Consider the following 56036-nt stretch of genomic DNA (forward strand, 5'->3'; position numbering starts at 1 on the left):
CACCATGTAGGGGGTCCGGGGACGCCGTCAGGGCGCCTCGAGATGACAGAAGGAGCCGTTGCGATGACGCAGCTTTCGGCTGCCCCGAAGCAGCCCGTGGAGGGTGTGCGGGCGACCACCGACAGCAGCAAGGCGCTGTACGGGGGCAAGAGCACCCGCCGCATCACGGTCCGCGACATCACCACAGCCAAGGAACGCGGCGAGAAGTGGCCGATGCTCACCGCCTACGACGCGATGACCGCGTCCGTCTTCGACGAGGCCGGTATCCCGGTCATGCTCGTCGGTGACTCGGCGGGCAACTGCCACCTGGGGTACGAGACGACCGTCCCCGTCACCCTCGACGAGATGACGATGCTGTCCGCCGCGGTCGTGCGCGGCACCAGCCGCGCCCTGATCGTCGGCGACCTGCCCTTCGGGTCGTACCAGGAGGGCCCCGTCCAGGCCCTGCGCTCCGCCACCCGCCTGGTCAAGGAGGCCGGGGTCGGCGCGGTGAAGCTGGAGGGCGGCGAACGCTCGCACCGCCAGATCGAGCTGCTCGTGGAGTCCGGCATCCCCGTGATGGCGCACATCGGCCTGACCCCGCAGTCCGTGAACTCCATGGGCTACCGCGTCCAGGGCCGCGGCGAGGAGGCCGCCCAGCAGCTGCTGCGCGACGCCAAGGCGGTCCAGGACGCGGGCGCGTTCGCGGTCGTCCTGGAGCTGGTCCCCGCGGCGCTCGCCGCCGAGGTCACGCGCACCCTGCACATCCCTACCGTCGGCATCGGCGCGGGTCCGGAGACCGACGCGCAGGTCCTGGTGTGGACCGACATGCTCGGCCTCACCGGCGGCAGGGTGCCGAAGTTCGTGAAGAAGTACGCCGATCTGCGCGAGGTCATGGGCAACGCGGTGCGCGCGTTCGCTGACGACGTCGTCGGCGGAACGTTCCCTCTTGAGGAGCACTCGGTCCACTGAGCACCTGGGGCCCAGGACTGCCTGGACCCACTGAGCCACTGCGGCACCAGGACAGCCCGCCGATTTCCCCCGTCGGCGGGCTGTCGCCGTACGTGAAGGGCACGCACCACGGCGACAGGCGCGAACGTCTGTCAGCGATATATCGGTGAGCGTACGGCGCTGTAGGCGAGCTGTAGGTGGTTTGTCGGTGGGCGCTGGCACCTTGATGGGCATGACGCGAATCGACAAGAACCCCGACAGCGGCGCCCGCAGCGCCGTCTCCGTGCGGGGGCTGGTCAAGCACTACGGCGAGACCAAGGCTCTGGACGGCGTGGACCTGGACGTCCGCGAGGGAACCGTCCTCGGGGTGCTCGGTCCCAACGGTGCCGGCAAGACCACCCTCGTCCGTATCCTTTCCACCCTCGTCACCCCCGACGCCGGCCGGGCCACCGTCGCCGGCTACGACGTGCTCACCCAGCCCCGCCAGCTGCGCCGCGTGATAGGCCTGACCGGTCAGTACGCCTCGGTCGACGAGAAGCTCCCCGGCTGGGAGAACCTGTACATGATCGGGCGGCTGCTCGACCTGCCCCGCAAGGACGCCCGCCGGCGCGCCGACGAGCTCCTGGAGCGCTTCTCGCTCACCGAGGCGGCCAAGCGCCCGGCATCGACGTACTCCGGCGGTATGCGCCGCCGTCTCGACCTCGCCGCCTCCATGATCGGCCACCCGTCCGTCCTCTATCTGGACGAGCCGACCACCGGGCTCGACCCGCGCACCCGCAACGAGGTGTGGAAGGAGGTCAAGCGGATGGTCGCGGACGGCGCCACCGTGCTGCTCACCACCCAGTACATGGAGGAGGCGGAGCAGCTGGCCTCCGAGCTGACGGTCATCGACCGCGGCAAGGTCATCGCCAGCGGCCGGATCGACGAGCTGAAGGCCCGGGTCGGCGGCCGTACACTGCGCATCCGCCCGGTGGACCCGCTGGAGCTGCGCCCGCTGGCCTCCCTCTTCGACGAGCTGGGGCTCACCGGTCTCGCCGCCTCGGTCGTGGACACCGAGACCGGCACCGTGCTGGTCCCGATCCTCAGCGACGAACAGCTCACCGCCGTGGTCGGCGCGGTCACCGCGCGCGGCATCACGATCGGCTCCATCTCCACCGAACTGCCCAGCCTGGACGAGGTGTTCCTGTCCCTCACCGGCCACAAGGCCAGTGTCCCGCAGGACGCCGCCCCCGCCCGCGCCTACGAGGAGGTCTCCGCATGAGTACCGCCGTTGTCGAAGCCCCCCTCGCCGCGAAGGGCGACCCCCGTATCTCGCCCCGCGCGCACGCGCGCCACATCGGCGCGCTCGTCCGCCGCAACCTGCTGTGGATCCGCCAGGACCCGGAGTCGATGTTCGACGCCGTCCTGATGCCGGTCGTCTTCACCCTGCTGTTCGTGTACGTCTTCGGCGGCTCCATCGGGCAGTCGCTGGGCGGCGGACAGGACGCCTACGTCCAGTACGTGGTGCCCGGTCTGATGGCGATGACGGCGATGAACATCGCCACAGCCGTCGGCACCGGCTTCAACGAGGACTTCCAGAAGGGAGTGATGGACCGCTTCCGCACCCTGCCGATCGGCCAGGGCTCCGTGCTCTTCGCCAAGATCGTGGTGGAGCTGATGCGGATGCTGGTCGCGACGACGATCCTCATGATCGTGGGAGTGCTGGTCGGCTTCGACATCACGAACTGGCCGGGTCTGTTCGCCTCCGTGGGGCTCTCCGTCCTCTTCGGCTCGTCCCTGATGTGGATCTTCCTGGTCCTCGGGGTGACGATGAAGAACGCGCAGTCCGTGCAGGCGATGGGTTTCCTGGTGCTGATGCCCCTGCAGTTCGGTTCGTCGATCTTCTCGCCGACCGGGACCATGCCCGGCTGGCTGCAGGCCTTCACCGACTACAACCCGCTGTCCGCGCTCGCGGACAGCACGCGCGGCCTGATGGTGGGCGGCCCGGTCGCGCACAGCCTGTGGGTGACCCTCGCCTGGACGGCAGGGCTCACCTTGGTCATGGCGCCGATCGCGATCCACAAGTTCCGCACCAAGAGCTGACGTGCGCGCACGGGACCACGGAACCCCCGGTCCGCGTCATCCCCGGTCCGCGTCACACGAGGGCGGCGGCCTCCTCCAGGGAGAGCCCGCCGCCCTCGGCGTACGCGGCCTCGTACGTCGCGTCGTCCAGCACGGCCCGTAGGTCGGCCTCCGCCTGGGTGCGCACCTGCTCCTCCATCGGGCCCACGAAATGCCCGGGCGGCAGCAGATGGTCGGCGGCCCCGAGCAGCACGGCCGCGTCGCGGACGCGGCGGCCGCCGTCCAGGCCCGTGAGGGCGATGGCGGCGGTGGTCAGATGCGCGGAGGGCATGTGCGGGGCGATGATCTGCGACAACGGGTCGCCCGCCCGCGCCAGCGCCTCCCGCACCTTCTCCAGGGCGGACTCGTGCAGCCCCTCGAGCGCGTCCAGCCAGGCCTCGACGCCCACCACGAACCCGTCGAAGACCACGAAGGTGACCGCTTCGAAGTTCTCGCGCAGTATCCGCATGTGTTCGCGTGCCTCGGCGACCCGGCCGCTGCGGGCCAGCCACATCGCCAGGAACAGCCGGGAGGCGGGCATGGCCTCGTTGTAGGCGCCGTCGCCGCTCTCCAGGACCTCCCGCAGCAACCGCTCGCCGCGTTCGGTGTCGCCGGACTCGATGAGCACACCGCCGAGCCGGGTGTTGAGGACGGCCGTCTGGGCGTGCGCGCCGAGCCCTTCGGCGTGGGTCATGGCCTCCGTGTAGTCCGCGGCGGCGAGCGTGAACTCACCCCGGCGCTCGCGGGCCTCACCGCGTGCGGAGAGCGCCTCGGCCGCGCCCCAGGCGTCCCCGAGCCGGGTGAAGAGTTCCAGTGCCTCGTCGGCGTCCTGGGTCGCGTCGCCCGCCCAGGTGGCCCGGTTGGCGAGGATGTTGGCACGCATCTGGAGGGCGACGGCGAGTTCCCACTCGTAGCCGAGTTCGCGGCAGGTCTGGACCGTCGCGTCGATGACGGAGCGCATCCGCTCGATGTCGCCGGTCAGGATGACGGCGTAGAACCAGAGGTTGCCGGGGTTGCGGCAGGTCTGCGGCTGGCCCGGGCGGTAGGTCTCGCTGATGACGCGCAGTTTCCGCTTGGCCTGCGGGGTGTCCCAGGCCCCCATGTCCATGTCCATGCAGGAGAGATGGACGAGGTGGACACCGCGGCGGGCCTCTTCGAGGACCTCGGGGCGCATCGGCGGCGGGGTGTCGGTGCAGCTCTCCAGCAGCGGGGCGGCCGGCCGCGCAGGCTCGGCGAAGGGGTCAGGGCCGAGGGCCATGACCTCGCGGGACCAGTGGCGGGCCATCTGCCGCAGATCGCGCATCTGCCAGTACCAGGCCAGGGAGAGGACCATGCAGAGCGCCTCCTGCTCGTGGCGGGCGGCGACGGCGTGCTGGAGGGCGGCGCGGATGTTCTCCGACTCGGTCTCCAGCCGTGCGATGGCGGCGCGCTGGCCCGGGCCGCGCAGCCGGGGGTCGGTGGTGCGGGCCACTTCGCGGTAGTGCGTGAGGTGGGCGCGCTCGGCGGCGGGGCGCTGCCCCGACTCGTCGAGCCGCTCGCCCGCGTACTCGCCGACGGTCTCCAGGAGCCGGTAGCGCATCTCGCCGTCCCCCCAAGGGGCGGCCACGACCAGGGACTTGTCGACGAGCGAGCCGAGCGTTTCCAGGGCGGCCGGTCCGCAGACGGCCTCGGCGGCGGCGAGGTCGCAGCCGCCCGCGAAGACGGACAGCCGCCGCAGCACGTCCCGTTCGTCCTCGTCGAGGAGGTCCCAGGACCAGTCGACCACGGCGCGCAGGGTCTGCTGGCGCGGCAGGACGGTACGGCTGCCGGAGGTCAGCAGCCGGAACCGGTCGTCGAGCCGGTCGGCGATCTGACGCGGGGTGAGCATCCGCAGCCGGGCGGCGGCGAGTTCGATGGCGAGCGGCAGCCCGTCGAGGCGGCGGCAGATCTCGGCGGTGGCCGCGGGGTCGTCCTCGACCCGGAAACCCGGGCGGGCGGCGGCCCCCCGGTCGGCCAGCAGCCGCAGCGCGAACGGCTCCGGCAGCGGCTCCACGGGGCGCAGCAACTCCCCCGGTACGCCGAGGGGTTCGCGGCTGGTGGCCAGCACCGTCAGGCCCGGGCACCGCTCGAGCAGCTCCTCGACGAGACGCGCGGCGGCGTCCACGACGTGCTCGCAGTTGTCGAGGACGATCAGCATGCGGCGCTTGGCGCAGTACTCGGCGAGCCGATGGAGGTCGTCGTGCCGGTCGGCGACGGCCCGCAACTCCTCCGCACCGGCGCCACGCAGCACGGTCTCGCGGGCTCCGACGGCGGTGAGCACCGCCTCGGGCACGGCCTTCGGGTCCTCGACCGGCGCGAGTTCGGCCAGCCACACCCCGTCCGGCGCGGTGTCCGCCACGGTCTCCGCCGCCTCCTGCGACAGCCGCGTCTTGCCGGCCCCACCGGGCCCGAGCAACGTCACGAGCCGGGCCGTCGCCAGATCCTCCCGGATCGTGTCGATGTCCGCCGTCCGCCCGACGAAGGAGGTCAGCCGGGCGCGGAGGTTGCCGGGCGGCGCGAACGCGGAGCGGCCACGCCCGGCCGGTGCGGTCCGGCCCTCGGTCCGGTTCTCGGTCCGGTTCGTGGAGCGGGGTCGCGGGCCCTGGGCGTGCGCCCTGCCGCCGTCGTCGGCCGGGCTGAGCAACTCCTTGTGCAGGGCGCGCAGTTCGGGGCCGGGGTCGGAGCCGAGGCGGTCGGCCAGCAGCTCCCGAACGGACTCGTAGGCGGCGAGGGCCTCGGCGGGCCGGCCGGCGTCGCGCAGGGCGCGCAGACGCAGGAGGTGCAGGGGCTCGTCCAGGGGGTGGAGGTCGCACAGGGCGGTGAGCTCGGGCAGGGACTGTTCGGCGTGGCCGAGGGCGAGGGCCGCCGCGAACCGGGCGCGCCGTACGTCGAGACGGCGGGTCTCCCAGCGGGCCGACTCGGCGGCCCGGTCCGGGAGGTCCGCGAGGGCCGGCCCGCGCCACAGGGCGAGGGCGTCGTCGAGGGCCTCGGCCGCCTTCGTGGGGTCGCCGTCGGCGAGCGCGCGTACGCCCTCCCCCGCGAGCCGCTCGAAACGGTGCAGGTCGATGTCGTCGGCGCCCGCGGCCAGCCGGTAGCCGCCGTCCCCCGAGTCCACCGCCTGCGGACCGAGCGCCCTGCGCAGCCGTCCCACCAGGGCCTGGAGCGCGCCCGGTGCGTCGGCGGGCGGATCGCCGTCCCACACCTCGTCCACCAGAACGGCCGCGGGCACGGTCCGTCCGGGCCGCAGCGCGAGCACGGTCAAGAGGGCGCGCAGCCGCGCCCCGCCGAGCACGACGGGCGTGCCGTCGGGGCGGAGTGCCTGGGTGGTGCCAAGGATCCGGTAGCGCACGGGGTCCATTGTCTCCGGTGACGTGACGATCTCAGCCCCTACCCTCTCCGGAACCAATGACCGACCGCGAGACGTTTTCCCCGTGAGCCCGGTACGGTCGGGCAGGCCCAGCACCATGCGTACCAGTCCGAGGAGCCCCATGACCACCGCCGCTTCCCGTCGCAGCAGCGACCGGAGGATCAGCCCCGTCTTCGTCGGGATCGTGGCCGTGATGGCGGTGACCGGGTGGGCGACATGGACCGGGTTCGCCGAGCAGCCCGGTGTGGCCGTGTTCCTCTTCGTGACGGCCGCCTGGATCGTCTCCCTGTGCCTGCACGAGTACGCGCACGCGCGCACCGCCCTGCACAGCGGCGACATCTCGATCGGCGCGAAGGGCTATCTGACGCTCAACCCGCTGAAGTACACGCATGCGCTGCTGAGCATCGTGCTGCCGGTGATCTTCGTGATCATGGGCGGGATCGGTCTGCCGGGCGGGGCGGTCTTCATCGAGCGCAACAGGATCCAGGGCCGCTGGAAGCACAGCCTGATCTCGGCGGCGGGCCCGCTGACGAACGTGCTGTTCGCCGTCGTGTGCACGGCGCCGTTCTGGCTGCACGCCCTGGACGGCGTGCCCCGGGACTTCCAGTTCGCGCTGGCGTTCCTCGCGCTGCTCCAGGTCACGGCCGCGATCCTGAACTTCCTGCCGGTCCCGGGCCTGGACGGCTACGGCGTGATCGAGCCCTGGCTGTCGTACAACGTCAAGCGCCAGGTGGAGCCGTTCGCCCCGTTCGGCCTGCTGTTCGTGTTCGCGGTGCTGTGGATCCCGTCGGTGAACACGGCTTTCTTCGATGTGATCCACTCGATCCTGAACAGCCTGGGGATCAACGAGATCCAGACGTACTGCGGTCAGGAGTTCTACCGCTTCTGGCAGGGCACCAACGAGTTCTGCTCGGTCAGCTGACGGACCTGCCGCGCCGCGCGTAGTACCACGTCATGTTGGACGACAGTCCGGCCAGCAGCACCCACACGATCCCCAGCCAGCTGCCCTGGACGAAGGAGACGACGGCCGCGGCGACGGAGAGGACGCAGACGGCCAGGGCATAGAGGGCGAGGCGGGGCATGGGGGTCGGCTCCTGTCGGGACGGTTCGGACGAGGTCGTACGAGATCTACGAGGTCGTACGGCGTCCAGTGTCCCTCATGTCCCCCATGCCCGTACGCCCGCTATACGTCCGTCACCCGGAGGCCGGCGTGGGCCTTGTAGCGGCGGTTCACGGAGATCAGGTTCGCCACCAGTGCCTCGACCTGGTGGGCGTTGCGCAGCCGGCCGGCGAAGACACCGCGCATGCCGGGGATGCGGCCGGCCAGCGCCTGCACGATCTCGACGTCCGCGCGCTCCTCGCCGAGGACCATCACGTCGGTGTCGATCTCGTCGACCTCCGGGTCCTGAAGGAGGACGGCCGACAAGTGGTGGAAGGCGGCCGCGACCCGCGAGTCCGGCAGCAGGGCGGCGGCCTGCTCGGCGGCGCTGCCCTCCTCCGGCTTCAGGGCGTAGGCGCCCTTCTTGTCGAATCCGAGCGGGTTGACACAGTCGACGACGAGCTTGCCGGCCAGCTCCTCGCGCAGTGATTCCAGAGTCTTGCCGTGCCCCTCCCACGGTACGGCGACGATCACGATGTCGCTGCGCCGCGCGCACTCGGCGTTGTCGGCGCCCTCGACACCGTGGCCCAGCTCCTCGGCGGCGGTCTGCGCGCGTTCCGCGGCACGCGAGCCGATGATCACCTTCTGGCCGGCCCTGGCGAGCCGGTAGGCCAGGCCCTTGCCCTGGGGGCCGGTGCCGCCGAGCACGCCGACGACGAGCCCGGACACGTCGGGAAGGTCCCAGGGGTCCTTCGCGGGGGCCTTCTGTGCACTGTCAGTAGAGGTCATGGGCCGACTTTACGTGTCACGGTTCCCGCCTCGGGGGCTTCGGGGGCTCAGGTGAGGGCCGTCACGGGGATTCGGCGGAAGGTGATCGTCTCGTACGGCCCGAAGTCGCCCGTCTCGTAGAGGAGCCCCACGGTCGCCCCGTCGACGCGGACGAGGTCGGAGTAGGCGGCGGGCAGTGCGTCGACGGTGTGCGCGGGCCGCCAGGTGGTGCCGCCGTCGGCGGAGGCCCGGACGGTCATGAGGGCGCGGGCGGCGGGGTCGGCGGGCCCCGAGTACAGCAGCAGGTCCGGGTCGCGGAGCTGGAGCACGCTGCCCTGGACGACCGGGGTGACCAGGCCCGCCCGCGGCCGGAAGGGACTGACCAGGGTCCTGCCGCCGTCCGTGGAATGGGCGTCGGCACGGTTGCCGGGGGACGGGGCGGACGGGGCGGACGGGCGGGAACTTCGCGTTTCGTTGCGGGTGTTGAAGTAGACGCGCCCGTCGGGGAGTTCGGCGGCGGTCGTCTCGTTGGCGTTGACGTATCCGTCGGTGTTCTCGTCGACGTACCCGAGGGACCAGGTCTCGCCGCGGTCGTCGCTGAGCAGGCAGTGGCCGCTGTTGTACTTCGCCTCGGTGCCGGTGTCCGTGCCGGTGGGCGGCAGGGTGTGGTTGCCGGGGACGACGACCCGGCCGGTGCCGAGCTGGATGGCGTGCCCGGGCGTGGTCGCGTACCACCGCCAATCCGCCTTCTTCACCTGCCCGGTGATCTCCTTCGGGGCGGACCAGGTGACGCCGTCGTCGTCGCTGTGCTGCACCCAGACGCGGCGCCCGTCGGCGGGCTTCACCCTGCCGCGCAGGATGGCGTCCTCGGTCGCGCCGGCGGCGGCGCGGACGTGCACGAGCAGGATCCGGCCGGTGTCGAGGACGACGGGGGCGGGGTTGCCCGCGAGGTCGTTCCCGTTCCGGGCGACGGCCTGGAGCGGGCCCCAGGTGCGGCCGCCGTCCGTCGACCGCTTCAGGACGATGTCGATGCGGCCGTGGTCGGCGGCGGAGTCGACCCGGCCCTCGCAGAAGGCGAGCAGGGTGGGTGTACGGGTGGTGACGACAGCGGGGATCCGGAAGCTCGCGTAGCCTTCGCGGCCCGCGTGGAAGGGGGTGCTGGTGACCGCGGTTGTTGCCGTGGTGGTTCCGGTTGTTTCCGTCATGCGCCGGGATCTGCCCCACTTGGGCGAATTCATGGTGAACTCCGCCTGATCAGTTGCCGATTGGGGCAGGATGCGTGCGCATGGATGCCGTACGGGTCGCATTGCTGCGCGAAGTCCTCGCCGGGACCGAGTGGTTGGGTGCCACGCGGCGGTTCGCGGAGGGCCTGCGAGGGTCCGTGGTGTCGTACGGGGGCGGGCTGCTCCTCGTGGGCACGGCGGAGTACGAGCCGTGGCACCTGGCCGCACATCTGGTGGACGAGGCGGCCTGGTCGGGGACGCCGGAGCTGTCGCCGACGCTGGTGCGGCACGGGGCGCGGGCTTCGGACCCGGCCCATCTCGCGGTCGGCCTCGGCCGTATCGAGGCGGCGCGGCGCGGCGAGACGCTGCTCGTGGTGTCGCCCGCCGCACCCGGGGCGCCGCTCCTGGAGCGGGTCCACGACGCGCGGCGGGCCGGGGCGACCGTGCTCGCGCTCGACGCCGGTGACCGGGAGCTGGGGGCGATGGCACACGAGTCGCTGACCGTGCCGCCGGATCAGGAACTCGACCTCGACACCGTGCAGCACCTCGTCAGCGCGGCGGCCGGGGAGAACTCCCTGCCCTCACCGCGGGGGCGGCGCCGGTTCCGCGACCGGCTCTCCCGCCTCGCGGACCAGCTGACGGCTCCGCCCGCGGCACGGTGGTAGACCGCGGCGGGCGGAGGGGCGGCTGAGCGGCGGAAAAGCAGTTGCCGCCGTGGTGGGCGGCCGCTCAGCATGAACCGTCGTGACCGACGACGCCCCCGTATCCCCCGCCGCGCTGCCCGCGCACGCCGAACCCGCCGCCGGTGACGGTGCCGGTGCCGGTGCGCGACTGCGGTCGCTGTTGCCCGATCTCGCGCCCTGGCGCGCGTCGGCAGACTTCCGGCGGCTGTGGCTGGCCGGGCTGATCACCAACTTCGGCAGCTTCCTGACCTTCGTCGCGCTACCGGTGCAGATGAAGGTGCTGACCGGGTCGGCGGTGGCCGTGGGGGCGATCGGGGCCGTGGAACTCGTACCGCTGATCGTGTTCGGGCTGTACGGCGGGGCGCTCGCCGACGCCCTCGACAAACGGAAGCTGATCCTCTACACGGAGGCCGGGCAGGGGCTGCTGTGCGGCGGACTGCTCGTCAACGCGCTGATGCCGCGTCCGGCGGTGTGGCCGCTGTACGTGGTCGCCGCGCTGTCCTCCGCGCTCGGGTCGGTGCAGCGGCCCGCGCTCGACTCGCTCGTCCCCCGGATCGTGGCGCACGAGCACCTGCCCGCGGCGGCCTCCCTCAACTCCCTGCGCTGGTCGGTCGGCGGGGTCGCGGGGCCGGCGCTCGCGGGCGTCGTGGTGGCGTACGCCGGGCTCGGCTGGGCGTACGCCGTGGACCTGGTGACGTTCGTGGTGTCGGTCGTACTGATCGTCGGACTCGCCGCGTCACCGGCCGCGCAGGAGGCCGCGAAGCCGTCGCTCGCCTCCATCGCCCAGGGCGCGCGGTACGCGTGGAACCGCAAGGAACTCCTCGGCACGTACGTGATCGACCTGGCCGCGATGTTCTTCGCGATGCCGCTCGCGGTGCTGCCGTTCCTCGCCGACGAGCTGCACGCCGCGTGGTCGCTCGGGCTGATGTACGCCGCGCTGCCCGCCGGGGCGATGCTGGTGACGCTGACCAGCGGGTGGACCTCGCGTGTGCACCGGCACGGGCGGACGGTGGCGTTCGCGGCGGCGTGCTGGGGGCTTGCGATGGTGGGTGCGGGCGCCGTGCACAACGTGTGGCTGGTGCTGCTGTTCCTGGTCCTCGGCGGCTGTTGCGACATGGTGAGCGGGATCTTCCGGGCCGCGATGTGGGACCAGACGATTCCGGACGAGCTACGGGGGCGACTCGCCGGGATCGAGCTGCTCTCGTACTCCGTCGGGCCCCAGCTGGGGCAGGTACGGGCGGGCGGGATGGCGGCCTGGACGGGGGTACGGGCGTCGATCTGGGCCGGGGTGTGATCTGCGTGGGAGCGGTGGGGGTGTTGGCGTGGTGCCTGCCGCAGCTGATGAAGTACGACGTACGGACGAATGAGCACGCGGTACGGATGCGCTCCGCTCGGGGCCAGGCACTACTCTCCCACCCGCACCACCCGTGACGGTCGCTCGGATGGTGCGGGTCGCCCGCGGGGGCCGGCCACCGTCGGCGCCCGCGGGTCCGCGCGCCACCACATGGCTCAGCCGCCTGGCGTCCCGGTGGCTCGGGGCTTGTCAGTCGTCTTCTGGGGTCGGGCCCGTTGTGTCGTGCCACTTGGGGTCCGTTTCCCACTCGAGGTTGCGCTCCTGGGCGGTCTCCATCGCGTGTTCGGCCTCCTCACGGGTGGTGTACGGGCCGAAGCGGTCCTTCGCGGGGCACTCGGGGCCCTCCTCCACCTTCTGGTGGACGAGGCAGTAGTACCACTCGCCCGGCTTCCCCACGGTCCGCTTCTTGAAGAGGGCCATGACCTGCTCCTTTCGCCACGGACATAGTGCCCCCATGCCCGCTGGTTAGACTCCCTGGCATGTCTGGCCAGTCGCTGCTCGTACCAGGAGAGCTCTCTCCCACCCGTCCCGTTCCGGGAAACATCAGGCGCCCCGAGTACGTGGGCAAGCCCGCCCCCACGCCGTACACCGGTCCGGAGGTACAGACCCCCGAGACCATCGAGGCGATGCGGATCGCCGGGCGGATCGCCGCGCGGGCGATGGCCGAGGCGGCGAAGCTCATCGCGCCGGGCGTGACGACGGACGAGCTGGACCGGGTCGCGCACGCGTACATGTGCGACCACGGCGCCTATCCGTCCACCCTCGGTTACCGCGGTTTCCCCAAGTCCCTGTGCACCTCGGTCAACGAGGTCATCTGCCACGGCATCCCCGACTCCACGGTGCTGCGCGACGGCGACATCATCAACCTCGACGTGACGGCGTACATCGGTGGCGTCCACGGCGACAACAACGCGACGTACCTGGTCGGGGACGTGGACGACGAGTCGAGGCTCCTCGTCGAGCGGACCCGTGAATCCCTCGACCGCGCGATCAAGGCCGTCAAGCCGGGCCGCCAGATCAACGTCATCGGGCGCGTGATCGAGTCGTACGCCAAGCGGTTCGGATACGGGGTCGTACGGGACTTCACGGGGCACGGGATCAACTCCTCGTTCCACTCAGGACTGATCATCCCGCACTACGACAGCCCGCACGCGACGACCGTCATCCAGCCCGGGATGACCTTCACGATCGAGCCGATGCTCACGCTCGGTACGCACGACTACGACATGTGGGACGACGGGTGGACGGTCGTGACGAAGGACCGCAGGCGGACGGCGCAGTTCGAGCACACGCTGGTCGTCACGGAGAGCGGTACGGAGATCCTCACGCTGCCGTAGCCGCGTGCGCGTAGCTCACACCTCGCCCGCCCTGATCACAGGGCGGGCATTTTTTGTCGCCCGACGGGGTACGTTTTTACCGACAGGATGTCGGTAACGTGCCGAGAACCCATTGACTTAGGTAAGCCTAACCATAAGAGATTCTCACTGGTTCTCGTCCCCTTCGGCACCGGAGGTCCCATGAATACGGCGTTCTCGACGCTGATCCGCACCGCGTCGCACGAGCAGCACATGGAGGCTGAGACCTCGACGTTCATGAGCGACCTGCTCGGCGGCAGGCTCGGTGTCGAGGCGTACGCGCGCTACACCGAGCAGTTGTGGTTCGTGTACGAGGCGCTGGAGGCGGACGCCGGGCGATTGGCGTCCGATCCGGTGGCCGGGCCGTTCATCCTGCGGGAATTGCTGCGTCGCGGTGCGCTGGAGCGTGACCTCACGCATCTGCGGGGTGCGGACTGGCGGGCGACACTCACCGCGCTGCCCGCCACCGAGGCGTACGCGGCGCGGGTCGCCGAGTGTGCGCGCGAGTGGCCCGGCGGGTACGTCGCCCACCACTACACCCGCTACCTCGGCGACCTCTCCGGCGGTCAGATCATCCGGGGCAAGGCGGAACAGACCTGGGGCTTCGCTCGGAAGGGTGACGGCGTCCGGTTCTATGTCTTCGAGGACATCGGGAATCCGGCCGCGTTCAAGCGGGGGTATCGCGCGTTGCTGGACGGGGTGCGGGCGGACGAGCTGGAGCGGCAGCGGATCGTCGCCGAGTGCAGGCGGGCGTTCGCCCTCAACACAGCGGTCTTCCACGCCCTGGCCGAGGAGTTCCCCCTCACCGCCTGACCCGTCACCGACGACTTGCTTCACCCTCGCCGCCCCTGCCCGTCCCCTCCCCACTCGGGGGCTGCGCCCCCGAACCGCCGACCGGCCTGAACGGCCTCGCCCTCAAACGCCGGACGGGCCGAAAGATGCGCGTCGGCGCTCTCAAGAGGCGCGGGGAACTGCGCGACCAGCCCCCACCGGGCCGCAGCCAGAACACACAGCGTGGGCCGGGGATGCGGGGGAAAACCCCGGCCGCAGGCGCGCGGGGAACTGCGCGGTCCGCCCCCACCGGCCCGCAACCGGCAACCGCACCTGGGGGCGTTCAGGCTCGGAGCAGTCGTACGCGGCCCCCCACCTCCACCCACCCACCCGGCTGCGGCGCGGTGAGGATCTGGGAGCCGGCGCCCTGGACGATGTTCAGGGCCCGGCCCAGCCGGTCGGTGAGCAGCAGCGCCGCCGCCCCCGTCGCCTCGTCCTCCACGATGCCGTCGTCCCGTCCGGGAAAGCCCCGGGCCCGCACGCGCCCGGCCAACTCGTCCTCCCAGGCCCAGGCGTACACCCACTCCCCCGGCTCCGGCACGGCCAGCGCGTCGACCTCGTCGGCGGACCCGTACTGCCGCAACGTACGCCCCGGCGCCCACTCCGCCCGCGCCTCGATCCAGCTGAACTCCCCGTCCAGCCGTACCCCCACCACCCCGGCGGGCGTGACCAGTTCGGGGATGTCCAGCAGCCACCCCACCCCGACGCAGGGATGCCCGGCGAACGGCAGCCGCAGGGTCGGGGTGTAGATGTCGACGACCCCGCGCTCGGGGTCGTCGACGAACACGGTCTCGCTGAACCCGAGCTTCGCGGCGAACGCCTGCCGCTCCTCCGGATCCGGCATCACCGAACCCTCGCGCACCACACCGAGCTCGTTGCCGTGTCCACCACCGGGCCCGCAGAAGACACGCAGCACGTCGAAATCAGTCACCGTTCCTATGGTAATCGGCCGGTGTTGGCCCATCACACATCCCGAACAGCGTGAGGTGCCGGTCTGGAACGCTGGACCCCGAACGGTGGTGGAGCCGTGAGGCGGGCGCTTTCCGGGCGGGCGCGCTCGCGTCTGACGCACCATGAGCGTGGTGCTGCGCGTCGTCCCGGCCGGAGCTGTCCGCTCCGCACGGCCCGCGGCGCGGTGACCGCGACCGCACGCCCGCGGCCGCCGCGCCGGCCAGGGTGACCGCGCCATCGTCAGAGACGATCGCATCACCCCCGACGGGACGACTGACTCATACGTGACCATTCCATGGCGTTTACTTTCGGCCACCGTGATCAGGCCGTGCCTGTGCGTCAACTGTGAGAGCTGAATCACCGTAGGGGTGGGTAGGACTGAGGTAAGCCTCAGGTAAGTTAGGCCAGCCTCACCATGCCGGCGGAGATCTTCCGCCTGGTTTGTCCGTCGTTCTCTTGGAGCCTGAATGCGAGCCGTCCGACTCTCAGTTGTCACCGCCGCCGCGACCGCGGCCGCTCTGGCCGCCGTCACGGGCTGCACCGAGAAGAGCGACGCCGGGTCCGGCGAGGCGATTCAGGTGACCGCCGCCGACTCCAAGTGCGAGACCTCCTCGAAGTCCGTCCCGGCCGGCCAGGTCACCCTGAACATCGTGAACAAGGGCTCGAAGGCCACCGAGGTCGAGATCCTCTTCCCGGACGACCGGATCGTCTCCGAGAAGGAGAACATCGGCCCGGGCACCAAGTACACGCTGACCGCCGAGGTCAAGGCCGGTTCGTACGAGATAGCCTGCCGCCCCGGCATGAAGGGCCTCGGCGTCCGCCAGAAGCTCGCCGTGACCGGTGGCACGGTCGCCAAGCGCGACCCGCGCCTCGACAAGGCCGTCGCCGCCTACCGCGAATACGCGCAGGAGCAGGCCGACGCGACGATCCCGAAGGTGCAGACGTTCGCCGACGCCATCAAGGCCGGCGACATCGAGGCCGCCCAGCAGGCCTACGCCCCCTCCCGCTTCGGCTGGGAGAGCACCGAGCCGATCGCCGAGTCCTTCGGGGACATCGACCCCAAGACCGACACCCGCGTCAACGACCTGGAGAAGGGCCAGAAGTGGACCGGCTGGCACGCCCTGGAGAAGGCCCTCTGGCAGGACAAGAAGATCGGCGCGGAGCAGAAGACCCTCGCCGATGAGCTGGTCACCGACCTGAAGGACTGGCAGAAGCGGGTCGGCAAGGCCGAGATCACCCCGACCTCCATGGCCAACGGCGCCAAGGAACTCCTCGACGAGGTCGCCACCGGCAAGGTCACCGGCGAGGAGGACCGCTACTCGCACACCGACCTCAGCGACTTCAAGGGCAACGTCGAGGGCGCGCAGAAGTCGTACGAGCTGCTCAAGCCGGTCGCACAGCAGAACGACAAGGCGCTGGCCGCCGAGCTCGACAAGCAGTTCTCGGCGCTGAACACGCTGCTCGACAAGTACCGCACGGACGATCCGCAGGAGAAGGCGCAGAACGGCTTCGTGTCGTACGACAAGGTCACCAAGGACCAGCGCAAGGAGCTCTCGGACGCGGTGAACGCGCTCGCCGAGCCGCTGTCCAAGCTCGCCGCGGCTGTTGTGAAGTAGGCGGGGCACATCATGACGAACGACGCCACACAAGCAACGAACGGACCTTCGCCCTCCCGGCGTTCGCTGATCGGCTGGGGCGGTGCCGGGCTCGCGCTCGGGGCCGCCGCGGCCGGCGGCGCGGTGGCGATGACCCGCACCGGCAACGACGTGGACCCGGCGGGTGCCGAGACCGGCGCCGCGATCGCCTTCCACGGCGCGCACCAGGCGGGCATCGCGACGCCGGTGCAGGACCGGCTGCACTTCGCCTCGTTCGACGTGAAGACGGAGGACCGCGCCGAGTTCGTCCAGATGCTGAAGGACTGGACGGCCGCCGCGCGCCGGATGACCGCGGGGCACGCGGTCGGCGAGGGCGCGTACGGCGGACTGGCCGAGGCACCGCCGGACGACACCGGCGAGGCCCTGGGCCTCAAGCCGTCCCGGCTGACGCTGACCATCGGTTTCGGGCCCTCGCTGTTCGAGAAGTACGGCGAGAAGTTCGGGCTGGCGGGGCAGCGGCCGGAGGCCCTCGTCGACCTGCCGTCGTTCCCCGGCGACAACCTGGAGAAGACGCGCAGTGACGGCGACCTGTGCGTCCAGGCCTGCGCGGACGACCCGCAGGTCGCGGTGCACGCGATCCGCAACCTGGCCCGGATCGGCTTCGGCAAGGTCGCCATCCGCTGGTCGCAGCTCGGCTTCGGCAAGACCTCCTCGACGACCCCCGACGCCCAGACCCCCCGCAACCTCATGGGGTTCAAGGACGGCACCCGCAACATCGCGGGCACCGAGCCGGACCGCCTGAAGAAGTTCGTGTGGGTGGGCGAGGACGAGGGTCCCGCCTGGATGACCGGCGGCTCGTACCTCGTGGCGCGCCGCATCCGGATGAACATCGAGACCTGGGACCGGACCTCGCTGCAGGAGCAGGAGGACGTCTTCGGCCGGGACAAGGGCGAGGGCGCGCCGGTCGGCAAGGCCAAGGAGCGCGACGAGCCGTTCCTGAAGGCGATGAAGCCCGACGCACACGTACGGCTCGCGCATCCCGACTCCAACGACGGGATCACCCTGCTGCGCCGCGGCTACTCCTTCACGGACGGCACGGACGGCCTCGGCAGGCTGGAGGCCGGGCTGTTCTTCCTCGCCTACCAGCGTGACGTGCGCAAGGGGTTCATCCCGGTGCAGCGCAGCCTCGCGCGCTCCGACGCGCTCAACGAGTACATCCAGCACGTGAGTTCGGCGGTCTTCGCCGTCCCGCCCGGCGTCCTCGACAAGGACGACTGGTGGGGGCGCGCGCTGTTCTCCAAGGAGGCGTAGCCCGTGTTCGGCAACTATCTGATCGGCCTGCGCGAGGGACTGGAAGCCAGTCTCGTCGTCTGCATCCTCATCGCCTACCTGGTGAAGACCGACCGCAAGGACGCCCTGAAGCCCATCTGGATGGGCATCGGCGTGGCGATCGCGCTCGCGCTCGGCTTCGGCTGCGCGCTCGAATTCGGCTCCCAGGAGCTGACGTTCGAGGCGCAGGAGGCGCTCGGCGGTTCGCTGTCGATCGTCGCGGTCGGCCTGGTGACGTGGATGGTCTTCTGGATGCGGCGCACCGCCCGGCATCTGAAGTCCGAACTGCACGGCAAGCTGGACGCGGCGCTGGCAATGGGCACGGGCGCGCTGGTCGCGACCGCGTTCCTGGCCGTCGGCCGGGAGGGCCTGGAGACGGCGCTGTTCGTGTGGGCGTCCGTGCACGCGGCGAGCGACGGCACCCCGCGCCCGCTGGTCGGGGTCGCCCTGGGCCTGGCCACCGCGGTCTTCCTCGGCTGGCTCTTCTACCGGGGCGCCCTGAAGATCAACCTCGCGAAGTTCTTCACCTGGACCGGCGGCATGCTGGTCGTGGTCGCGGCGGGTGTGCTCGCGTACGGCGTCCACGACCTGCAGGAGGCCGACTGGATCCCGGGGCTGCGGAATCTCGCCTTCGACATCAGTGGCACGATCCCGCCGGACAGCTGGTACGGCACGCTCCTCAAGGGCGTGTTGAACTTCCAGCCCGACCCGACGGTCCTTCAGGTCACGGTGTGGGCGCTGTACCTGGTCCCGACACTCGCGATCTTCCTCGCCCCGGTAGGGTTCGCCTCCGGGAAGGGGAAGGTGAAGGTACCTGATGAGCAGGGATCGCGCGGGTCGCAGCCCACGAAGGCTTCGTAGTCTCAACCGGTTCGCCCTGACAACGGGGGCGGTGACCGTTCTGTCCTTGACGGCGAGCGGCTGCGTGGTGGTGCACGGGGAGCGGGAGGTCGTACCGACGGCGACCCGGACCGAGGCCGCCCGTGCGCTCAAGGACTTCACCGCCGCCTACAACAAGGCGGACAAGGCGAACGACAGCTCCCTGGACGCGGATCGCGTCACCGGCGCCCTGGGCGCCATCGACGGGGCGAAGCTGACGGCCGGACAGAAGAACAATCCGGGCGGCAACCCGTCCTATTCGCCGCTGTCGCTGAGCGACGCGAAGTTCTCGATACCGGCGAAGGCGGGCTGGCCGCGCTGGTTCGTGGCCGACGCCGAGGCCAACAAGGGTGTGGCGGGCTACCGTTGGCTGCTCGTCTTCACCCGGGGCAGCGCGAACGACGTGTGGCAGGCCTCGTATCTGACGGTCCTCGCCGCCACCGACGTACCGAAGTTCCAGCAGGACAAGGACGGTTGGGCGCAGCCCGTCACCGGGAACGACACGGCTCTGGCCGTCGCGCCGGCCAGGCTGAGCCAGTCGTACACCACGTATCTGAAGAGCGGCGGCGACACCTTCGCACCGGGCCTGCACACCTCGCAGTGGCGGACCCAGCGTGCCAAGAACGCCACCAAGCCCGGTCTCGCCCGGCAGTACATCGACGAGCCGCTGACCTCCGGCGACTACGCCCCGGTGGGGCTGCGCACCGCGAACGGCGGCGCGCTGGTCTTCTTCACCACCCGCCGCTTCGAGAAGCAGACCGCCGCGCAGGGTACCGAGATCCCGGCCCCCAGCGCGGACGTCAAGGCTCTGACGACCGGTGACATCAAGCAGTCCCTCACCCTGGAGTTCGTCTCCAACCAGGCGGTCCTGGACCCCGGGAAGAGCGCGCGGAAGCAACAGGTGGCGGTGCTGGGGCGGATCGAGGGGCTGACGGGGGCGAAGGGCGGATAGCCGGCCCGGCCCCGCCGGCTCCTGTCGGTCAGTTGCGGTGGGGCCAGGCCGTCAGCTGGTCGTCCGACTCGTTCTCGCCCGCGTAACGGGCGCAGGCGTCCGTCAGGTCCTCGAGCAGGCTCAGGGGGTCGGGGAGGGGGTGTTCCGGGCCCCGTACCCAGTCGACCGTCAGGCCACCGGGGAGCTGGGCCGGCGGCACCAGGACGTACGAGCCTCGGCAGTGCCAGCGCAGACCGGGGTGCTCGTCCGTCGTCTCGGGGTGCGAGTCCAGCTCGCACGGCCACCACTCGTCCTCGTCCTCGGGCGTACCGCGGGTGAGCGTGAAGAAGAACATGCGGCCGTCGCCGCTCTGCGCGACGGGTCCCACCTCCACACCGGAGGCGAGCAGCCGCTCCAGCGCCTCGCGGCCCGCGTCGACGGGCACGTCGAGGACGTCGTGCACCATGCCGGTCGCGGTGATGAAGTTGGCCTGCGGCTGGTGCCGGACCCACCGCTCGATCTGGGCGCGGTCGGTCGTGGACTGGGTCTGCCAGGCGAAGGAGACGGGGTGGCGCGCGGGGGTGGGGCAGCCGACGCGGTCACAGGAACAGCGGTAGCCGGAGGGGTACGCGGCCTGCGCGAGCGGCAGCCCCGCGGCGGCAGCGGCGATCAGCAGGGCCTCGCGCCCGCCGTCGGCCGCGATCTCCGTCGCACCCTTCGGACGGCGACCACGCAGCCACTGGGAGATCCTGCCCTGCGCGCCGGAGCGGCGGCCGAACTCTGCGCTCATCAATCCCCTCGCCAAGCAGTTGTGCCGACAGCGGTCGTGTCGCGGCGTCCCCGTCCATCACGTTCACGACAGTCACTTTCACGTCGTTCACGCTCACGTTCACGTCAGTCAATCGTGCCGACGAACGCCTTCAACAACCTCTATGGTCCCACTCTCCCGCGCCCCGAATGGACAGAGCCCCCCATCCGGGGCGCTTTGGCGTGATTCATCCCCGTGGAGCGAGGCCGTACAGCGCGTAGTCGACGAGGGTGTCCGTATACGCGTACGAGATGGGGCCGGTGTGCTGGAGCCAGCGCTGCGCGAGCGGGGAGACGAAGAGTTCCAGGGCGATGCGGGGGTCGATGTCGGGCCGCACGTCGCCCTTGTCCTGGGCGGACCGCAGCCGCTTCACGTAGAGCTGGAGCTGGGGTTCGAGGAGCCCCGCCACGAACTCGGCGCCGAGCGGTTCGTTGACGAGGCCTTCGGCGGCCAGGGCGCGGGCGGGGATCTCGAACCTGGGGTCCAGCAGTTCGTCGACGGTGGCGCGCAGGACCTGCTTGAGGTCGGCCGCGAGATCGCCGGTGTCGGGGATGTCATACGACGCGTGGCCCGCCTCACGAGCGGTCCGCTCGCCGAGGTCCATGAAGGCGTCCAGGAGCACCGCGGCCTTCGAGGGCCACCATCGGTAGATCGTCTGCTTGCCGACGCCCGCGCGGGCGGCGATGCCCTCGATCGTGCTCTTGGGGTAGCCGACCTCGCCGACGAGGGCGAGGGCGGCGTCGAAGATCGCACGCCGGGACTTCTCGCTGCGGCGGGTGGAGTCGGGGGCGGGTTTGGCAGAGGCGGGATAGGCAGGGGTGGGATGGGCGGAGGGGCGGGGCGTGTGGGCCATGGGGCGAATTTAACAGGCTGACAAGACGGGGCGTCTCGCGACTGGCTGACGGCCGGCGGGGGCCGGTCGCGCGGTTCCCCGCGCCCCAGAAAGCCTCACGTCGTCCGGCGTTCGCGGGCGTGGGCGGGCGGCCTCGGCGAAGACCACCCGTTCGCCAGGCGGCCGACAAGGCCCGCGGACCGCACCATGGGCATCACCTGCCCCTGCGGTACGTGAGGAGCCCTCCTTGCAGCCTCCCCGCCGCGCCACACCCCGGCGCTATCTGATGTGCCCACCCGCACACTTCGACGTCACCTACGCCATCAACCCGTGGATGAACCCCGCCAAACCGGTCGACGTGCCGCTCGCCGTCGCCCAGTGGGAGGACCTGCGCAGCCGATACCTCGCGCTCGGCCACACGGTCGAGGAACTCACCCCGCGCCCCGGCCTGCCGGACATGGTCTTCGCCGCGAACGGGGCGACGGTCGTCGACGGCCGGGTACTGGGCGCCCGGTTCGCGCACCGCGAGCGCGAACCGGAGGCGGCGGCCCACCTGGAGTGGTTCCGCGCGCACGGCTTCCCGGACGTCCACGAGCCGGTCCACGTCAACGAGGGCGAGGGCGACTTCGCGGTCACCGCCTCCTACGTACTCGCCGGCCGGGGCTTTCGCGCGAGCCCCCTCTCGCACGGCGAGGCCCAGGAGTTCTTCGCGCGACCGGTGATCGGGCTCGACCTGGTCGACCCCCGCTACTACCACCTCGACACCGCCCTCGCCGTCCTCGACGACACCACGGACGAGGTCATGTACCACCCGCCCGCCTTCTCCCCCGGTAGCCGGGAGGTGCTGCGGCGGCTGTTCCCCGACGCGCTGATCGCCGGTGCCGAGGATGCCGCCGCGTTCGGCCTCAACGCGGTCTCGGACGGCCTGCACGTGCTGCTGCCGCAGGCCGCGACGGGGCTCCTCGGTCCGCTGCGGGAACGTGGCTTCGAGCCCGTCGGCATCGACCTGAGCGAGTTCCTCAAGGGCGGCGGCAGCGTGAAGTGCTGCACACAGGAGCTGAGGTGCTGAGGAGCCGCGGTGTTGAGGTTCTGAGGTTCTGAGCCCTGGCTGTCAGTCCTCCGCGGGCGGCGGTGGCCAGGCGTCGCCCCAGTCCGCGTCGCGGGCCGCCCGGTACAGCGACCCGTGACGCTTGGTCACCGTCTCGCGGTGCAGGGCCTCGTCGGGGCCGCACAGGTCCAGGAGTACCTGACCCTTGCGGATCTGCGGCTTGCGTACGACGCGGGAGGGGGCCGGGGCCGGCGGGAAGCGGGTGGCAGCGACGTAGCTGAACTTCTCGTCCTCGTAGGGCAGGGAGCCGCCCTTGACCTGACGGTGCAGGGAGGAACGCGCGACCCGGGCGGAGAAGTGGCACCAGTCCTCGCCGGGGACGATCGGGCAGGCCGCGCTGTGCGGGCAGGGGGCGGCGACATGGAACCCGGCGGTGATCAGACGGTTCCGCGCCTCGATGACACGCGCGTAGCCGTCGGGCGTACCGGGCTCGATGATCACGACGGCCTGAGCGGCGGTCGCGGCGGCGGTCACGACGGAGGCGCGGTCGGCGTCGGTGAGCTCGCCGAGGACGTAGGAGACGGTGACGAGATCAGTGCTCTCGATGGTGAGCGCCGATCCGATACGAGAGCGGTGCCATTCGGCGGACTTCAGCTCCGGGTTCGCCGCGGCGATCTCGCGGCCCAGCGCGAGGGCGGGCTCGGCCCAGTCGAGCACGGTCACGGGGCGGGTGCCCGCCCAGGTCGCGTTCACCGCCCAGGTCGCGGCGCCCGTGCCGCCGCCGACGTCCACGTGGCTCGCCGGCGTCCACTGCCCGACCGCGTCCGCGAACGCCTCCAGCGCCGATCGCACCGCCTCGAATGTCGCCGGCATGCGGTAGGCGGCGTACGCGACCACGTCGGAGCGGTCGCGGAGGACCGGGGTGTGGGTGGGGGTCGTTCCCCGGTAGTTCGCGATCAGCCGGTCGACCGCCTGTGTGGCCGCCTTCGGCGGGAGGCCGTCGAGGAGTCCGGCGAGGGCGGCACGCAGGGTCTCGGCGGGATGTACGGGGACGTTCACCCGCCGATTCTACGGTCGCCGTCAGGAGGTCCTCGCCCCCGCCGCCCCTGCCCGTCCCCTCCCCAGGGGCTCCGCCCCTTCGACCCCGCCACGATGCGCGCAGCGCCCCTTCAGGGGCGCGGGGAACTGCGCGAGCAGCCCCCACTCACCCGCGGTGAACAAGACCCCCGGCTCACGCGCCCCGTACCGCCCTCGCGAGCCGCGTCGCCGCCTCTGCCCGGGGCGCGCTGTCCGGCGCGCGTCGGCGGGGATGCACCGTGTTCGCGAGGAGCACCAGGAACGTGTCCGTCGCGGGGTCCAGTACGAGGGACGTACCGGTGAAACCGGTGTGCCCCGCGGCGCCCCGCCCGGCGAGCGCACCCATGAACCAGGGCTGGTCGACGGCGAAGCCGAGGCCCGGCGGGGTGAGCATCAGCTCGACGAAGTCGGGGCCGAGGATGCGGGCGGGGCCGTAGGAGCCGCCCGCGAGGAGGGTCCGGCAGAAGATCGCCAGGTCGTGGGCCGTGGAGAAGAGGCCCGCATGCCCGGCCACCCCACCGAGCGCCCACGCGTTCTCGTCGTGCACGACCCCCCGCAGCATCCCCCGGTCCGCCTTGCCCCACGGCCGCCGCTGGTCCTCGGTCGCCGCCGCCCCCGCGCACGGCCCGAAAGACGTGGCGGTCATCCCGAGCGGCCGGGTGATCCCGTCGCGGACGAGGACGTCGAGCGTGCGGCCGGTGACGCGTTCCAGGACGTGTTGGAGGAGGAGCAGGTTCAGGTCGGAGTACACGTACTCGCCCGGCGGGGACGAAGGGGCCTCGGCCCGCAGCAGGGCGAGGCGCGCCGCGTCGTCCGGGCAGTCGTACAGCGGGAGTTCGGGGCGCAGCCCAGAGGTGTGCGTGAGCAGCTGTCGTACGGTGATGTCGTGGGCGGAGGCCGCGCGGAACTCCGGCAGATACGCCCCCACCCGCGCGTCGATCCCCAGCGTGCCCCGCTCCAGCTGCTGCACCGCGGCGACCGCCGTGCACAGCTTGGTGAGGGAGGCCAGGTCGAAGGGGGTGTGGACGGTCATCGGCCGCCGGTCCCCGGGCGGCAGTTCGACCCCGGTGTCGGTCTTCTCGTCGTACGAGGAGTAGCGCACAGCCCAGCCCGCAGCTTCCTCGACGGCGATGACCGGGCCACGGCCGGCGACCAGCACGACGCCCGCCGCCCAGGGGCGCGGCCCACGGGTGAGGGTGCGGACGTCCCGTACGAGGTGGCGCAGTTCCGTCGGGTCGAGTCCGGCCCGTTCCGGGGTGTCCACGCGCAGTCTCGGTGCGCTCAGCTGCCCGCCGCCTTTCCGTCCACGGTGTGTCCCGTCTGCCAGGGACGGCACAGTCCCACGAAGAAGGCGATGGCCACCAGTACCGCCGCCAGTTGGACGACGGCCATCGGGACCGCGGTGTGCTCCCCGGCGATGCCGACGAGCGGGGAGGCGATCGCGCCGATGAGGAAGGAGGAGGTGCCGAGCAGCGCGGACGCGGAACCGGCCGCGTGCCGTACCCGCATCAGGGCCAGCGCCTGGGTGTTGGGCATGGCGAGGCCCATGGCGGACATGAGGACGAAGAGGGCCGCGGCCACCGGGACGAGGCCTGCCGTGCCGAAGACGCCGGTGGCGAGCAGGAGCAGCGCCGTCGCGGCGAGGGCGATGAGGGCGAGGCCGACCGCGAGGACCTTGTCGAGGCTCACCCGGCCGACGAGGATCTTGCCGTTGATCTGGCCGACGACCACCAGGCCGACGGAGTTGATCCCGAAGAGCAGGCTGAAGGTCTGCGGGGACGCGCCGTAGATCTCCTGGATCACGAAAGGAGAGGCACTGATGTAGGCGAACAGTGCCGCGAAGGCGAAGCCGCCCGCCAGCGTGTAGCCGGTGAAGACGCGGTCGGCGAGCAGTCCGCGCATGGCGTGCAGCGCCTCACCGACGCCGCCGCCGTGGCGCTGCGCGGGTGCGAGGGTCTCGGGGAGCTTCGTCCAGACGAGCGCGGTGAGTGCGATGCCGACCGCCGTGAGGAGGACGAACACGCCCCGCCAGTCGGTGGCACGCAGGATCTGGCCGCCGATGAGGGGCGCGACGACGGGGGCGACGCCGGAGATCAGCATGAGGGTGGAGAAGAAGCGGGCCATGGCCATGCCGTCGTATAGGTCGCGTACGACGGCTCGCGCGATCACGATGCCGGCCGCGCCCGCGAGGCCCTGGGCGAGTCGGAAGGCGACGAGGAGTTCGACGTTCGGGGCGAGGGCGCACAGGGCGGTGGCGAGGACGTAGACGACGAGGCCGACGAGGAGCGGGCGTCTGCGGCCCCACTTGTCGCTCATCGGTCCGACGACGAGCTGGCCGAGCGCCATCCCGGCGAGGCAGGCGGTCAGCGTGAGCTGGACGGTGGCGGCGGGGGCGTGCAGTGCGCGGGTGACCTCCGGCAGGGCCGGGAGGTACATGTCCATCGACAGCGGGGGCGTGGCGGTGAGTCCGCCGAGGATCAGGGTGACGAGGAGTCCGGTGCGACGGAGGGCACCGGGGTCCGGCGCTTCGGGCGCCGCGAGGGCGTCGGCCACCGCCGGTGCGTCGGCCACCGCCGTGTTCGGTATGTGCCCCTGCGGGGCTTCCGGGCCCTTCGGGTCCCGCCTGGTGTGCCCGCGCTCGGGCATGAGCCCCTCCCTCTTCGAGTAATCCGCCACCTATGCTCTCAGTTCGAACGGAGTGTTCGGGGTCACAGAACTTCAAGTGGCAGAGCGAAGGGCCGGGAATGACGGGCGTGGGCGAGCGGGTGCGGTGGGGGATTCTGGCGACCGGCGGGATCGCGGCGGCCTTCACGGCGGATCTGGTGGACATGCCGGACGCCGAGGTCGTAGCCGTGGCCTCGCGGACGGACGCCTCGGCGAAGGCGTTCGCCGAGCGGTTCGGGATTCCGAGGGCGTACGGGGACTGGGCCTCGCTCGCGGCGGACGAGGACGTCGACGTCGTGTACGTCGCCACTCCGCACTCCGCGCACCGGGCCGCCGCCGGGATGTGTCTGGAGGCGGGGCGCCATGTGCTGTGCGAGAAGGCGTTCACGCTGAACGTGCGCGAGGCGCAGGAACTGGTCGCGCTCGCCAAGGAGCACGACCGCTTCCTGATGGAGGCCATGTGGATGTACTGCAATCCGCTGGTCCGGCGGCTCAAGGGCCTCGTCGACGACGGTGTGATCGGTGAAGTCCGCACGATTCAGGCCGACTTCGGGATCAATGGCCCGTTCCCGCCGTCGCACCGGCTGCGGGACCCCGCGCAGGGCGGTGGCGCGCTGCTCGATCTCGGCGTCTATCCGGTGTCGTTCGCGCAGTTGTTGCTGGGGGAGCCCTCGGGCATCACCGCCAGAGCGGTGCTCTCCGACGAGGGCGTCGATCTCCAGACCGGAGCACTGCTCACCTGGGAGAGCGGCGCTCTCGCTTCGGTGCACTGCTCCGTCAACGGCGGCACCCCTGTCTCGGCCTCCGTGACCGGTTCCCAAGGCCGCATCGACATCCCGGGCGGTTTCTTCTTCCCGGACCGGCTCGTGCTGCACCGCGACGGCCGCGACCCCGAGGAGTTCACGGCCGACCCGGCGCACGGCCCGCGCACCAGCCTCAAGCACGAGGCCGCCGAGGTGATGCGCGCCCTGCGGGCCGGCGAGAGGGAGTCACGGCTCGTCCCCCTGGACGGCAGCCTCGCCGTGATGCGCACGCTCGACACGATCCGCGCCCAGATCGGCGTCCGCTACCCCGGAGAGACCGACTAGAACGGTCCCACCAGACGGTTCCACCACACGGTCCGACCAGGACGGTCACGACCAGGATGCCGACACCGCACGGCAGCTCCTCCCGATTACGCTGCGGGCCCATGAATGCCCTCAACGACTCGAACGCCCTGCCCGCCTCGCAGGCGAAGATCGCGGTGGTGACCGGCGCGGGCTCCGGCATCGGCCGTGCGGTGGCCGTCGAACTGCTGCGCACCGGCTGGTCGGTGGCGCTCGCCGGACGCAAGCCGCGGACGCTGGAGGAGACGGCCGCCCTCGTCCCCGAGGCGCCCTCCCTCGTCGTACGCACCGACGTCTCGCGCCCCGACGACGTGGCGGCCCTGTTCGACGCGGCGCGCGAGCGCTTCGGGCGCCTGGACCTGCTCTTCAACAACGCGGGGACGTTCGGGCCCGGCGGCGTCCCGGTCGAGGAACTGCCGTACGAGGCATGGCTGCACGTCGTGAACACGAACCTCAACGGCGCGTTCCTGTGCGCGCAGGCCGCGTACCGGCAGATGAAGGAGCAGGACCCGCAGGGCGGCCGGATCATCAACAACGGCTCGATCTCGGCGCACACGCCCCGCCCGCTGTCGGTGGCGTACACGGCGACCAAGCACGCGCTGACGGGGCTGACCAAGTCACTGTCCCTGGACGGGCGTCCGTACCGGATCGCCTGCGGTCAGATCGACATCGGCAACGCGGCGACCGACATGACCGAGCGCATGCAGACGGGGGCGTTGCAGGCGAACGGGGAAACGGCGGTCGAGCCGGTGATGGACGTGGCGGACGTGGCACGCACGGTGCGGCACATGGCCGAGCTGCCGCTGGAGGCGAATGTGCAGTTCGCGACGGTACTGGCCACCGCGATGCCGTATGTCGGGCGCGGCTGACGGGCCCCGGACAGCTCGTCAACGGCTCAACCTACACAAACGGAAGCTGAACGTCCGTACCGTTCGGGCCGGTGGCGGGCTTATGCTCGTGACTTCTCCACCAGAGCTTCACACTTGGAGTGGAGGACTTCGGTACGACCACGGTCCACACCGAGGGGGGTGGTGGCAGCCGTTCCGCGGCCCGGGTGGGGGGCGGACCTCGCGCGGGACCGCGAGGTGAGCTCCGGGCCTCGGAACGGCTGTCCCAACAACGGCCGACCCCCAGCGGCCACCGCGGTCAGCCCTGGTGACGTTCCTGACCGTCCTGACCTTCCTGGCGTCCCCCCGGGGCCTCGTCCCCCACCACACGCCGCCGCCTGCGCCACGCGTACGCCCCGCCCGCGAGCAGCGCGACCGCTCCCCCGGCCCCGCCGACCAGCCCCCACGACGACGAGCCGCCGTCGCCCGCGGCCGCCGCGGGAGCCCCGGCCGCCGCCTTGCCCGCCTTCCGGGTGGGAGCCGCGGAGGCGCCGCCCTCGCTGAGCGGATCGACGAGGGCGCCCACCGACCGGGCCTTCGCGCCCTCCTTGAACCCCCAGTCGAGCAGCGCGGCCGTCTCCTCGTAGACGCCGCTGCCGCCGCTCTTGGGGTGCATCACGGTGACGAGAAGGGTCCGCCCGCCACGGGTCGCGGCGCCGGTGAAGGTGTTGCCGGCGTTGCTGGTGTAGCCGTTCTTCACGCCGATGAGTCCGTCGTACGTCGGCACACCCCACGCGCCCGTCAGCAGGCGGTCGGTGTTCTGGATCTGGAAGGTCTTCTTGCCGCCCGCCGGGAAGTTCGCGGTCTTCCTGTGGCAGTAGGCGCGGAAGTCGGCGTCGGCGAGGCCGTGGCGGGCGAAGAGCGTCAGGTCGTAGGCGGACGACACCTGCCCCTTGTGGTCGAAGCCGTCGGGGCTGACCACATGGGTGTCCAGGGCCTGCAGGTCCTGGGCCTTGGCCTGCATCTGGGCGACCGTCCTGGCGACGCCGCCGTTCATGTGGCTGAGGACATGCACCGCGTCGTTGCCGGAGCGCAGGAAGACGCCGAGCCACAACTGCTCGACCGTGTAGGTGATGCCGGGCTTGACGCCGACCATGCTGGAGCCCGAGGGGATGTCGGCGAGGTCGGCGTCGGTCACCCGGTGTCGCTCGGTCCGCTCGAAATTCTTCAGCACGGTGTCCGCGAAGAGCATCTTCAGCGTGGAGGCGGGCGCCAGGTGCGTGTGCGCGTGGTACGAGGCCAGCACCTCACCGCTCTGGTGGTCGGCCACGAGCCAGGAGCGGGCGGTGAGCCGCTTGGGCAGTCCCGCGGCGCCGCTCACCTGGACGCCGGCGCGGGCGAGCCGCTCACCGCCGATCACGGGCGTGGCGGCCGACGCCGGGGAGGCCACGGCCAGCGGGACGGCCGCGGCGAGGCCGAGGGCGGCACGGCGGGACAGCCGAGCGTCACGCGGGGGGACGGGAGAGGAATCGCGCATCCCGGGACCGTACAAAAGAAGTTCGCGCATCCGTACGCCGGGGTCTCGAAGTCGCCCCGCGTCGGGGTCCCAAAGAAAGGCCACAGCGCACCCGAAGGCAGCGCGAAGGAACACCCCCGCCCCCGCGTCCGGCCGGCTCCTGCCCTCAGCACCCCACCCAACAGGGGTTTCCTGGCAATAGCCCCTCCGGACCTTAGGAATCAGCTGTCTTACGGAATATTGATTCCTGACCCTGCTTTCTCAGCTCTCACACATCTCTTACTCAGCCCCGCTCAAAGGTTTCTCCATAGCTTGTGGCCGCGCCCACAGCGGGCGCCAAGAACCTTTGGGGAACGGGATGTTTGGCATCTATCTCAAGCGTGAGCTGAGCCGGCGCAAGAAGGCGGCCCTGGTGATCGCCATGGGTCTGGCGCTCGGTATCGCGCTGGTCATCACCGTCAACTCGGTGTCGGCCGGCATGCAGCAGGCACAGGACAAGGTCCTGAAGTCGCTGTACGGGCTCGGCACCGACATGACGGTGACCAAGGCCCAGGCGGCGCCTTCGAGCAACTCGTCCGGCAGACCGAAGTTCGACTTCAACGCCAAGTCGAGCAGCTCCACCAAGCAGAGCTCGGACCGCGTGATGACGCAGGGCGGACAGTCCCTGGCCTCCTCCCTGGTCACCAAGGTCTCCGCACAGAAAGGCGTGGCGAGCGCGGTGGGCGCGCTGAGCCTGAACGTCACCAAGGTCGACGGCTCCTTCACCCAGGGCACCGCGAAGTCCACCACGTCCTCGGGGTCCGGCGGCTCCTCCCAGCAGGGCGGCCCCGGCGGCGGCCAGGGCGGCGGCAGCACGGGAGCGCCCCAGGTGCAGGGCGGCGGCGCCTCCTTCGACGTGAACTCCTACTCCGTCGCGGGCGTCGACGTCACCGACCAGGACCTCGGCCCGCTCGCCACCTCGAAGATCACCTCGGGCAAGACCTTCACGGCGGCGCAGACCGACGCGAAGGTCGCGGTGGTCAGCAAGTCGTACGCCAAGGAGAACAAGTACACGGTCGGCAAGACCTTCAAGATCTCCGGCACCAAGTACACGGTCATCGGGATCGCGACGCCGGACAGCAGTGAGTCGACGACCGACGTCTACCTGCCGCTGAAGCAGGCGCAGACGCTGGGCGACGCGAAGAACAAGGTCACCACGATCTACGTCAAGGCGACCGACTCCAAGCAGATCACCACGGTCAAGACGACCATCCAGAAGAACATCTCGGGTACGACGGTCACCACCTCCGCCGACCTCGCCTCCACCGTCTCCGGCTCCCTGTCGACCGCCTCGAACCTGGCGACCAGCGTCGGCAAGTGGCTGTCCATCGCGGTGCTCGTGGCCGCGTTCCTGGTGGCGGCGCTGCTGACCTCCTCCGCCGTGTCCCGCCGGGTGCGTGAGTTCGGCACCCTCAAGGCGCTCGGCTGGCCCTCCCGCAAGGTCACCCGGCAGGTCGTCGGCGAGTCCATCGTGAACGGTCTGATCGGCGGCGCGCTCGGCATCGCCATCGGCCTCGGCGCGGCGTACGCGGTGACGGCGATCAGCCCGAAGCTGACCGCGGAGCTCGGCAACACCGGTGGTGGCGGCGGTGGCGGCATGGGCGGCGGCCCCGGCGGCGGCGGTCCCGGGCAGCAGGCGGTCAAGAACACCATGGAGATCGCGCTCTCCGCGCCGGTCTCGGTGACCACCATCGCGCTCGCCGCGGGCCTGGCCATCGCGGGCGGTCTGATCGCCGGTGCGATGGGCGGCTGGCGCGCCTCGCGGATGCGTCCGGCGGACGCGCTGCGCAGCGTGTCCTAGTCCCCCGCGGGCGATCCCCTTGCCCCTTCGGGCGGTGCCCTTCGCGCCCCACCCCTTCCTCTCTTCCCTCTCTCCTCTTCCACTTCTACGCCTTCTTCATCTTCGGAGAACCTCATGTACAAGCTCACCGGCGTCACCAAGCGCTACACGCGGGGCAAGGACACGGTGGAGGCGCTGCGTGGCATCGACCTCACCATCGAGGACGGCGACCAGCTCGTCATCCAGGGCCCCACGGGCGGCGGCAAGTCCACCCTGCTCCAGATGATCGGCGGCCTGGACCGTCCCTCCGCCGGCAGCGTCGAGCTGGACGGTGTCGACCTCGCCTCCATCAGCGAGGCCAAGCTGACCCGGCTGCGCGCCGAGAAGATCGGCATCATCTTCCAGTCGTTCAACCTCATCCCGACGCTGACCGCGCAGGAGAACGTCGAGACCGCGCTCGTACCGCTCGGGGTGAAGCCCGCGGAGCGGCGCGAGCGGGCCGCCGAGGCGCTGCGTTCGGTCGGTCTCGGCGAGCGGCTGACGCATGCGCCGTCCGAGCTGTCGGGCGGTCAGCAGCAGCGTGTCGCCATCGCCCGCGCGCTGGTCAAGAAGCCGAAGGTGCTCCTCGCGGACGAGCCGACCGGAAACCTCGACGAGGGCACCCGCGACGACATCATGGGCCTGTTGGAAGGGCTGTGGCACGAGTACGGGCTGACCTTCATCATGGTCACCCACGACTCGTCGATCGCCCGCCGGGCGCCGCGCCTCGCGACCATCAAGGCCGGGCAGATCACCCTGACCGAGCAGGGGGGCCGACGCCCCCTGTCCCAGCAGTACGCCCAGCAGTAGGCGCGTCCCGGGCCGCTCACCGTCCCGGCACGCGGTCGGCCTCGGCCGGCTGCGCGGCGGTGAGCGGCCCTCGCGCGTTCGCGCCGCCGCTGGTGAGGACGCCCCTGTGCAGCTGGTGGAGGTCGGCATGGTCGGTGTCGAGGCGTCACGGTGAGGCGGTCGGGGCACGGCGGACGTACGCGGGGGCAAGACCCCGGGACGGTCGGGCTACGCCTGGCCGGTCTCGAACCGGATGATCCTGCCGCCGTCGTCGACGATGAAGCTCCACCTCGTCTTCATCTCGCCCCAAGTGTCGTTGCTGTAGCGGGCGATGAGGGCACGGCCGCCGTTCGACTCGTTGTCGACCTCCATGTGGCCGCGGGAGGAGAAGATCTCCCGATCGGTCCAGTCGGCGAGGTCTCGGTCGGCACCGTCGTCGGACATGGTCGCGCCGGGTGCGAGGAGGGCCTGGAAGGCGTCACGGTCATGGGCGTTCACAGCGGTGACGAAGGCCCGGACGGCCGGGTCGCTGAGTTTCGCTACCTGAATCGTCATGGGAGTCACCCTCACACCGGTCCCGGGCGCCCGCCACCCGAACGACACCCCGAACACGTCGGTCACGCGCCATCGGTGCCACGGTGGACCCACGGGAGGGACCGTTGACCATTGCCGCCGTCCGACTGCTCTGGGAGCCACCGTGACCTGTTACGACCGAAGCGATCTGGGACTGCTGTTGCTCCGTCTGGGTACGGGCGGAGTGCTGGCCGCGCACGGGACGCAAAAGCTGTTCGGCTGGTTCGGCGGGGGCGGCCTCGAGGGGACCGGGACCGCCATGGAGGCCATGGGCTACACGCCCGGCAAGGCGAGCGCGATGGCGGCGGGGCTGGCCGAGGCCGGCGGGGGCACCCTGCTGGCGCTGGGCCTCGCGACCCCCGCGGCGGGTGCGGCGGCGGCCGGGAGCATGGTGGGCGCGGCCGCGGTGCATCTGCCCAACGGGTTCTTCGCGATGAACGGCGGCTACGAGTACGCGGCGTCGCTGGCCCTGACGGCGGCGGGCCTCGCGGTGGCGGGCCCCGGCCGCCTCTCGCTGGACCACGCGCTCGGCCACACCGTGAACCGCGGCTGGATGGTCCCCGTGGCGCTCGGCGTGACGGCGGCGGCCACGCTGGCCGTGGTGGGCGCCCGGAACAAGAGGGTGCGCGAGGCGGCCGAGGGCAAGCAGGAGGCCCTGTTCGAGGAGTAGGCGCAGGAGCGGGGGTACGGGCGGGCCGGGGCGCACGGCCGGTGCGGGAAGCTTGCCCCATGGCTGATGACGACGTCTGGGAATCCATCGACCGCCTGCACTCCTGGCTGGACGCCCACCGCGCGCACGGCGGCCAGGAGGGCCTGCTGCTGCGCATCCTGAAACTGTCGGAGGAGGTCGGCGAGGTCGCCGAGGCGGTGATCGGCGCGACCGGCCAGAACCCGCGCAAGGGCGCCAGCCACAGGTGTTATCTCTAGTGAGTCCTGAAGTTCAGTTACCTAAGTGACGTCTGCGCGTTGTCTACGTGACAGACAACTATCTTGGGGGACTTCAGTGACGTTAGCCGGGCTCTCTTCCATGCCTCGCGCCTACCGGGCTGAGAAGGCCATCAGGCCCTCCGACGGGGCAACGACGTGGATCGTCGTCAGCAAGGACTACGAGATCCACCCTGAGGCGACTTCGTACCTGACTGCGCTTGCCTCTCAGGAGGACGCATCCGTCAATACCCTGCGCACCTACGCGGGCCGAGTGGCGCTGTACCTGTCCTTCTGTGAGGAGTTCGGCATCTGCTGGTCGGCACCCACCGTCGTGCAGCTTGCTCGGTTCCTGCACTGGCTGGTTGACGTACCCCTGCCGGCCAGGAGTCAGAGAGTGCTCGCCGAACCCCGGCATCGCAGCAAGAAGACCGCGAACGCGATCGTGACCACCGCATGTCAGTTCCTGAGGCACTGCTCCCTGCACGGGTGGGTCGCCGCAGACCTGATCGCCCTGCTGACCGAACCCAGGCTTCTCCACCACATGCCGACTGGTTACAACACCGGTGAGGACGATCAGTACCGCACTGTCCAAGCACGAAAGTTGAAGTTCAAAGTTGCGGTCTCCGGATACGAGCACCTGGCCGACGAGCAGATCCTCCGCATCATCGACCTCACGTCCCATGCTCGCGACCGGTTCCTCGTGACGCTCCTGGCCGAAACTGGCGTGCGCATCGGGGAAGCACTGGGCCTGCGGCGACAGGACATGCATCTGCTGTCGAACTCGACGGCACTTGGGTGCCCCACGATCGGCCCGCACATCCATGTGCGCCGCCGCCAGAACTCCAACGGAGCCCTGGCCAAGTCACGACAGCCTCGATCGATCCCCGTCAGCGACGACCTGGTCGGTCTTTGCGCCGACTACCAGTGGGAACGAGAAGCCGTACCCGAGGCCGCGTCTTGCGACATGACGTTCGTCAACTTGTTCCGTGCGCCTCTGGGCTCGCCGATGAAGTACCAAGCCACGTACGACCTGTTCGCGCGGCTTGCCAAACGAGCGGGCTTCGCTACCCGACCGCATATGTTCCGGCACTCGGCTGCGACCCGGTGGATTCGGCAGGGCAAGCAGCGCCATGTGGTGCAGAACTTGCTCGGTCATGTCAGCGAGCAGTCGATGGAGATCTATCTCCACGCTAGCGACCAGGAAAAGCGTGACGCGGTAACGGCGGTTTCAGAGATGCGAAGGGCCGCGCGGCGGTGAACGTCAGGGCCGACCTGGCGAGGAACGCGGACGCCGCGGCACTGCCGACTGATGATCACCTGCTCGGACCCTGGAACGCCTGGCTTCAGGACGCCGTCGACATGAGCTGGAGGCCCAGTGAGTGGCGTCCTCATGATCTGCTGTTCGTTGGAGACCCGGACAATCCACTCACTGGATCTCGAAGCTGCCGTCACCCTCTCTGCGACTCCCCGACCGAGGGGCCGACGTACTGCGGAAGCTGCAATATCGACTACCGCAAGTCGAATCAGACGGAGACGGAGTTCGACCGGACGTTTGTCCCGCGGCGCAACCGCAGGTTCCACGCCACGCCTGAGCGATGCGTTGTCCCGGCTTGCGGACGCGACGGGATCAAGGGGCGACTCTGTCATAGCCACTACTCGCTCTGGCGTGATCACGTGCGCAGGACGTACGGCCACGATGCCCGGATCGGCCGCTACGCAAGCGAGCGCGAAGCCTGGGCAGCCACTCAAGAACCATTCTCGGGGCTTCCGCTGTGCGCGGTTCGTGGATGCCGAAGCGAGGAGAGCCTGCCGACCCGCCTGTGCTACCCGCACCGCAACTTGTGGGCGGCTTACGCCCGCGAGAGTGGGCGAGACAGCGACAGGGACCTGGCCGAGTGGACCAAAGCGCGGGTGCCGTTCCTTCTCCAGAACGAGTTCAGCCTCGTTCCCCTTGAAGAGACGACGCGTCTTGAGCTGCTTTACGCCCTTCAGCGCAGAGACGCACGTGGACAGGTTCTCCGCCCGACTCTGGTCAGGAAGATCGTCAGGCTGTTCGCCGGGATCCCCTCTGTGGCTCTCGCGGTTGGCATCACACCGGAACCCTCCGACGTCACATGCACCGGAACTCGGTCCCTGATCAAGGAGGTCAAGCGGGACATCAGCAGGGCACTCGACGCGTACCGCGGCATCGACGAGACCGCCAAACCGGTGTGGGACCTGCGAGCGCTCAACACTCCTCTACCGGCGCGCACGCGGACTGGGTATCGCGTGCGTGAGGGCGAGATCGACTTCACTCCCATCCTCCAGCCATGGCTTCGTGAAGTAGCCATGCACTGGGCTCGCACGACGAGTCCGGGTTCTTCAGCTCTTCGAGATCGGCTTCTGGCCTGCACGATCGCCTCTCAGGCCCTCGCTACGCGAAGGGCAGGCGATGCCCCTGCCGCACTGGGCTTCGCGGACATGACGGCGGTTGTCAACGAGTTCAGGGCGGCCGTTCGCAGAGACGGGAAACCCCGCAGCAACGACTCACGGGCCCGGCTGCTGAAGCTCTTCACGGAACTCTTGGAATTCGGCCGCGCCGAAGGCGTCCTTGATTCTCTCTCTTCTCGGTTCGTCCTCCATACGAACGAGCACCGCATCAAGCGGGACAAAGTCGATGAGGACAACATCGGCAAGGCCCTCCCCGAGTCGGTGGTCGCCCAGCTCGACAAACGCCTCGACCTCATCGGCGTAGGGATGACTTACGGCAGCATGCCGACCGACTGCGTCCGGACCATGTTCCGCATGGTCTACGTACTGCTGAGAGACACCGGACGCCGCCCCAACGAGATCGGGGCTCTCGGCCTGAACTGCCTGGAATACGACGGCGGCGGCGAATACCAGCTGATCTGGGACAACACCAAGGCAGGTCGGCTCCGGCGACGCCTTCCCCTGGACAGCGAAACGGTTAGCGCGGTCAAACAGTGGACGTCGGTCCGAGAGCGACTCAACCTGCCTTCTCGGGCCCTCCCCTTCCTCTTCCCGGCGGTCACCGACAACGCCGCCACTGGTCACCTGACCACCGGGAACATTGGTGCTGCCATCCGTTCCTGGGCCGATTCAATTCCGGAGATCCACTCCGAAGAACTCGGCCCGGACGGCACACCATTGCCTTTCAAACGGTCGCTGATCTACCCCTACGCCTTCCGTCACACCTTCTGCCAGCGATACGCCGACGCCGGTATGCCGCAGCACGTACTCCAGGATCTGATGGATCACAAGTCTGCCGACACCACCGCGGCTTATTACAAGGTGAGCATCAAGATGAAGCGGGAGGCAATCAACACCATCAAGAGCCTGACCACCGACCGCTTCGGTAATCCTGCCCCGATGAGATCGAGCACGGCGTACGAGATGAGGTCGGTAGCGGTGGCGTTCGGAAACTGCATCGAACCCACCAACGTGAAGGCCGGCGGGAAGGCGTGCCCCATCCGATTCCAATGCGCTGGCTGCGGCTCGTACCGACCCGATCCGTCATACCTGCCCGCTGTTGAGGAGCACATCCGTGCGTTGAAGGCGGACCGTGAGGTCGCTGCCGCGGCAGGCGCCGCCGAGTTCGTCATCCGGAACCTGGACGACCAGATCGCCGCGTTCCAGGCCGTCCGTGAAAACCAGAAGGAGAAGCTGGCTTCGATGCCCGATGAGATGAGACACGAGGTCGAGGAGGCCAGCAAGGTTCTGCGAAAGCTCCGTGCTGGGGCCTCAACGGGGGCTGTCAGCCTGGGCATGCCCGCATTCGGTCCTCCGGAGGTAGTCGCATGACGGCGGAGCCGCGTACACGAGCTCAAGTACTGCTTGAATCCCGACAGAAGGCCAGCCGCGAGAAGCGCGCAAGGGTACTTGCTGTAGTGGATCAGATGAAGGCCGACGGCGACCCGATCACGTTCCTCGCAGTCGCCAAGCGGGCTGGCGTCTCAAACTGGCTTGTCTACGCCGAAGGGGTCCGCGAGCAAATCGAAGCCGCTCGCGCGGGCCAGGCGGCCGGCATAATCCGGCAGCGCAAGGAAGGGACGGCGGCCAGCGCCGCGAGCCTGGCAACCGACCTTGAGTTTGCGCGTGCCCAGGTCCGGGCGCTCACCGAGGAACGTGACCGGCTCAGGGCCGCGGTGCAGCGCAGCCTCGGCGAGCGGGTCGACGCCGTCTCCGCCAAGGACTTACTCGCCCGTGTTCAGGAGCTGACCATCGCCAACCAACGGCTTGCCGCAGAGTTGGCCCGAGCCGAAGCAGACCGCGACGGCCTGCAGGATGATTTGGCCGAGGCACAGGACGACCTGGCCGCCGCCCGGACGGCCCTGCGGAACATGATGCGCGACCAGAACCGCGACTCGACGTGATCGCCCCTCAGGTTGCTCGCAGGCGGGCCCAGGCCCCAGCAGCAGCCGTGCGAAGCTGGGGTCGTCCCTGTCGACGCTGATCGCGCACATGCCACGACGTCCCCCCTCCGCACGGAAGACACGCCAATGAGCCGACCCGCGATACCCGACCTGGCCTGGTGGCGCGGGGACCCCGAGCGATGGGAACTTCTGGAGTTCGATGGGCAGCACACTGAGGATGGGCTGCCCATGGACGCCCGCTGGGAGGACAGGCAGCAGGTCCTCGAAGCCCTGAACCGGGACCCTTGTCAGGAAGACGGGAACTTCGCCCGGTTCCTGCTGCTTCAGGAGACACGGCGGCATGGGCACTCCTGGGGATTCAGCCACAGCATCGAACTCGCCGCCCTGCGGATCGCCGAAGAACGCCGCGTCGAGGACGTCTGGCTCCTGTGGGAAGCCGTCTGCCGGAGCTTCGACACCTGGTGCGGCCTTCCCCACCACCTGCTGCTCGCCCCCGGAGTGTCCATCACCACGGAGTACGTCAAAGGCTCTGACCATCCCCAACGGGACAACCTCTTGGAGCACCTCGGGAAGATCTCCCAGGTCACAGACGACGAGGTCGCCCAGACACTGAGCCAGCGGCGCCGCTACTACGGCGAGATCCTCGACGAGCTGTGCGGGGAGTGAGACGGCGTGGAGATCACCGTGCAGTGGGTACGGACATCGTGGACCAAGGAGTCTCGGGGAGGTGAGAGTGCCGCGCGCAGGAATGCCGCCCCGATCGGGTTCCCTCTTCCACATGCATCGAGGTCGCTGGCGCACGTGGTGCGCATGCGTGAGGAGGACGGTTTTCAGCCTCATGGCACTCTTGAGGACCTGACCAAGGTCGATGTCCAACTCCGTGAATCCGAAGGACGCCTGCGGGTCTTTCCACGAGTGCAGCCTTTGTTTGCCCTGCCGCCGCGGCGACGACGCCTGCCCGCCGTGCGACTTGTTCCCGGGCAGTGGGTCCGCTGGCAGCTGAACTACCGCTTCAGCAGCGCACTGGGAATCCGGGACTGGTCCTACTGGCTGGACACCTTCAATATCGCCTACGGACCGGTGACCACTGACCTGTTCTGTGGAACGCCTGACTTCTTCATCGACGAGCAGGGCCCCGTCCGCTAGCACTGGCTGACTTGACCAGCGAGAGGTTGTGTCTCCCCTGCCATCATGTGCCCGTGGTCACCATGGATTTCTCAAACGCCCCCGACCAACTACTCCGCGCCCAGCTGATGCAGGTGCTCAGCGGCATCGAGCCCTGGGACGATCAGGAGCAGACACACCTCGCCGCAACAGCAGAGTGGATTACCAGCGGAGCGCCTCTCTACAGGACGCTGAAGCCCGCCACCCCCGCGAAGCACCTGGTCAGCTACTTCGTCGTGCTCGATGAGACGCGCGAGGAGCTCCTACTCGTTGCCCACCGCAAGGCCGGCTTGTGGCTTCCCAGCGGCGGCCACGTCGAGCCGACAGAGGATCCGTGGCACACGGTCCGTCGTGAATGCCGCGAAGAGCTGCGCATCGAGGCCGTACCCGCCTCGATCACCGGGGACCGCCCGATCTTCCTCACCGTCACACGTACTCGCGGCCAGGGGCAGCACACTGATGTGTCCTTGTGGTATGTCCTGCGGGGAGAGGCAGGCCAGGTCACTTCCTTCGACGAAGCCGAGTTCGACGCGATCAAGTGGCTCTCCTTGGACCAGGTCCTCGCCACACCAGAGGACACCCTCGACCCCCACATGCACCGGTTCACTCGCAAGCTAATGAGCTTGCTGGCCCTACGTAGGAGCACGCGGTGATGACCTCCGGCCACCAGGAGGAGATGTGCCTCACGTAACTGACATTCATAGAGCGCTTTGACCAGCATGTATTTGAATACAACCCCAGATAACAGGTGGGACGACGTACGGTCCGAGCTCTGCGACGTCGTCATCACGGCGCTGATCGCGCTGCGCACGCTGACGCCGGACGCGCGCGAGGTCTTCATGGCCCATCTGACGGGCGTCACGCAGCGGTCGCTCGGTACGGATCCAACTCCGTGAGCCGCGCCCGCACTTGTTCACCCCGTGGACGTGTGCGGGCCGTCGGCAGTTGGTGATGACGGCCGAGCCTTCTCGTCGACATCACGCCGACGAAAGGGTCCCCGTGCAGGACTACCTTCTCCCCCGTGGCCGCAGGACGCTCGCCGTCGCCAGCGGGGTGCTCGCGCTCGCCGTCCTGGGGCTGGGAAGCCAGGCCCGAGCGGCGAGTTACGGGACTCCGACGCTGTCGCTGTCGGCGTCCTATCTGTCCGGCGCGGTGGGGGCGAGCGGAGATCCGGTCGTGAAGGTGACGGTCGCACAGAGCGGCGCGGACGCCGGAGCGCTCACGGTCACGGTGACCAAGAGCAGCAAGACCTCCGTGGCGACCACCGCCGACGCCACGGTCACCGGCACCGGCGCCACCCGCCAGGTCGCCATCGCCGCGCGCGGCCGGGGCTACACCGACCTGACCGTAAAGGTCACCGGCGTGGACGGCACGACCGCCACCAAGACCCTGCACTACGCCGCGTCGGCCGCCGTCCAACAGGCCGCGGACAGCAGGTACTTCACGGGATCCAGCGACGCCTCCGCCGCCGTGGACGTCGGGGGCGGCTATGCGGTGGTGGCGGACGACGAGTCCAACACCCTGCGGCTGTACGACCGTTCGGCCTCGGGCGCGCCCGTGAAGACCTGGGACTTCAGCTCGAACATCGGTGTCTCGAAGGAGATCGACATCGAGGCCGGCACGCGCGTCGGCGACACGATCTACTGGACGGGCTCGCTGGGCAACAACAAGGACGGCGAGTACAAGTCCGCCCGCAACACCGTCTTCACCACCAAGGTCAGCGGTTCGGGCGCGGCGACCGTGCTGTCGTACGGCGGCTCGTACGGCAAGCTCCGCGACGACCTCGTGGCCTGGGACGAGGCCCACGGCGACCGCTACGGCTTCGCGGCGGGCACCGCCGACGGCCAGGTCCCCAAGCAGATCGACGGGTTCAACGTGGAGGGGCTGGAGTTCGCGCCGGGGTCGACGACGACCGCGTACCTCGGCTTCCGCGCGCCGCTCGCCCCGGCGGTCGCCGGCGGCAAGGCGCTCCTCGTGCCCGTCACGAACATGGACAAGGTGGTGGGCAGCGGCGCCAAGGCCGTCTTCGGGACGCCGGTCGAGCTGGACCTCGGCGGCCTCTCCGTGCGCGACCTGCGCAAGAACGCCGCGAACCAGTACCTGATCGTCGCGGGCTCCTGGGCCGCCGACGACAACTCCGACCCGTACGCCCTGTACTCCTGGGACGGCGACCCGGCGCACGCCCCGGTCAAGCGGCTCGACCTGCCCACCTCGGACCCGGGCGGCTGGGAGTCGGTCGTCGACGTCCCGGATCTCACCGTTCCCGGCGCCCGCGCCCAGCTGATCACCGACGACGGCTCCGCCGACCTGTACGGCGACGGCACGGAGGCCAAGGACCTCACCCACCCCGAGTGGAAGAAGTCCCGGGCGACCTGGTTCACGGTCGGCAGCTGAGGCACGGGGCGGGCGGCCGGGGCACGGGGCTGCTCCGTCCTGCGGGGGCTACTCCGTCCTGCGGGGCGGCTCTTCCCTGCGGGGCGGCTCTTCCCTGCGGGGCGGCTCTTCCCTCCGGGGCGGCTCTTCCCTCCGGGGCGGGCCTTCCCTCCAGGGCGGGCCTGCCCTCCAGGGCCCGGGCGGCCCTCCAGGGCCCGGGCGGCCCTCCAGGGCCCGGGCGGCCCTCCAGGGCCCGGGCGGCCCTCCAGGGCCCGGGCGGCCCCGCCGCCCGGGCCGCCGCATCCGTCGTAGCGCCGTCTGAGAAGGTGACCGTATGCGCCTGATCCTCATCCGCCACGGCCAGACCCCGTCCAACGTCGCCTTCCTCCTGGACACCGCCGTCCCCGGCCCGGGTCTGACCGGCCTCGGCGAGAAGCAGGCCGCCGCGCTGCCCCAGACGCTCGCGGACGTGGACATCGACCTGCTGTACGTCTCCACGCTGACCCGTACCCAGCTGACGGCCGCCCCGCTGGCGGCCTCCCGCGGCCTCGAGGTGGTCGTACGCGACGGCATCCGTGAGCTGGAGGCCGGCGACCTGGAGATGATGCGCGGCGACACCGAGGCGGCCAGGACGTACTTCACGACGGCGTTCGCCTGGGTGGCCGGGGACACCGGGCTGCGGATGCCGGGCGGCGAGAACGGCACCGAGGCGCTGGGCCGGTTCGACGCGGTGGTCGCGGAGGCCGCGGCGACCGGCGCGGGCAGCGTCGCCATGGTCAGCCACGGCGCCGCGATCCGGGTGTGGACGGCGGCTCGGGCGCACAACGTCGACATGTCCTTCGCGACCGAGCACCGGCTGGACAACACCGACATCGTGATCCTGGAGGGCTCACCCGAGGAGGGCTGGACGGCGCTGTCCTGGGCGGGCACGGACATCGGCGGCGCGGCGCACGCACGGGAGAGCGGCCCCGCGGGACAGCCGTTGGGCCCGACCGCGTAGACGTCCGCCTGTCCCCCGCGGGTACGGGATCCGTACCCCGCGGATGCGGAACCCGTCCCCGCGGATGCGGAACCCGTCCCCCGCGGATGCGGAACCCGTCCCCAAGGATCCGGGATTCTCACACCGACGGCACGTTGTACGGCGGCATGTTGTACGGCGTCACCACCTGGATCGCCGACGGCAGGAACGGACCCTCGTCCGGCAGCGCCTGCTGGGCCCGCATGATGGTCTGGCAGGCGCGCCGCATGTCCTGGCGCAGGTCGTGGTGGAGCACCGCGGACAGTTTCCCCTCCGCCAGCAGCCGGGTGTTGTCGTGGTCCAGGTCGTGCGCGACGAAGGCCAGCACCCCCCGGCCGAGCGCCGCGAAGGCGTCGATGGTCGCGGTGTTGCCGCCGCCGATGGAGTAGACGGCGTTGATCTCCGGATCCCGCTCCAGAGCCGCCAGGACCAGGGCCCGCTGGGTGGAGTCCAGCCCGTCGCTGTCCGTGACCTCGACCAGTCGGCGTAGGGGCCCGCCGCCGCGCATCCCGCTGCGGAAACCCATCTCGCGCTCCTCCTCGTTGCGGAAGGACCCCCGGCTGATCGTGACGAGCACATGCCCCGGACGGTCGGCGAGCCACTGGCGTATCAGGTAGGCGGCGGTGGCTCCGGCGGCCCGGTTGTCGATGCCGACGTACGCAAGCCGCGGGCTGCTGGGCAGATCCGTCACCAGCGTGACCACCGGGATGCCGGCCGCCACCAGCCGGCCGACCGCGGCGGTGACCTCGGGGACCTCCGGGGCCTTGAGGATCACTCCCTGAGAACCGCGCGCGGCGATCCTGTCCAGGTCCTTCACCAGCTCCGCCGCGGGGTCCGTCTCGCGGAAGTGGAACCGTGAGCGGACGATCGCCGGGTGCAGGGACGGCAGTTCGGCCTCCAGGGCCTCGCGTACCGCCGAGGAGAACCGCTCCGGGGTCTGCATCACGATGTCGATCATGAAGGTGCGGCCGCCGATGCGGACCTGGGTGCGCTGCCGGTCCAGGTCCTTGATGGCCTGCTGCACCTCCCGCGCCGTGCTCTCGCGCACGCCGCCGCGATGGTTGAGGACCCGGTCGACCGTCGCCTCGCTCAGGCCGGCCTGCCGGGCGATCTCGCGGATCGTGTACGGATGTCCCATGGCTTCCTTCGCTGCGTCCCGTGATCGAGGAGATCAATGAGGGGTTTTTGATGGTTCTCTGCGGATTGCTTGACGGTCCGAGTCTCATGAGACTGGCAGAAATGTCACCGCGCCGGAAGGCGGCAGCACTCTCATGAACCAACTGCTCGAGGACAAGGTCGTCCTCGTCAACGGCGGCAGCCAGGGCGTCGGCGCGGGCATCGTGCGCGCGGCGCTGCGCGAGGGCGCCACGGTCGCCTTCACGGGGCGCCGCACCGAGCTCGGCGAGAAGTTCGCCGCTCAGACCGGCGCCACGTTCGTACGGGCCGATCTGACCGATCCCGCGCAGGCGCGTGGCAGTGTCGAGCAGGTCGTGGCCGCCCACGGGCGGATCGACTGCCTGGTGAACGCGGCCGGGCTGACGTCACGCGGCACGCTCCTGGACACCACACCGGAACTGTTCGACGCGCACATGGCGATCAACCTGCGGGCGCCGTTCTTCGCGATGCAGGCCGCCGTCCAGCATCTGGTGGACCGCGGGGCGCCGGGCACCGTCGTCAACATCATCACGTCCTCCGCGCACGGCGGGCAGTCCTTCCTCGCCCCGTACGTCGCCGCCAAGGCCGGGCTCATGGGCCTCACCCGCAACGCCGCCCACGCGCACCGCTGGGACCGGGTCCGGATCAACGGCCTCAACATCGGCTGGACGGACACCGAGGGCGAGGAGGAGATCCAGCGCGCCTTCCACGGCGCGGGCGACGACTGGCGGGAGAAGGCGGCGAAGACCCAGCCGATGGGCAAGCTGGGCCAGGTCGACGAGATCGCCGACTTCGTCGTCTTCCTGCTCTCCGACCGCAGTGGCGTGGTCACGGGCTCGGTCATCGACTGGGACCAGATCGTCTTCGGCGGCCTCGACTGACCCCCTGATCCCCTGCCCCTCACCGCACTCCCCCTCCTCCCTTCTCTCCCCCCTCCTCTCCCCCCTCGCCCCTCGCCCCTCCCTCGGCGGGCACACCCTCACTGGCTTTAGGAGCAATCTCATGCGTATCGGCATCCTGGGACTGGGCCGGATCGGCGCCTTCCACGCGGCGACCCTCGCCGGGCTCGACGCGGTGGACACCCTGGTCGTCAGCGACCCGGTGGCGGCGGCCACCGCGGCGGCGGTGGAGCGGTTCGGGGCGACGGCGGTGGACTCCCCCGAAGCGGTGCTCGCCGCCGGGGTCGACGGCATCGTCATCGCGGCCGCCACCGACGCGCACCCCGCGCTCATCCTCGCCGCGGTCAAGGCGGGTATCCCGGTCTTCTGCGAGAAGCCGGTGGCGCGGACCGTCGAGGAGAGCCTCGACGTGCTGGAAAGCGTCCGGGACAGCGGTGTCGAGGTGCAGATCGGCTACAACCGGCGCTTCGACGCGGGCTGTGTGGCCGCCCGCAAGGCCGTGGTGAGCGGCGAACTCGGCAAGCTGCACACCGTACGGTCCACCACGCTGGACCCGGCGCCGCCGCCCGCCGCGTACGTCGCGGTCTCCGGGGGCATCTTCCGTGACTGCAGCGTGCACGACTTCGACATCGTGCGGTGGGTCACGGGCCGCGAGGTGGTCGAGGTGTACGCGGCCGGTGGCAACCGGGGTGCCGAGTACATCGCCGAGGCGGGTGACGTCGACACCGCGTCCGCGATCCTCACCCTCGACGACGGCACCCTCGCCCTGGTCTCCAACTCCCGCCACAACGCGCGGGGTTACGACGTCCGCCTAGAGCTGCACGGCATGCGCGACAGCATCGCCGTGGGCCTGGAGGACAAGCTGCCGCTGCGTTCCGTCGAGCCGGGCGCCACCTTCCCGGCGGGCCCGCCGCACGACTTCTTCATGGACCGGTTCGCGCCCGCCTACCGCGCCGAACTCACCGCCTTCACGGAGGTCGTCGCGGGCCGCGCCACCTCGCCGTGCACGGTCGCCGACGCCATCGAGGCCGGCTGGATCGCCGAGGCCTGCGCCCTTTCACTGGCCGAGCACCGTCCCGTACGCCTGGAGGAGGTACGCGAGGCCTGACCGCCGGACGCGGGAGGGTCGGGGGCGCGCCCGAAGACTCGGGGGCGCCCTCCGACCCTCCCGCGTTGCCGCCGTCAGGCCAGAACAGCCGGCTTGAGGATCTCCTCGCACCACTGCCGGAACGTGGTGGGGGAGGTGGCCCCCGGGGTGCGCGGTTCGGCGTTGTCGAGGCCACGGTCCTTGGCCGTCGCCATGTCGGCCATGCCCTGCGCCATCGCCTCGGACATCCCGCGCTGCGTCAGCGTGTCCTTGAACGACTCGACCGGGACGTGCTGGAAGCGCACCGGCTTCCCCAGCACCTCGGACATGATCCGCGCCATGTCCTCGAAGGACAGGTCCTCGGGCCCGAGCACCGGGACCTCGCCCTGCCCGCTCCAGGAGTGGTCGAGCAACAACCCGGCGGCCACGGCGGCGATGTCACGGGTGGCGCAGGTCGGCGCCTTGAGGTCCCCGGCGACAGGCTGGAAGAACACACCCTGGTTCTTGATCGCCTCGACCTGACGCAGCAGGTTGTCCATGAACGAGGGCAGCGTCAGCGCCCGGTAACCCACGCCCGTGCCCGCGATCAGGTCGTCCATCGCCAGGGACGCCGACACCAGCCCGGCGTTCCCGGGCACCCCGCGCCCCAGGGCCGAGATCCCCACGACCCGCTCGACCCCCTGCCTCTTGAAGGCCTCGCACGCGGGCCGGCTGAACTCCACATAGACGTCTTCGACGCGCTCGGCCCGCGGATTCGGCGGCGCCAGCCAGAAGACGCTGTCCGCTCCGGCGAACGCCGCCTCGACGACATCGGGGTCGCCGTGCGAGCCGGTCACGACCTCGACCCGTTCGCGTAGCCGCGACGAGAGCCGGGCGGGATCGCGTGCGATCACCCGAACCGACTCCCCGCCGTCGAGGACGTCGCCCAGGACGATGTCGAGGACCTGGCGGCCGATCTGCCCGGTGGGCGCAGTAATGACGATCACGAAAAGGAACCTCCTGACAACCGGCGAACGGGCTGCCCGAACACCGCGCCCCGTCACTCTGCGCTCACCCGACGTCACGCGTCCAATACCTCTTCGGGCACATTGATACCCTCAGGGCATGGATCTGGACCTGCGCAAACTGCGGTACTTCACGGCCGTCGCGCAGCACGAGCACTTCGGCCGCGCCGCCGCGCACCTGCACATCGCACAGCCAGTGTTGAGCCGTCAGATCCGCGCACTGGAACAGGAATTGGGCTGCACGCTGCTGGTGCGTACGACCCGCAGCGTGCGTCTGACCCCGGCCGGCCGCCAGCTCTACGAAGACGCGCCGGGCGTACTCGCCGCCGCGCAGGCCGCCACCCGCCGGGTGCACGGCGCCGCCCGCGCCGACCGCCTGGTCGTCGGCTTCGCCCCCGGTCTGAGCGTCTCCCCCGCGGTCCGCGCCTTCGCCCGGACCCACCCCGACGTCGAGATCGAACTGCTCCACCTGAACTGGTACGAGAAGGGCGAGGCGCTCCGGGACGGCCGGGCCGACATCGGCTTCCTGCGCCACCCCTTCGACACGGACGGGCTCCACACCGTCCCGGTGGGCAGCGAGCCGAAGGTCGTCTGCCTGCCCACCACGCACCCCCTGGCGTCCCGCCGCCGGCTGACCCTGGCCGCCCTCGACGGCGAGACGATCCTGGACTTCCACGCGCGCCGCACCGCGACGGTCGAGGAGAAACTCGAGCTCATCGCGGCCGGGCGCGGCATCGCACTGCTGCCGCGCAGTGTCGCCCGCTCGTACGCACGCCCCGACCTCGTGAACCGCCCGGTGACCGACGTCCCACTGACCGAGATCTGCCTCGCCGTACTCGAATCCCGCCGCGCCGGGCACGTGGACGACTTCCTGACCACCGCGACACGCACGCTGTCCGAACGCCGCCCCTAGGTCCACACCGACGACGTTTGACTTCCTGCGAAAAAGGGGGCCATGACGCGGCTCAATGAGACGGGCGCGGCGGTCGTGGTCAGTACAGCCTCGTACCGGGCCGTATTCAGCTGTTTGGCCAACGAAACGAGATGCCGTTCCGGGCGTCGCGAGCCTCAAAGGTCTTCGACCTGTGATCATGGAGCGTTCATTGAAAGTGATCGACGCGGAGCTCCAGGTCGCGGGGGCCGATGTACCGCCGCCGTGTGGCGCTCGCGGCAACGCGCTGTAGGTGATGCGGTGAACTGGTTGACCTCGCTACCGGCGGTGGTGCTGGTTGTGGGCTGGCTCTTCCTTGCCTTACTGGTCGCGGCCGTGGCGCGGGTCGGCGTCCGGGCGCTCGTACCGGTCGAGGAGCGGGATCGGGTGCCGCAGATCGCCACGCCCCTGATGCCGACACTCGGCGCTGCCTTCGCGATCTTTGCGGCACTCACACTGGCCAGCGAGGCCGGCTACCTGCGCGCAGCCGAGGGGGTGGTGAGCGACGAGGCGGCCGCGGCCTCCCGTCTGGGGTGGGCGGCGACAAGTCCGCGCGTCCAGTCGGAGCCGATCCATGCGGCACTGCTGGACTATGTGCAGACCACGCGTGCCAGGGAGTGGGAGGCTACAGCAGCGGCGTCCGGTGACGACCCCGCCACCGCTCTCGCGATCGCACGGCTGGAGCGGAGTGTGCGCGCCGAGGCGGCCCGGCCCGAGGTAGGAACCCCGACAGGCACGGAGCTGGTGGTTTCCATGGACGGTGTCACCAGTAGTCGTCGCGCCCGCATTGCGGCCGCCTCGCGCGATGTTCCCGCGCTCTACGTCGTCACGCTTGTGGTCAGCGGACTGGCCTTGATCGTGAACTCCGGCGCACTGGTCTTCCGCAGCAGCCTGCGAACGTCACTGCTGATCGTAGGTGTGGCGAGTGTGGTCGGACTGAGCCTGGCGTTGCTCTTCGCACTCAGCGCGCCCTGGAGCGGACCGTTCATCGTCAGTGGGCATCCACTCGACGACATCATCGAGAACCTGAAGTCCGGCTTCTTCCACAGCGGCCCGTAGGCGACGAACGCGATCAGTACGCCGACAACTGCTCACCGGCGGCCGTGACTTGCGGCCGATCAATCGATCAACGCCCTGACCTGCTGTCGACGTTGGTCGCCATTGAGCGCCCTTTCACGGCCCCAGAACGGCCCGGGAGGGCGCTCATGCGCGAGCACCGCATCAGGAGTTCGATCCTGCCCCGGCGTGGTCGCAGTCCCCGACGCGCACAGGTGCCGCACATGGCCGCCGGTTGTCACCGCCGTCCGTGGTCGTTGATGTCAACGTTGGATGTCAGCGGAAGCCGATCACTGCCCTGGTGGACAGCCTGGTCAGAACGCCATGCCATGCTGAGCGACTGCCAGGGGGTGCCCATCCCGCCCCACCTTGTCGCCGCGCTCCGCGAACATCTGGCCACCTTCGGCACGTCAGACGACGGGCGGCTCTTCAGTGAGAAGGGCTCGGTCGTCCCGTCCTCGACCTACTACCTGTGTGGCGGGAGGCTCGGTTCCTCGCCCTTCCACCGGCCGCCGCGTCCTCACCGCTCGCAAGTCGTCCGTACGACCTTCGGCACTCGGCGCTGTCGACGTGGCTCAACGCGGGCGTCGACCCCACCGAGGTGGCCGAGCGTGCTGGCAACAGCGTCGAGGTCCTGCTGCCCCGCTACGCGAAGTGCCTCGACGGAGGACAGGACGTCGCCAACCGACGTATCCAGGACGTGCTCCGCGAGTACGAGTGAGATCTGCTGCCCGAGTCCGAGGCCCTGGGATCCTTCAGGGGCCCTTTCGTCGGTCACGTGGTGGCTGTTTCCACCCGCCCTCAGAACTTGGGGCAAGATCGCGAAGTCAGGCAGGTGTACTAGGCCTGTTCGGACGATTGGGTAGTTGTCCCACTCGCCTCGCCTGCGCGCTCGAAGGTCATCACCCAGCGCTCCTTGGGACGTGAGGAATCTTCATGGATACCGGCCAGTTTCCAGCCCTCGGACTCGATCACCGAGGTATACCGGTCCTGGATCTGCTGATTCGAACTGGCCAGTCTGTGAACGTAGCTGGTTTCGCCCCGTTCCCGTGCTGCGATGGCGCCTTGAGTCATGCGCTTGCGCGCCCACTTCTGCAATATCCCCATGACTGACCCCTCCCTGCCAAGTCGGGCCCCATGGCCCAACCATGGGGACGATAACGGCAGGACACCCCCGGTCGTGACCGGGGTGGGGGCGTTGATTTGTGCTGTGCCGTACCTGACGTGGCCGCCGACGCCGGGACGAGGCCAGCTGGCGTGATCTGGCCCGGACACTATGGGCGATCTTGCCCAAAAATCTGTGCCCTGTGCTGCGCTGAGTCAGTGGCTCGCGCGCGTTCTGCGGCGACTAGACGCTCAAGGCTTCCGCGGGCGGTGTCGAGCGAGGTGAGCATCTGCATGCGGATCTGCTCGAAGTGGGGGTCGACTTCAACGCCGAGGTCATGTCGCAAGGTGACCCGTAGCAGCCACACACCATCGGACAGGGGGCCGCTGAACCACACCTTCGCCCGCTCATAGGCCTCGGTGAGGTCGGGGCTGCTAGGCAACTGTTTCACGACTGAGTACCCGACTCCGAGCGCCCTGTTGAGCTTCGAGGCTACCTGCAGGACATCCTTCGCCAGTGCCATCTGCGCTTGGGAGTACTGGTCGCCCCAGGCATCCTTTGCGGCGTCAAGGATTGCCGGGTCGACACTTTCACCGCGTTCGGCCGCCCGGACGGCGTCTTGGGCGGCGACCCGGTAAGCGCGAGCCGCGTTGTTCAGATCGGCGTAGAGAGCACGCTTGGCTTGCAGCGCTTGCTCATCGCGCTCCAGCTCCCGTGCACGATCTGCACGCCAGGGCACGGACTTCCACAAGGCGTACGGCCCCCACGTCAACCAGATCGAGCAGTCCACCAAGATCCTGGCGGAGGGCCTGGCCAGCATCCACGAGGCCATGTCCGACATGGCCGACGGCCACATCGACAACGAAGAGCTGATCCGCGCCATGTTCACCAGGATCAGGGTCGAACGCGACTCCACGGGCGCCGACTCGACCGGTCACGACAAGTGAGCGTCGCGGACAAGGCCCGGAAGGTCCTCCAGGACGTCACCGGCATGTGGTGGCCGGACGCCGACGAGGGCGGGCTGCGGGACGCCGCGAAGGCGTGGCGGGACTTCGCCGACGACGTCGAGGACGTCACCGCCGCCGCGAACAAGGCCGCCCGCTCGTTGATCGAGAACAACAAGGGCGAGGCCATCTCCGCCTTCGACGACCCGTTCTGGCGCCGCTACTACTACGACAAGCACGGCTGGCTCAAGGACCTGTCCGACGCCGCCCGCGACATGGCCAAGGCCCTGGACGCGTACGCGGACGCCGTGCACCACGCAAAGAAGAAGCTCGAACACGAGCTGGAGATCGTCGGCGGGACCATCCTCGTGGGCACCGGTCTGGCCATCTTCACCGGGGGTCTCTCCGAGGGCCCCGCCCTCGCCGCCGCGACGACCGTCACCGAACTCGCGAGCACCCTGGGCATCGCGGTCTCCGCCGAGGTCGCGTCCATCGCGGGCACCACCCTGGCCACCGCCGCCATCGCGGGCATCGAGTCCGTCAGCGTCGATCTCGCCGTCGCCCAGCCGATCGCGATCGCGACGGGCGAGCGGAGCGGCGGCCTCAGCCTCGACGAGGCACGCCAGGCCGGCGTGTACGGCGCCCTCACCGGCGGCCTCCTCGGCGGAGCTGGCGCCACCTTCCGAGCCGCCCAGAACGCGGGCGGCTGGACGGAACTGCTGGGCGGCGTCCGCGTACCCGGCCTGAGCCCTCAGCTGGCCATGCCCGGCGGGCTGACCGCCGGTGCCGACGACCTCGGCATGCTGCTCCGAGACGGTGAGCCGAACGCCTGGCCGCGCAGCAAACGGAAAGGTCCGCAGAAGCCCAAATACACCACGGACCTCGCAGCCGACGAGGGTAAGAACGGCGCCCATACCGGCTCCCGGCATGTCGAGGTCACCACCCGGGACCTGAGGGCACGGCTGCGCGCCGCGCCCGACCTGGATGACGCCTCCCGGTACATCGACCATGCCTCGGCCCAAAAGCACGCCGAGGCAGTCGTGGGCAAGCATCAGAAGGAGATCGAGGACTGGCTGAACAACGGCAAAGCGACCGGTAAGAAGGACTTCACGGATGACCTGGGGGCACCCACCGGGCTGAGCCTGTCCCGGGCCAACTTCAGGACCGGCCAGCCTCCAGAATGGGTGACAGGGGCGACCGTAGTCCTCAAGAAGGATCCGACGGCCCCTCTGGGCTATCGAGTCCTGACGTCCTACCCCACCGCCCCGTAGCACTCAACCGGACAGGTCTCCAGATCCATGACGCCCCCAGACCGCTTCAAGGAACTGCGCGAACTCCTGCGCGCCTACGAATGGACCGGCCACGCCTTCGACGACACAGTGGAAACACCCGGCATCGCACTGAGCGCATACATGCGGACTGCGTCCTATGCCCCCGAGCGCGTGACCGCAGCAGTGCGGGAGATCGACGATCTCCTGACGGTGGGTCTCTTCAACGACGACATCGCGGACGACGTCGACCTGCTCCCGCACATCGACCCGCCCCGGGGCATCGGCGTCGAGGACTGCCTGCGCGTTGTCCGACAGCACCTGGAGCACTTCCTCGCCGCGCCACCGGCTCCCCGGCCCTCGGCCCGACCGAAGATCTCATGGGAGTGGCGGGAGCGCTTCCCGGCACTCGCCCACTTCCTCGGCGCGTACTTCTACCAGGGCAGCTTCGAGGTCGAGTACCAGTCACACGCCGAAGCAGTGGACGACTACCTGTCCGCCGAAGCCCCCGAGGACCACCGAGCCGCCGTCCACGACATCGACGGCGTCCTCGCCATGAATCCGACCGATGATGAACTGAAGGAAGGGGCACGCGTACTCGGCCTGAGAGAGCCCCCGCCCGAAGGCGTCTCCCTGCGCCAGTGGCTCACCGACATCCAGGGCATCATCACGCACCACCTGCGCACCTGACCTGGCGGGCAGCCGATCAGACGCCCCGGACACGATCCCCGGCAACCAGCCGCACGGGCGACCCTGCTTCCAGCAGCACAACTCCGGTGGAGACCGGAGACCGGCCCTTTCCGGTCTGTCGGAGGCTTGCCGCGATAGGTGGCGAAAAGCACCTCGGAAGTCCCGCTTCTGGAGCGTCTGCATGCGCCGAGCCTCGCTACGGCTGCCCGAGCCCGACGCGGCTCTCGTCAAGCGTGAACTGCAGCCGCTGCTCAAGCCGTACAGCGAGGCCGGCGGCGACTACGCCCTTCAGCGGCGGTGAGCTGCGTCTCGCCCGGTCTCTACGTGTCGAGATGATCAACGAAGATACCGATCAGGACGCGGCCGCCGAGACGCTGCTCCGGCAGGCTGAAGTGCACCCGGTTGCGGTGCCCTTCCTTCTTGGCGTGCCACTCGCAGCGGTATGTCTCGTCGTCGTGCTTGACGTCCCGCTGCCGCATGATCTTCTTGTTCTTGTGTGTCTTGGGGCTCTCCGGCGACAGTGTGAGCCCGTGCCGACCCAGTTCGGCCTGGACATCGTTGGGCTTGCCCGCGTGCTTGCGCACGGCATCGGCGAAGTGGTCCTGCACCACGGACAGAACGTCCACAACCCAGTCCCGCAGCTCCCGGTACGTCCCGTCGAACTTGCGGAAGGAGAGCGAGTCGGCGAGGACCAAACCCGGGAACGCCTCCCTGGCGCGGTCGAGGAAGTCTGGTTCCGCGACATCCTCCCGGAGGAAGAGCGACCGCCAGAAGTCGGTCAGCGCTGCGGGCTCGGCGAGGAAGAAGACCTCCACGGCCACCGGTTCTCCACTCGCGCCCTCTACTGCCGACACGGGTTGCCAACCACGCCCGTGCGCGACGGGAAAGACCACGCACGCGGTGTGGTGGCCGTGCCGGGTGCGATACCACGCATAGCCGAGGGACCCGGCCTCCTCCTTGGCTTCTCCTTCCACTTCGACCCGGCCGGGACGGCCGGACAGCTCCGTGTCCCAGGACGGGCACTTGTCCATCAACCTGACTGTTCTCAAGCGGGCGTCGCGCCCCACCTTCGGCGTTCCGCCCTCGTACAGGACGTCATACAGCTTCCTTTCGTCCGTACAGTCCACCTCGTACCAGGACTGCGAGCGGGCGACCTTGTAGCCCTCCTGTAACTCCTCAAGGGAGTCGTTGAAGTTGTCGAGCAGATCCGTGAGGTGCTGCTCCGTCAGTTCCCGGAAGTCGAACGACGTCTCGTCCACGACGAACCGGTACGGCTCACCGCCCCCTGCGTCTGGCACGCGCCAGCCTCCCCAAGTCCCGCTCGATCTGGTCGAAGAAGCCCTGCGGCCAGTCCGTCAGCTCGCCGCTCCCGGTGAACTCGATCGGGACGGAGCCGACCTCGTCCGCACCGAAGTAGTGGACGATGGCGGCCTCCGGAGCCAGCACCTGTTCCTCCGCAACACCGAGTCTGGCGCCGTTGAGGACGTGGTCGCTATGGGTCTCCACGATCACCTGAGCGCCGGTCCCCGCGACCCGGGCGAGGAACCGGCCCAGCTTGGACTGTCCCCCCGGATGCAGATGCGCCTCCGGGTTCTCCACGATCAGCAGGTCGCCGGGCCTGGCAAGCAGGCCGGCGACGATCACGGGCAGGGCGTAGGAGAATCCGAAGCCCATGTTGGTGGGCCGGATCGGCTCACTCAGTAGACCCGGCTCCTGGAACCGGATGGTGCTCGCCGTGATGCCGGGCGGCCACTGAGCAGTGATCTTGATGGGGCGGATGATCTCGGAGGCCCAGGTCTCGGTCTGGGTGCGCAGGATGGTGACGCCGTGGGTCGCTTCGGTGTCCGGATGCAGGAGCGCCTCGGGCACCTGCTCGCTCTCGCGGAGGGCGAGGACCTGCGCTGTGAACTCGCCCTGCACACCCACGCCGATGGCGTTCGGATGCTCGGCGGACACACCAAGCTGGTCCCTCGGACCGAGCCGCTCGGCGCAGAGGTACGTGAACTCACTTCCCCACCCACGCAGTTCAGGCAACATGACCCCGGGGTCGAGCACTTCGAGATAAAGGGCCTGCTCGTCCGGCACCTCGAATCGGTGGGCAACAGACGCGCCGTCGTCGTTGTCGAGGTGGATTTCGATGACCGAGTCGGGCGCGTCAGGATGCAGCACCTCATGTGCCTCGCCCAGCGCCAGCCCGTACGGGCCGTTGAGCTGCACCACACTGCTGTTGCTGTGCACATCCGCCAGCTGACGGGCCAGCAGCAGCGCTTGGATGGCCGTACTCTTTCCCGTGCCATTGAGGCCGGTGAGCACGGTGAGCGGACGCAGCTCGAACGACGCGTTGGCGAAACGTTTGAAGTGACGAATGCCCAGAGAGGTGATCACCTGCCAACCTCCGCAGCCTTCGCGGTGGCGCGGAAGCGGTAGACGACCCGGCTGACGTCACCGGTGGACGACGTGATGGCATCCAGGTAGTAGATGTCACGCGTCATCAGACTGCGGGCCTCTGCCACGATCGCGTCCTTGCGGCGTTCCAGGTCCTCGGGGTCGTACCTGGCGAGAGTGAGGGACCAGCTTTCAAAGAGCGGACGGTTGATCGGGTTCCGCCACGAGACCCCTTCGGGCCACTTTCGAAACGCATGGTCCCCGAAAACCAGTCGCGCGTTCGTCATGGCCTTGCTGAAGTCCGCCATGAGGCGGGATGCCTTGTCGTCATCGACCTCGTCGTCCGAATCCAGGAGGCGGGTTGCCCGTTGCAGGAAAGGATCCATGGCGGCCTGCTCCACGTATCCCTCCACGTCCATCAGCCAGAACGCGGCGAAGCGTAGAGCCATTTCCCGGTCGTTCATCCGGATGTGGTCACGCATGCCCGTCGCCTCGTAGAAGGCGTCTGTCGCGGTCATGGCCTTGAGGAGGTCACGGCTTCGGTCGCGGCTCATGCAGTGCCGGATCTCCTGTGCGTTGAGCGGAGTACCCAGGGTGTTGATCCGCCTGAAGATGTCGTACATGACCTCCGGCGGAGTCGTGGGATCGATCACGTGGGCCATGATCTGGGCGTTGTTGATACGCCGCTTCCATGGTGCGGGAAGTTCATCGAAGCGTTTCCCCTCGACCACTCCGTCCAGGTATTCGAGGCCCTTCAAAGCAAATCCTGACTTATCCCCGCCGCGGACGAAGTCATGAATGGTCGAAAGTCGTTGCAGGCCGTCCACCACGCGCAGGAGTCCGTCCGCGTCCTCTGCGAAATAGAACGCCGGCAGGGGAATCTGCAGCAGGACCGATTCGATGAGCTGAGACTTCTGTACGAGCTTCCAGACCCGCCCCCTCTGAAAATCCGGGGCCAGCTCCAGCGAATCGTCGTCAATCATGTCCAGCGTGTTGCGCAGCGAGAACTGTTTCGTATTGACTCGGATCTGCTCCGGATTCCATGGCCTGGCGATCTCAGGTGTGGTGTCGTCCGCCTCGGTCTCGGCCTCCACATCTGTGCCGTCGTCGAGGAAGTACTCCTCTCGAGCCGCCTGCGCCTTCTGG

General features: G+C 69.8%; 52 protein-coding genes and 3 pseudogenes (1 of these 55 cut by a window edge). 35 read left to right on the forward strand and 20 right to left on the reverse strand.

Annotated elements, in window-relative coordinates; genetic code table 11:
• Nucleotides 1-63 precede the first annotated feature (63 nt).
• The 3 genes from panB (at nt 64) to ACIRA5_RS05375 (ending at nt 3012) form a co-directional block, all read left to right on the forward strand.
• Nucleotides 64-951, forward strand: a complete 888-nt coding sequence (panB, locus tag ACIRA5_RS05365) for a 3-methyl-2-oxobutanoate hydroxymethyltransferase (protein WP_403687492.1) — start codon at nt 64-66, stop codon at nt 949-951.
• 211 nt (nt 952-1162) lie between these two features.
• Nucleotides 1163-2191 (forward strand): ATP-binding cassette domain-containing protein, encoded by a 1029-nt coding sequence (locus tag ACIRA5_RS05370; protein ID WP_403687495.1) that lies wholly within the window; start codon nt 1163-1165, stop codon nt 2189-2191.
• Nucleotides 2188-3012 (forward strand): ABC transporter permease, encoded by an 825-nt coding sequence (locus tag ACIRA5_RS05375; protein WP_403687497.1) that lies wholly within the window; start codon nt 2188-2190, stop codon nt 3010-3012. Before ACIRA5_RS05370 ends, ACIRA5_RS05375 begins: the two co-directional genes overlap by 4 nt.
• Before the next feature lie 52 nt (nt 3013-3064).
• Here the strand turns inward: ACIRA5_RS05375 and ACIRA5_RS05380 are convergent, their stop codons facing one another.
• Nucleotides 3065-6406, reverse strand: coding sequence for an AfsR/SARP family transcriptional regulator (locus tag ACIRA5_RS05380; RefSeq protein ID WP_403687499.1), 3342 nt, complete (start codon nt 6404-6406; stop codon nt 3065-3067).
• Between the two features lie 130 nt (nt 6407-6536).
• Here ACIRA5_RS05380 and ACIRA5_RS05385 point away from each other — a divergent pair, with 130 nt between their 5' ends.
• Nucleotides 6537-7337 (forward strand): site-2 protease family protein, encoded by an 801-nt coding sequence (locus tag ACIRA5_RS05385; protein WP_190168569.1) that lies wholly within the window; start codon nt 6537-6539, stop codon nt 7335-7337.
• Here ACIRA5_RS05385 and ACIRA5_RS05390 read toward each other — a convergent pair.
• From ACIRA5_RS05390 to ACIRA5_RS05400, 3 genes are all read right to left on the reverse strand, one after another.
• A complete protein-coding gene (locus ACIRA5_RS05390; RefSeq protein WP_165854110.1) occupies nt 7330-7497 on the reverse strand; it encodes a hypothetical protein in 168 nt (55 codons plus the stop codon). The two genes, ACIRA5_RS05385 and ACIRA5_RS05390, sit on opposite strands and share 8 nt — an antisense overlap.
• A 101-nt stretch (nt 7498-7598) precedes the next feature.
• On the reverse strand, nt 7599-8303 hold the full coding sequence (gene npdG / locus ACIRA5_RS05395) for an NADPH-dependent F420 reductase (RefSeq protein ID WP_101405506.1): 705 nt from the start codon (nt 8301-8303) through the stop codon (nt 7599-7601).
• Nucleotides 8304-8350: 47 nt separating this feature from the next.
• Entirely contained in the window at nt 8351-9487 is a 1137-nt protein-coding gene (locus tag ACIRA5_RS05400; RefSeq protein ID WP_403687502.1) for an exo-alpha-sialidase, read from the reverse strand.
• Between the two features lie 80 nt (nt 9488-9567).
• Between ACIRA5_RS05400 and ACIRA5_RS05405 the strand changes: the two genes are divergently transcribed.
• Nucleotides 9568-10170, forward strand: a complete 603-nt coding sequence (locus ACIRA5_RS05405; RefSeq protein ID WP_067363306.1) for a hypothetical protein — start codon at nt 9568-9570, stop codon at nt 10168-10170.
• A 79-nt stretch (nt 10171-10249) separates the two neighbouring features.
• Nucleotides 10250-11619, forward strand: a pseudogene (locus tag ACIRA5_RS05410) (MFS transporter).
• A 112-nt stretch (nt 11620-11731) separates the two neighbouring features.
• Here the strand turns inward: ACIRA5_RS05410 and ACIRA5_RS05415 are convergent.
• Nucleotides 11732-11962: a hypothetical protein gene (locus ACIRA5_RS05415; RefSeq protein ID WP_403687505.1), complete on the reverse strand. Its 231-nt coding sequence runs from the start codon at nt 11960-11962 to the stop codon at nt 11732-11734.
• 59 nt (nt 11963-12021) lie between these two features.
• Between ACIRA5_RS05415 and map the strand changes: the two genes are divergently transcribed.
• The gene (gene map / locus ACIRA5_RS05420; RefSeq protein WP_095855015.1) at nt 12022-12879 is read left to right on the forward strand and encodes a type I methionyl aminopeptidase; all 858 of its coding nucleotides are present in this window, start codon (nt 12022-12024) and stop codon (nt 12877-12879) included.
• Between the two features lie 180 nt (nt 12880-13059).
• Nucleotides 13060-13710 (forward strand): heme oxygenase (biliverdin-producing), encoded by a 651-nt coding sequence (locus ACIRA5_RS05425; RefSeq protein WP_403687507.1) that lies wholly within the window; start codon nt 13060-13062, stop codon nt 13708-13710.
• 301 nt (nt 13711-14011) lie between these two features.
• Here ACIRA5_RS05425 and ACIRA5_RS05430 read toward each other — a convergent pair whose 3' ends face one another.
• Nucleotides 14012-14659: a PhzF family phenazine biosynthesis protein gene (locus ACIRA5_RS05430; RefSeq protein WP_403687510.1), complete on the reverse strand. Its 648-nt coding sequence runs from the start codon at nt 14657-14659 to the stop codon at nt 14012-14014.
• Nucleotides 14660-15146: 487 nt separating this feature from the next.
• Here ACIRA5_RS05430 and efeO point away from each other — a divergent pair, with 487 nt between their 5' ends.
• Genes efeO through ACIRA5_RS05450 form a run of 4 tightly spaced genes read left to right on the forward strand, consistent with a single transcriptional unit; the run spans nt 15147 to nt 19434 of the window.
• Nucleotides 15147-16295, forward strand: coding sequence for an iron uptake system protein EfeO (efeO, locus tag ACIRA5_RS05435; RefSeq protein WP_403687513.1), 1149 nt, complete (start codon nt 15147-15149; stop codon nt 16293-16295).
• 12 nt (nt 16296-16307) lie between these two features.
• Entirely contained in the window at nt 16308-17585 is a 1278-nt protein-coding gene (gene efeB / locus ACIRA5_RS05440) for an iron uptake transporter deferrochelatase/peroxidase subunit (protein WP_403687515.1), read from the forward strand.
• Nucleotides 17586-17588: 3 nt separating this feature from the next.
• The gene (gene efeU, locus ACIRA5_RS05445; RefSeq protein WP_403687516.1) at nt 17589-18464 is read left to right on the forward strand and encodes an iron uptake transporter permease EfeU; all 876 of its coding nucleotides are present in this window, start codon (nt 17589-17591) and stop codon (nt 18462-18464) included.
• On the forward strand, nt 18421-19434 hold the full coding sequence (locus ACIRA5_RS05450; protein WP_403687518.1) for a hypothetical protein: 1014 nt from the start codon (nt 18421-18423) through the stop codon (nt 19432-19434). Before efeU ends, ACIRA5_RS05450 begins: the two co-directional genes overlap by 44 nt.
• A 28-nt stretch (nt 19435-19462) precedes the next feature.
• On the opposite strand, the gene ACIRA5_RS05455 is transcribed toward ACIRA5_RS05450, so the two are convergent.
• Both ACIRA5_RS05455 and ACIRA5_RS05460 read right to left on the reverse strand, forming a co-directional pair.
• Complete coding sequence (locus ACIRA5_RS05455) at nt 19463-20203, reverse strand: bifunctional DNA primase/polymerase (protein WP_403687520.1); 741 nt, start codon at nt 20201-20203, stop codon at nt 19463-19465.
• 205 nt (nt 20204-20408) lie between these two features.
• On the reverse strand, nt 20409-21074 hold the full coding sequence (locus ACIRA5_RS05460) for a TetR/AcrR family transcriptional regulator (RefSeq protein ID WP_403687523.1): 666 nt from the start codon (nt 21072-21074) through the stop codon (nt 20409-20411).
• 226 nt (nt 21075-21300) lie between these two features.
• Between ACIRA5_RS05460 and ddaH the strand changes: the two genes are divergently transcribed.
• On the forward strand, nt 21301-22122 hold the full coding sequence (gene ddaH / locus ACIRA5_RS05465; RefSeq protein ID WP_403687526.1) for a dimethylargininase: 822 nt from the start codon (nt 21301-21303) through the stop codon (nt 22120-22122).
• A 42-nt stretch (nt 22123-22164) separates the two neighbouring features.
• Here ddaH and ACIRA5_RS05470 read toward each other — a convergent pair whose 3' ends face one another.
• The 3 genes from ACIRA5_RS05470 to ACIRA5_RS05480 form a co-directional block, all read right to left on the reverse strand.
• A complete protein-coding gene (locus ACIRA5_RS05470) occupies nt 22165-23160 on the reverse strand; it encodes a small ribosomal subunit Rsm22 family protein (protein ID WP_403687528.1) in 996 nt (331 codons plus the stop codon).
• A gap of 172 nt (nt 23161-23332) precedes the next feature.
• On the reverse strand, nt 23333-24442 hold the full coding sequence (locus ACIRA5_RS05475) for a serine hydrolase domain-containing protein (protein WP_403687531.1): 1110 nt from the start codon (nt 24440-24442) through the stop codon (nt 23333-23335).
• 17 nt (nt 24443-24459) lie between these two features.
• A complete protein-coding gene (locus ACIRA5_RS05480) occupies nt 24460-25824 on the reverse strand; it encodes a multidrug effflux MFS transporter (protein WP_403687534.1) in 1365 nt (454 codons plus the stop codon).
• Nucleotides 25825-25922: 98 nt separating this feature from the next.
• Here ACIRA5_RS05480 and ACIRA5_RS05485 point away from each other — a divergent pair, with 98 nt between their 5' ends.
• Together ACIRA5_RS05485 and ACIRA5_RS05490 are read left to right on the forward strand one after the other, a co-directional pair.
• Entirely contained in the window at nt 25923-26930 is a 1008-nt protein-coding gene (locus ACIRA5_RS05485) for a Gfo/Idh/MocA family protein (RefSeq protein ID WP_403687536.1), read from the forward strand.
• 101 nt (nt 26931-27031) lie between these two features.
• Nucleotides 27032-27817, forward strand: a complete 786-nt coding sequence (locus tag ACIRA5_RS05490; RefSeq protein ID WP_403687539.1) for an SDR family oxidoreductase — start codon at nt 27032-27034, stop codon at nt 27815-27817.
• Between the two features lie 277 nt (nt 27818-28094).
• On the opposite strand, the gene ACIRA5_RS05495 is transcribed toward ACIRA5_RS05490, so the two are convergent.
• Complete coding sequence (locus ACIRA5_RS05495; RefSeq protein ID WP_403687541.1) at nt 28095-29312, reverse strand: D-alanyl-D-alanine carboxypeptidase family protein; 1218 nt, start codon at nt 29310-29312, stop codon at nt 28095-28097.
• A 337-nt stretch (nt 29313-29649) separates the two neighbouring features.
• On the opposite strand from ACIRA5_RS05495, the gene ACIRA5_RS05500 reads away from it, so the two are divergent.
• Nucleotides 29650-31131: an ABC transporter permease gene (locus tag ACIRA5_RS05500; protein WP_403687544.1), complete on the forward strand. Its 1482-nt coding sequence runs from the start codon at nt 29650-29652 to the stop codon at nt 31129-31131.
• 114 nt (nt 31132-31245) lie between these two features.
• Entirely contained in the window at nt 31246-31959 is a 714-nt protein-coding gene (locus ACIRA5_RS05505) for an ABC transporter ATP-binding protein (RefSeq protein ID WP_403687547.1), read from the forward strand.
• 207 nt (nt 31960-32166) lie between these two features.
• Here ACIRA5_RS05505 and ACIRA5_RS05510 read toward each other — a convergent pair whose 3' ends face one another.
• Nucleotides 32167-32493, reverse strand: coding sequence for a nuclear transport factor 2 family protein (locus ACIRA5_RS05510; protein WP_403687549.1), 327 nt, complete (start codon nt 32491-32493; stop codon nt 32167-32169).
• 142 nt (nt 32494-32635) lie between these two features.
• Between ACIRA5_RS05510 and ACIRA5_RS05515 the strand changes: the two genes are divergently transcribed.
• From ACIRA5_RS05515 to ACIRA5_RS05565, 11 genes and pseudogenes are all read left to right on the forward strand, one after another.
• Nucleotides 32636-33181, forward strand: a complete 546-nt coding sequence (locus ACIRA5_RS05515) for a DoxX family protein (protein WP_403687551.1) — start codon at nt 32636-32638, stop codon at nt 33179-33181.
• 59 nt (nt 33182-33240) lie between these two features.
• A pseudogene (locus ACIRA5_RS05520) lies at nt 33241-33423 on the forward strand (MazG-like family protein); the annotation flags it as partial.
• Between the two features lie 115 nt (nt 33424-33538).
• Nucleotides 33539-34696 carry a tyrosine-type recombinase/integrase gene (locus ACIRA5_RS05525; protein WP_403687553.1) on the forward strand — a complete coding sequence of 386 codons (1158 nt, stop codon included), beginning with the start codon at nt 33539-33541 and terminating at the stop codon, nt 34694-34696.
• A 653-nt stretch (nt 34697-35349) separates the two neighbouring features.
• Nucleotides 35350-37239: a tyrosine-type recombinase/integrase gene (locus ACIRA5_RS05530; protein WP_403687555.1), complete on the forward strand. Its 1890-nt coding sequence runs from the start codon at nt 35350-35352 to the stop codon at nt 37237-37239.
• A complete protein-coding gene (locus tag ACIRA5_RS05535) occupies nt 37236-37811 on the forward strand; it encodes a DUF6262 family protein (RefSeq protein WP_403687557.1) in 576 nt (191 codons plus the stop codon). Before ACIRA5_RS05530 ends, ACIRA5_RS05535 begins: the two co-directional genes overlap by 4 nt.
• A gap of 126 nt (nt 37812-37937) precedes the next feature.
• Nucleotides 37938-38477: a hypothetical protein gene (locus ACIRA5_RS05540; RefSeq protein ID WP_403687558.1), complete on the forward strand. Its 540-nt coding sequence runs from the start codon at nt 37938-37940 to the stop codon at nt 38475-38477.
• Between the two features lie 6 nt (nt 38478-38483).
• Nucleotides 38484-38957 (forward strand): hypothetical protein, encoded by a 474-nt coding sequence (locus ACIRA5_RS05545; protein WP_403687561.1) that lies wholly within the window; start codon nt 38484-38486, stop codon nt 38955-38957.
• Between the two features lie 62 nt (nt 38958-39019).
• Entirely contained in the window at nt 39020-39628 is a 609-nt protein-coding gene (locus tag ACIRA5_RS05550; protein ID WP_403688583.1) for an NUDIX hydrolase, read from the forward strand.
• Between the two features lie 66 nt (nt 39629-39694).
• Nucleotides 39695-39871: a hypothetical protein gene (locus ACIRA5_RS05555; RefSeq protein WP_403688660.1), complete on the forward strand. Its 177-nt coding sequence runs from the start codon at nt 39695-39697 to the stop codon at nt 39869-39871.
• A 103-nt stretch (nt 39872-39974) separates the two neighbouring features.
• Nucleotides 39975-41369 (forward strand): hypothetical protein, encoded by a 1395-nt coding sequence (locus ACIRA5_RS05560; protein WP_403687563.1) that lies wholly within the window; start codon nt 39975-39977, stop codon nt 41367-41369.
• A gap of 313 nt (nt 41370-41682) precedes the next feature.
• Complete coding sequence (locus ACIRA5_RS05565; RefSeq protein ID WP_403687566.1) at nt 41683-42348, forward strand: histidine phosphatase family protein; 666 nt, start codon at nt 41683-41685, stop codon at nt 42346-42348.
• A 118-nt stretch (nt 42349-42466) separates the two neighbouring features.
• On the opposite strand, the gene ACIRA5_RS05570 is transcribed toward ACIRA5_RS05565, so the two are convergent.
• Entirely contained in the window at nt 42467-43504 is a 1038-nt protein-coding gene (locus ACIRA5_RS05570; RefSeq protein WP_403687568.1) for a LacI family DNA-binding transcriptional regulator, read from the reverse strand.
• A gap of 133 nt (nt 43505-43637) precedes the next feature.
• Here ACIRA5_RS05570 and ACIRA5_RS05575 point away from each other — a divergent pair, with 133 nt between their 5' ends.
• Entirely contained in the window at nt 43638-44402 is a 765-nt protein-coding gene (locus tag ACIRA5_RS05575; protein WP_403687570.1) for an SDR family oxidoreductase, read from the forward strand.
• A 121-nt stretch (nt 44403-44523) separates the two neighbouring features.
• On the forward strand, nt 44524-45528 hold the full coding sequence (locus tag ACIRA5_RS05580; RefSeq protein ID WP_403687573.1) for a Gfo/Idh/MocA family oxidoreductase: 1005 nt from the start codon (nt 44524-44526) through the stop codon (nt 45526-45528).
• A gap of 74 nt (nt 45529-45602) precedes the next feature.
• Here ACIRA5_RS05580 and ACIRA5_RS05585 read toward each other — a convergent pair whose 3' ends face one another.
• Entirely contained in the window at nt 45603-46493 is an 891-nt protein-coding gene (locus ACIRA5_RS05585) for an NAD(P)H-binding protein (protein WP_403687575.1), read from the reverse strand.
• Between the two features lie 118 nt (nt 46494-46611).
• Between ACIRA5_RS05585 and ACIRA5_RS05590 the strand changes: the two genes are divergently transcribed.
• The 3 genes and pseudogenes from ACIRA5_RS05590 to ACIRA5_RS05600 all read left to right on the forward strand — a co-directional run.
• On the forward strand, nt 46612-47424 hold the full coding sequence (locus ACIRA5_RS05590) for a LysR family transcriptional regulator (protein WP_403687578.1): 813 nt from the start codon (nt 46612-46614) through the stop codon (nt 47422-47424).
• A 279-nt stretch (nt 47425-47703) separates the two neighbouring features.
• The gene (locus ACIRA5_RS05595; RefSeq protein ID WP_403687581.1) at nt 47704-48501 is read left to right on the forward strand and encodes a hypothetical protein; all 798 of its coding nucleotides are present in this window, start codon (nt 47704-47706) and stop codon (nt 48499-48501) included.
• A 341-nt stretch (nt 48502-48842) separates the two neighbouring features.
• Nucleotides 48843-49219: pseudogene (locus tag ACIRA5_RS05600) on the forward strand (site-specific integrase); the annotation flags it as partial.
• A 119-nt stretch (nt 49220-49338) separates the two neighbouring features.
• Here ACIRA5_RS05600 and ACIRA5_RS05605 read toward each other — a convergent pair.
• On the reverse strand, nt 49339-49605 hold the full coding sequence (locus ACIRA5_RS05605; RefSeq protein ID WP_403687583.1) for a hypothetical protein: 267 nt from the start codon (nt 49603-49605) through the stop codon (nt 49339-49341).
• Nucleotides 49606-49772: 167 nt separating this feature from the next.
• Entirely contained in the window at nt 49773-50444 is a 672-nt protein-coding gene (locus tag ACIRA5_RS05610) for a hypothetical protein (RefSeq protein ID WP_403687585.1), read from the reverse strand.
• A gap of 102 nt (nt 50445-50546) precedes the next feature.
• Between ACIRA5_RS05610 and ACIRA5_RS05615 the strand changes: the two genes are divergently transcribed.
• Both ACIRA5_RS05615 and ACIRA5_RS05620 read left to right on the forward strand, forming a co-directional pair.
• Entirely contained in the window at nt 50547-51818 is a 1272-nt protein-coding gene (locus ACIRA5_RS05615) for an RNase A-like domain-containing protein (RefSeq protein ID WP_403687587.1), read from the forward strand.
• A 27-nt stretch (nt 51819-51845) separates the two neighbouring features.
• On the forward strand, nt 51846-52505 hold the full coding sequence (locus ACIRA5_RS05620; protein ID WP_403687589.1) for a contact-dependent growth inhibition system immunity protein: 660 nt from the start codon (nt 51846-51848) through the stop codon (nt 52503-52505).
• A gap of 320 nt (nt 52506-52825) precedes the next feature.
• On the opposite strand, the gene ACIRA5_RS05625 is transcribed toward ACIRA5_RS05620, so the two are convergent.
• The 3 genes in view from ACIRA5_RS05625 to ACIRA5_RS05635 are tightly spaced (each overlapping or abutting the next) and all read right to left on the reverse strand, a layout consistent with a single transcriptional unit that may run on beyond the window.
• On the reverse strand, nt 52826-53803 hold the full coding sequence (locus tag ACIRA5_RS05625) for a hypothetical protein (RefSeq protein ID WP_403687590.1): 978 nt from the start codon (nt 53801-53803) through the stop codon (nt 52826-52828).
• Nucleotides 53781-54890: a DUF3696 domain-containing protein gene (locus tag ACIRA5_RS05630; protein WP_403687592.1), complete on the reverse strand. Its 1110-nt coding sequence runs from the start codon at nt 54888-54890 to the stop codon at nt 53781-53783. Before ACIRA5_RS05630 ends, ACIRA5_RS05625 begins: the two co-directional genes overlap by 23 nt.
• Nucleotides 54887-56036, reverse strand: the 3' portion of a protein-coding gene (locus ACIRA5_RS05635) for a DUF262 domain-containing protein (RefSeq protein WP_403687594.1). The gene runs 17 nt beyond the window's last position; only the last 1150 of its 1167 coding nucleotides appear in the window; its start codon lies off the right edge, out of view — the gene reads right to left on this strand; the stop codon is at nt 54887-54889. Before ACIRA5_RS05635 ends, ACIRA5_RS05630 begins: the two co-directional genes overlap by 4 nt.

Source organism: Streptomyces sp. NPDC096311 (assembly GCF_044763085.1).
Taxonomy (GTDB): Bacteria; Actinomycetota; Actinomycetes; order Streptomycetales; family Streptomycetaceae; genus Streptomyces.

What these genes read in the sequence shown, in the direction of transcription:
- map (WP_095855015.1), top strand. Translation starts at nt 12,022, where the DNA reads ATGTCTGGCCAGTCGCTGCTCGTACCAGGAGAGCTCTCTCCCACCCGT.
- ACIRA5_RS05455 (WP_403687520.1), bottom strand. Translation starts at nt 20,203, where the DNA reads ATGAGCGCAGAGTTCGGCCGCCGCTCCGGCGCGCAGGGCAGGATCTCC.
- ACIRA5_RS05620 (WP_403687589.1), top strand. Translation starts at nt 51,846, where the DNA reads ATGACGCCCCCAGACCGCTTCAAGGAACTGCGCGAACTCCTGCGCGCC.
- ACIRA5_RS05565 (WP_403687566.1), top strand. Translation starts at nt 41,683, where the DNA reads ATGCGCCTGATCCTCATCCGCCACGGCCAGACCCCGTCCAACGTCGCC.
- ACIRA5_RS05575 (WP_403687570.1), top strand. Translation starts at nt 43,638, where the DNA reads ATGAACCAACTGCTCGAGGACAAGGTCGTCCTCGTCAACGGCGGCAGC.
- ACIRA5_RS05525 (WP_403687553.1), top strand. Translation starts at nt 33,539, where the DNA reads ATGCCTCGCGCCTACCGGGCTGAGAAGGCCATCAGGCCCTCCGACGGG.
- efeB (WP_403687515.1), top strand. Translation starts at nt 16,308, where the DNA reads ATGACGAACGACGCCACACAAGCAACGAACGGACCTTCGCCCTCCCGG.
- ACIRA5_RS05570 (WP_403687568.1), bottom strand. Translation starts at nt 43,504, where the DNA reads ATGGGACATCCGTACACGATCCGCGAGATCGCCCGGCAGGCCGGCCTG.
- ACIRA5_RS05405 (WP_067363306.1), top strand. Translation starts at nt 9,568, where the DNA reads ATGGATGCCGTACGGGTCGCATTGCTGCGCGAAGTCCTCGCCGGGACC.
- ACIRA5_RS05385 (WP_190168569.1), top strand. Translation starts at nt 6,537, where the DNA reads ATGACCACCGCCGCTTCCCGTCGCAGCAGCGACCGGAGGATCAGCCCC.
- npdG (WP_101405506.1), bottom strand. Translation starts at nt 8,303, where the DNA reads ATGACCTCTACTGACAGTGCACAGAAGGCCCCCGCGAAGGACCCCTGG.
- ACIRA5_RS05450 (WP_403687518.1), top strand. Translation starts at nt 18,421, where the DNA reads ATGAGCAGGGATCGCGCGGGTCGCAGCCCACGAAGGCTTCGTAGTCTC.
- ACIRA5_RS05540 (WP_403687558.1), top strand. Translation starts at nt 37,938, where the DNA reads ATGAGCCGACCCGCGATACCCGACCTGGCCTGGTGGCGCGGGGACCCC.
- ACIRA5_RS05550 (WP_403688583.1), top strand. Translation starts at nt 39,020, where the DNA reads ATGGATTTCTCAAACGCCCCCGACCAACTACTCCGCGCCCAGCTGATG.
- ACIRA5_RS05380 (WP_403687499.1), bottom strand. Translation starts at nt 6,406, where the DNA reads ATGGACCCCGTGCGCTACCGGATCCTTGGCACCACCCAGGCACTCCGC.
- efeO (WP_403687513.1), top strand. Translation starts at nt 15,147, where the DNA reads ATGCGAGCCGTCCGACTCTCAGTTGTCACCGCCGCCGCGACCGCGGCC.
- ACIRA5_RS05490 (WP_403687539.1), top strand. Translation starts at nt 27,032, where the DNA reads ATGAATGCCCTCAACGACTCGAACGCCCTGCCCGCCTCGCAGGCGAAG.
- ACIRA5_RS05460 (WP_403687523.1), bottom strand. Translation starts at nt 21,074, where the DNA reads ATGGCCCACACGCCCCGCCCCTCCGCCCATCCCACCCCTGCCTATCCC.
- ACIRA5_RS05375 (WP_403687497.1), top strand. Translation starts at nt 2,188, where the DNA reads ATGAGTACCGCCGTTGTCGAAGCCCCCCTCGCCGCGAAGGGCGACCCC.
- ACIRA5_RS05415 (WP_403687505.1), bottom strand. Translation starts at nt 11,962, where the DNA reads ATGGCCCTCTTCAAGAAGCGGACCGTGGGGAAGCCGGGCGAGTGGTAC.
- ACIRA5_RS05425 (WP_403687507.1), top strand. Translation starts at nt 13,060, where the DNA reads ATGAATACGGCGTTCTCGACGCTGATCCGCACCGCGTCGCACGAGCAG.
- ACIRA5_RS05400 (WP_403687502.1), bottom strand. Translation starts at nt 9,487, where the DNA reads ATGACGGAAACAACCGGAACCACCACGGCAACAACCGCGGTCACCAGC.
- ACIRA5_RS05495 (WP_403687541.1), bottom strand. Translation starts at nt 29,312, where the DNA reads ATGCGCGATTCCTCTCCCGTCCCCCCGCGTGACGCTCGGCTGTCCCGC.
- ACIRA5_RS05590 (WP_403687578.1), top strand. Translation starts at nt 46,612, where the DNA reads ATGGATCTGGACCTGCGCAAACTGCGGTACTTCACGGCCGTCGCGCAG.
- ACIRA5_RS05510 (WP_403687549.1), bottom strand. Translation starts at nt 32,493, where the DNA reads ATGACGATTCAGGTAGCGAAACTCAGCGACCCGGCCGTCCGGGCCTTC.
- ACIRA5_RS05390 (WP_165854110.1), bottom strand. Translation starts at nt 7,497, where the DNA reads ATGCCCCGCCTCGCCCTCTATGCCCTGGCCGTCTGCGTCCTCTCCGTC.
- ACIRA5_RS05370 (WP_403687495.1), top strand. Translation starts at nt 1,163, where the DNA reads ATGACGCGAATCGACAAGAACCCCGACAGCGGCGCCCGCAGCGCCGTC.
- ACIRA5_RS05480 (WP_403687534.1), bottom strand. Translation starts at nt 25,824, where the DNA reads ATGCCCGAGCGCGGGCACACCAGGCGGGACCCGAAGGGCCCGGAAGCC.
- ACIRA5_RS05535 (WP_403687557.1), top strand. Translation starts at nt 37,236, where the DNA reads ATGACGGCGGAGCCGCGTACACGAGCTCAAGTACTGCTTGAATCCCGA.
- panB (WP_403687492.1), top strand. Translation starts at nt 64, where the DNA reads ATGACGCAGCTTTCGGCTGCCCCGAAGCAGCCCGTGGAGGGTGTGCGG.
- ACIRA5_RS05500 (WP_403687544.1), top strand. Translation starts at nt 29,650, where the DNA reads ATGTTTGGCATCTATCTCAAGCGTGAGCTGAGCCGGCGCAAGAAGGCG.
- ACIRA5_RS05580 (WP_403687573.1), top strand. Translation starts at nt 44,524, where the DNA reads ATGCGTATCGGCATCCTGGGACTGGGCCGGATCGGCGCCTTCCACGCG.
- ACIRA5_RS05605 (WP_403687583.1), bottom strand. Translation starts at nt 49,605, where the DNA reads ATGGGGATATTGCAGAAGTGGGCGCGCAAGCGCATGACTCAAGGCGCC.
- ACIRA5_RS05505 (WP_403687547.1), top strand. Translation starts at nt 31,246, where the DNA reads ATGTACAAGCTCACCGGCGTCACCAAGCGCTACACGCGGGGCAAGGAC.
- ACIRA5_RS05610 (WP_403687585.1), bottom strand. Translation starts at nt 50,444, where the DNA reads ATGTCGGACATGGCCTCGTGGATGCTGGCCAGGCCCTCCGCCAGGATC.
- ACIRA5_RS05485 (WP_403687536.1), top strand. Translation starts at nt 25,923, where the DNA reads ATGACGGGCGTGGGCGAGCGGGTGCGGTGGGGGATTCTGGCGACCGGC.
- ACIRA5_RS05555 (WP_403688660.1), top strand. Translation starts at nt 39,695, where the DNA reads ATGTATTTGAATACAACCCCAGATAACAGGTGGGACGACGTACGGTCC.